This is a genomic window from Acidobacteriota bacterium (genome assembly GCA_016208495.1).
Lineage (GTDB): Bacteria > Acidobacteriota > Blastocatellia > Chloracidobacteriales > Chloracidobacteriaceae > JACQXX01.
The window spans coordinates 1-54,152 of the sequence record JACQXX010000002.1 but is presented as its reverse complement, the minus strand read 5'-3'; the positions used below and the strand labels follow the sequence as shown (position 1 = coordinate 54,152).

The 54,152-nt window shown below is 50.9% G+C and carries 34 protein-coding genes; 15 read left to right on the top strand and 19 right to left on the bottom strand.

Going from position 1 to position 54,152, the window contains the following annotated elements:
* On the bottom strand, window positions 1-221 hold a 221-nt coding region (locus tag HY774_00280), incomplete at its 3' end, for a hypothetical protein (protein ID MBI4746895.1).
* A gap of 98 nt (window positions 222-319) precedes the next feature.
* Window positions 320-1,393, bottom strand: a complete 1,074-nt coding sequence (locus HY774_00275; protein ID MBI4746894.1) for a hypothetical protein — start codon at window positions 1,391-1,393, stop codon at window positions 320-322.
* Window positions 1,394-1,903: 510 nt separating this feature from the next.
* Here HY774_00275 and HY774_00270 point away from each other — a divergent pair.
* The 3 genes from HY774_00270 to HY774_00260 all read left to right on the top strand — a co-directional run bounded on the left by HY774_00270 (window position 1,904) and on the right by HY774_00260 (window position 5,533).
* Complete coding sequence (locus HY774_00270) at window positions 1,904-3,757, top strand: 2-oxoacid:acceptor oxidoreductase subunit alpha (protein ID MBI4746893.1); 1,854 nt, start codon at window positions 1,904-1,906, stop codon at window positions 3,755-3,757.
* Between the two features lie 100 nt (window positions 3,758-3,857).
* Window positions 3,858-4,448, top strand: coding sequence for a Uma2 family endonuclease (locus HY774_00265; GenBank protein ID MBI4746892.1), 591 nt, complete (start codon window positions 3,858-3,860; stop codon window positions 4,446-4,448).
* Between the two features lie 35 nt (window positions 4,449-4,483).
* Window positions 4,484-5,533, top strand: a complete 1,050-nt coding sequence (locus HY774_00260; protein ID MBI4746891.1) for a 2-oxoacid:ferredoxin oxidoreductase subunit beta — start codon at window positions 4,484-4,486, stop codon at window positions 5,531-5,533.
* Window positions 5,534-5,711: 178 nt separating this feature from the next.
* On the opposite strand, the gene HY774_00255 is transcribed toward HY774_00260, so the two are convergent.
* The 7 genes from HY774_00255 to HY774_00225 all read right to left on the bottom strand — a co-directional run bounded on the left by HY774_00255 (window position 5,712) and on the right by HY774_00225 (window position 16,894).
* Window positions 5,712-6,323 carry a ferritin-like domain-containing protein gene (locus HY774_00255; GenBank protein ID MBI4746890.1) on the bottom strand — a complete coding sequence of 204 codons (612 nt, stop codon included), beginning with the start codon at window positions 6,321-6,323 and terminating at the stop codon, window positions 5,712-5,714.
* Window positions 6,324-6,340: 17 nt separating this feature from the next.
* Window positions 6,341-7,108 (bottom strand): tetratricopeptide repeat protein, encoded by a 768-nt coding sequence (locus tag HY774_00250; protein MBI4746889.1) that lies wholly within the window; start codon window positions 7,106-7,108, stop codon window positions 6,341-6,343.
* Window positions 7,109-7,290: 182 nt separating this feature from the next.
* Window positions 7,291-7,848: a cytochrome c3 family protein gene (locus HY774_00245; GenBank protein MBI4746888.1), complete on the bottom strand. Its 558-nt coding sequence runs from the start codon at window positions 7,846-7,848 to the stop codon at window positions 7,291-7,293.
* 137 nt (window positions 7,849-7,985) lie between these two features.
* Entirely contained in the window at window positions 7,986-9,182 is a 1,197-nt protein-coding gene (locus HY774_00240) for a hypothetical protein (GenBank protein ID MBI4746887.1), read from the bottom strand.
* Between the two features lie 100 nt (window positions 9,183-9,282).
* Window positions 9,283-10,563: a hypothetical protein gene (locus HY774_00235; protein MBI4746886.1), complete on the bottom strand. Its 1,281-nt coding sequence runs from the start codon at window positions 10,561-10,563 to the stop codon at window positions 9,283-9,285.
* Window positions 10,564-10,786: 223 nt separating this feature from the next.
* Entirely contained in the window at window positions 10,787-14,932 is a 4,146-nt protein-coding gene (locus HY774_00230) for a hypothetical protein (protein ID MBI4746885.1), read from the bottom strand.
* A 78-nt stretch (window positions 14,933-15,010) separates the two neighbouring features.
* Entirely contained in the window at window positions 15,011-16,894 is a 1,884-nt protein-coding gene (locus HY774_00225; protein MBI4746884.1) for a hypothetical protein, read from the bottom strand.
* A gap of 1,041 nt (window positions 16,895-17,935) precedes the next feature.
* On the opposite strand from HY774_00225, the gene HY774_00220 reads away from it, so the two are divergent.
* Window positions 17,936-19,567: a heme-binding protein gene (locus HY774_00220; protein ID MBI4746883.1), complete on the top strand. Its 1,632-nt coding sequence runs from the start codon at window positions 17,936-17,938 to the stop codon at window positions 19,565-19,567.
* 106 nt (window positions 19,568-19,673) lie between these two features.
* On the opposite strand, the gene truA is transcribed toward HY774_00220, so the two are convergent.
* Complete coding sequence (gene truA, locus HY774_00215) at window positions 19,674-20,489, bottom strand: tRNA pseudouridine(38-40) synthase TruA (protein ID MBI4746882.1); 816 nt, start codon at window positions 20,487-20,489, stop codon at window positions 19,674-19,676.
* Between the two features lie 423 nt (window positions 20,490-20,912).
* Between truA and HY774_00210 the strand changes: the two genes are divergently transcribed.
* Complete coding sequence (locus tag HY774_00210; GenBank protein MBI4746881.1) at window positions 20,913-22,127, top strand: ATPase; 1,215 nt, start codon at window positions 20,913-20,915, stop codon at window positions 22,125-22,127.
* A gap of 160 nt (window positions 22,128-22,287) precedes the next feature.
* Window positions 22,288-24,546, top strand: a complete 2,259-nt coding sequence (locus tag HY774_00205; GenBank protein ID MBI4746880.1) for a response regulator — start codon at window positions 22,288-22,290, stop codon at window positions 24,544-24,546.
* A gap of 55 nt (window positions 24,547-24,601) precedes the next feature.
* Here the strand turns inward: HY774_00205 and HY774_00200 are convergent, their stop codons facing one another.
* From HY774_00200 to HY774_00190, 3 genes are all read right to left on the bottom strand, one after another.
* Window positions 24,602-25,360 carry a helix-turn-helix transcriptional regulator gene (locus HY774_00200; GenBank protein MBI4746879.1) on the bottom strand — a complete coding sequence of 253 codons (759 nt, stop codon included), beginning with the start codon at window positions 25,358-25,360 and terminating at the stop codon, window positions 24,602-24,604.
* Window positions 25,361-25,623: 263 nt separating this feature from the next.
* Entirely contained in the window at window positions 25,624-26,415 is a 792-nt protein-coding gene (locus tag HY774_00195; protein ID MBI4746878.1) for a hypothetical protein, read from the bottom strand.
* Window positions 26,416-26,509: 94 nt separating this feature from the next.
* Window positions 26,510-27,073, bottom strand: coding sequence for an FKBP-type peptidyl-prolyl cis-trans isomerase (locus tag HY774_00190; GenBank protein ID MBI4746877.1), 564 nt, complete (start codon window positions 27,071-27,073; stop codon window positions 26,510-26,512).
* A 439-nt stretch (window positions 27,074-27,512) separates the two neighbouring features.
* On the opposite strand from HY774_00190, the gene HY774_00185 reads away from it, so the two are divergent.
* Both HY774_00185 and purE read left to right on the top strand, forming a co-directional pair.
* Window positions 27,513-28,646 (top strand): 5-(carboxyamino)imidazole ribonucleotide synthase, encoded by a 1,134-nt coding sequence (locus HY774_00185; protein MBI4746876.1) that lies wholly within the window; start codon window positions 27,513-27,515, stop codon window positions 28,644-28,646.
* A gap of 427 nt (window positions 28,647-29,073) precedes the next feature.
* Complete coding sequence (purE, locus tag HY774_00180; GenBank protein ID MBI4746875.1) at window positions 29,074-29,577, top strand: 5-(carboxyamino)imidazole ribonucleotide mutase; 504 nt, start codon at window positions 29,074-29,076, stop codon at window positions 29,575-29,577.
* Between the two features lie 151 nt (window positions 29,578-29,728).
* On the opposite strand, the gene HY774_00175 is transcribed toward purE, so the two are convergent.
* The 4 genes from HY774_00175 to proC all read right to left on the bottom strand — a co-directional run bounded on the left by HY774_00175 (window position 29,729) and on the right by proC (window position 37,495).
* The gene (locus HY774_00175) at window positions 29,729-30,934 is read right to left on the bottom strand and encodes a type II secretion system F family protein (GenBank protein ID MBI4746874.1); all 1,206 of its coding nucleotides are present in this window, start codon (window positions 30,932-30,934) and stop codon (window positions 29,729-29,731) included.
* Between the two features lie 540 nt (window positions 30,935-31,474).
* The gene (locus HY774_00170; GenBank protein MBI4746873.1) at window positions 31,475-35,236 is read right to left on the bottom strand and encodes a multifunctional oxoglutarate decarboxylase/oxoglutarate dehydrogenase thiamine pyrophosphate-binding subunit/dihydrolipoyllysine-residue succinyltransferase subunit; all 3,762 of its coding nucleotides are present in this window, start codon (window positions 35,234-35,236) and stop codon (window positions 31,475-31,477) included.
* Between the two features lie 113 nt (window positions 35,237-35,349).
* Window positions 35,350-36,504: a hypothetical protein gene (locus HY774_00165; GenBank protein ID MBI4746872.1), complete on the bottom strand. Its 1,155-nt coding sequence runs from the start codon at window positions 36,502-36,504 to the stop codon at window positions 35,350-35,352.
* Between the two features lie 172 nt (window positions 36,505-36,676).
* Entirely contained in the window at window positions 36,677-37,495 is an 819-nt protein-coding gene (gene proC / locus HY774_00160) for a pyrroline-5-carboxylate reductase (protein MBI4746871.1), read from the bottom strand.
* A gap of 632 nt (window positions 37,496-38,127) precedes the next feature.
* On the opposite strand from proC, the gene HY774_00155 reads away from it, so the two are divergent.
* On the top strand, window positions 38,128-43,533 hold the full coding sequence (locus HY774_00155; GenBank protein MBI4746870.1) for an IPT/TIG domain-containing protein: 5,406 nt from the start codon (window positions 38,128-38,130) through the stop codon (window positions 43,531-43,533).
* A gap of 130 nt (window positions 43,534-43,663) precedes the next feature.
* Entirely contained in the window at window positions 43,664-44,704 is a 1,041-nt protein-coding gene (locus tag HY774_00150) for a methyltransferase (protein MBI4746869.1), read from the top strand.
* Window positions 44,705-44,824: 120 nt separating this feature from the next.
* Here HY774_00150 and HY774_00145 read toward each other — a convergent pair whose 3' ends face one another.
* Together HY774_00145 and HY774_00140 are read right to left on the bottom strand one after the other, a co-directional pair.
* Complete coding sequence (locus HY774_00145) at window positions 44,825-47,176, bottom strand: IPT/TIG domain-containing protein (GenBank protein ID MBI4746868.1); 2,352 nt, start codon at window positions 47,174-47,176, stop codon at window positions 44,825-44,827.
* On the bottom strand, window positions 47,136-47,786 hold the full coding sequence (locus tag HY774_00140; protein ID MBI4746867.1) for a peroxiredoxin: 651 nt from the start codon (window positions 47,784-47,786) through the stop codon (window positions 47,136-47,138). Before HY774_00140 ends, HY774_00145 begins: the two co-directional genes overlap by 41 nt.
* A 485-nt stretch (window positions 47,787-48,271) precedes the next feature.
* On the opposite strand from HY774_00140, the gene HY774_00135 reads away from it, so the two are divergent.
* The 5 genes from HY774_00135 to HY774_00115 all read left to right on the top strand — a co-directional run bounded on the left by HY774_00135 (window position 48,272) and on the right by HY774_00115 (window position 54,020).
* On the top strand, window positions 48,272-49,408 hold the full coding sequence (locus HY774_00135) for a hypothetical protein (GenBank protein MBI4746866.1): 1,137 nt from the start codon (window positions 48,272-48,274) through the stop codon (window positions 49,406-49,408).
* 104 nt (window positions 49,409-49,512) lie between these two features.
* Window positions 49,513-51,483, top strand: a complete 1,971-nt coding sequence (locus HY774_00130; protein MBI4746865.1) for an SUMF1/EgtB/PvdO family nonheme iron enzyme — start codon at window positions 49,513-49,515, stop codon at window positions 51,481-51,483.
* 110 nt (window positions 51,484-51,593) lie between these two features.
* Complete coding sequence (gene tssA, locus HY774_00125; protein MBI4746864.1) at window positions 51,594-52,739, top strand: type VI secretion system protein TssA; 1,146 nt, start codon at window positions 51,594-51,596, stop codon at window positions 52,737-52,739.
* A gap of 53 nt (window positions 52,740-52,792) precedes the next feature.
* Entirely contained in the window at window positions 52,793-53,488 is a 696-nt protein-coding gene (locus tag HY774_00120) for a hypothetical protein (protein MBI4746863.1), read from the top strand.
* Window positions 53,489-53,723: 235 nt separating this feature from the next.
* The gene (locus HY774_00115) at window positions 53,724-54,020 is read left to right on the top strand and encodes a hypothetical protein (protein MBI4746862.1); all 297 of its coding nucleotides are present in this window, start codon (window positions 53,724-53,726) and stop codon (window positions 54,018-54,020) included.
* The last annotated feature ends 132 nt before the right edge of the window (window positions 54,021-54,152 follow it).

Here is a 54,152-nt window from a genome sequence, read left to right as displayed (position 1 = left end):
GGAACTTCAAATCGTCCAAGGTCAGCCCGTCCTGGTGGAATATGCCGGTCAAACGCCGTGGTGCGGGTGTTCCAAATGTCGTGTTTGGTAATCGGTTCGCTGTGGTTATCAATGGGGACGGACCGATAGGCGTGCGCCGAAGCGTCAAGTGTACCGTCAGAGCGAACTTCTCCACTATGGAGCAGCACATTGCCATCCGCATCCACCGCCTTGAATTCCAACCAGGCTTCAAAGATGTCGCGGAGTTCGGCTGGAAACGCGTGGCCGACATTGCGGTTGGCGACAACAACGTCAAAAGCAAGGGTTCGGGGTTCAGGGTTCAGGGTTTGAAAAGCAGGGTTCCGGGTTCCGGGTTCCGGGTTCCGGGATTTTGATGGGAAGATGACCGATCCCCTTGCTCCTCTGCCTTTTTGTCTGCTTTTTCTCCTGGCACAGTGAAGATATCAACCGATAAGATTCCTGATTGCAATAGTTTCTGGGTTTCGGTCAACTGGTTTGGAGTGTTGTAAAACGCTGGGAGTGCCGTATTGGCGCCTGGCCAGCGATGAGACCGGAGACCGTTGGCTTCCGGCATGTGGCACTCCTGGCAGCTTTGTCGGTCGCGACGGGCCAGCGGTTGAACCGTTTCATTTGAAAAGGCCGATTGCTGCCATTCGTCATAAATCGCGAATGAGCGCAGCCACTTCCGTTGGTTCAGTTCAGGAACGACCGCCGCTTTGTGGCAGGCAGCGCAAAACTCAGGGGTTTTCAACAACGGACGCATCATCGCCCGGCGGTGCGAAGGCACGTCCTCCAAGATTTCGCGGTCGGTGACATCAGCCCGGCGTGAACCATCAGCGGTTTCAAGCAGCGCTGGTTTGTCAATCACATAGCTTCCAATCCCGGTCGTGTTGGTCGAGACAATGCTATGACACACCGAACAACTGACGCCTTCTTCGTCAAACGGACGGGCAAAGGTCGCTTTTTCTGAGAGTGCTCCGGAAAACAGCGCCACCGGGTTGTGGCAACTTTCACAATGGCGGGTGACGGCGATCTTTCGGTCACGAATCAGGTGCTTGACGTTGGTCTGGTAAAACGGTTCGCGGAAGGAATTCCGATGCGCCGACTCGCTCCATTGGGCGTGGGCTTCGGTATGGCAACCGGCACAGCGGGCCGCTGGGATGAATTCTTCCTGGTTGATAAACCCACCGGAGACCGTCGCAGCATTGGACGGCGCGAACAGGTTATCTCCAAACGGGAGTTCGTAGTCGTGTAACGCTGCCTGTTCATCGGCAATGGTGCCCGCACTGACGGGAAATGGGACTGACGCTTGTGAAAACGTTCCCGTTTGCGTAAGAAGCCAGATGAAGGCACAAACTGTGACCAGTGTGATTCGGAGCGAAGTTCGACCCATGACAATAACTTCCTGGTTGATTTTCGTGTTTGCGAACTCATCCATTCCCAGCCATTAACCGGACGACGGGACGAGCAGTTATAATAAAGTTAGAGAAAAGACCAAGACAGCCGCCTGAAGGCGGAACTCTCAACTGTATTCACCTGAAAGCGACGTCTGACTTGAGGAAGTGTTCCTTGCTGACTGAAGAATAACCAACCGGCAAAGCAAGTTGGATTGCCTGAGCATAAACCCCGGCGATGGTGCAGGTGGCCCAAATAAAACCTGCCTGCTACACAATAACGGTGCCCCCCCCCTCAATTGTCAAGCTTTTTTTCAGGAGATTTCTGTTTTTCTTCAGCAGTTGGATGCAACTTGTTCAAGCTCCAGTGGGAAAACGGTCTTTCCGCAATGCAGAGCATTTCTTGATTCCTCTTGGCACGCACTGTCGAATTGGCCTACTATCCGAAGTTGCGACCAGCTTGTTGCCAACTGGCCTGATCTTTTCCACATTCCGGAGACTGTTTTTATATGTCCACCGTTTCCCCTCTCGATAAATCAACTCGCAATGTCATCGAAGTTGAATCCGTAACCATCCGCTTTGCTGGTGATTCCGGTGACGGCATGCAGCTCACAGGAACCCAATTTACCAACACCGCCGCCATCATCGGCAACGACATCAGTACGCTGCCAGATTATCCGGCGGAAATCCGCGCCCCAGCCGGGAGCCTCCCTGGGGTTTCAGGCTTCCAACTTAACTTTTCCAGCCACGATATCCGCACCCCCGGCGACGAGCCCAACGTCCTGGTCGCGATGAATCCGGCTGCCCTCAAGGTCAATCTTGCCGATTTGGAAGAGGGCGGCATTCTGATTGTCAACACCAACGAGTTTAACAAGGCAAATCTCGAAAAAGCCCACTACACCACCAACCCATTAGAAGATGGATCGCTGGCCGGGTATCGGTTAATTCAAATCCCGTTAACCGATTTAACCCTCAATGCGCTTTCTGAGCTGACCATGCTTCGGAAGTATAAAGAGCGGTGCAAAAACTTCTTTGCGCTCGGTCTGGTGTTTTGTCTGTATGATCGTCCACTTGAACCGACCCTGGAATGGATCAACGCCAACTTTGGCAACAAACCCGAAATTGCCGAAGCCAACCGGCTGGCGCTCAAAGCCGGGCTCGATTACGCCGACACCATCGAATTGTTTTCGACCCACTATCGAGTCAAAAAAGCGAGTTTAAAGCCTGGAAAATACCGCAAAATCACCGGCAACGAAGCCACCGCCCTTGGCTTTGTGACGGCGGCACAAATTGCAGGTCAACCGCTTTTTTACGGCAGTTACCCGATCACACCAGCCTCGGATATTCTCCACGAACTGTCCAAGCTCAAACACTTCAATGTCAAAACCTTCCAGGCTGAAGACGAAATTGCGGCCATCGGTGCCACGATTGGGGCAGCCTTTGCCGGCAATATTGGGCTGACCGGTTCGAGCGGCCCAGGCATTGCCCTTAAAGGTGAAGCTATCGGACTGGCAGTGATGACTGAACTTCCGGTGGTCATTGTCAATGTCCAGCGTGGTGGCCCCTCAACCGGGTTGCCAACCAAGACTGAGCAGGCAGATTTATTCCAGGCGATCTTTGGCCGCAATAGCGAATGCCCAGCAGTCGTCCTGGCTCCGGCTTCGCCCGGCGATTGTTTTCATATGGCGATTGAATCGGTTCGACTGGCCATCGAGTTTATGACCCCGGTATTTTTTCTCTCTGATGGGTATATTGCCAATGGGGCCGAACCCTGGAAAGTCCCGGCACTTTCAGAATTGCCGACCATCAAATTTGAGTACACAACCAATCCTGAAGGATTTATGCCCTACACACGTGACCCCAACACGCTCTCACGTCCCTGGGCAATTCCGGGAACACCTGGTTTGGAACATCGAATCGGCGGCCTGGAAAAACAACACCTGACGGGGAATGTCAGCTATGACCCGGATAACCACGATTTTATGGTTCGCCTGCGAGCCGAAAAGATTGCCAACATCGCCAATTTTATCCCTGAAGTCGAGGTTTTTGGCGAACCTGAAGGCGACCTGCTTGTGGTTGGGTGGGGCGGGACCTATGGGGCCATCACGACGGCGGTGGAAACACTGCAACACGAAGGCCATCGGGTTTCCAGTATTCATCTCCAGTACTTAAACCCATTTCCGCGAAATTTGGAGGACGTCCTGAGACGCTTTCAACGGGTTGCGGTGGCTGAACTCAATCTCGGTCAATTGTGCCATATCCTTCGGGGCCGGTTCCTGATTGATGCCGTCAGCATCAACAAAGTCGCAGGTCAACCATTTAAGGTTTCCGAACTTGTCAGACGGTTTCGCGAATTGCTTTGATCAAACCCCAGGGCTGGGGGCTGAAGCAGTTCGACTTATTTCTTCTGAAAGTTTGAGTTTCACCCCTTTCGCCTTCTCCCAGATTTTCCGTTCACTGCATATGTCTGCTGAACCAACTCGCTGGTACACCCTGGAAGAATATTTCGAGCTTGAACGCCGGTCAGACCAGCGCTTTGAATTCGTGAATGGTCAGATCTTCGCCATGTCTGGGGCTCAGCCAAATCATAACCGGGTAACTCGAAATATGATCCGGAGACTGGCCAATCAACTGGAAGGAAAAACCTGTGAGGTGTTTGGGAGTGACCAGCGAGTCAAAGTCCTGGTCGCCAGTCCATACCTCTACCCTGATGTTTCAATCGCCTGCCCCAAACCTGAATTCGAATCAATCAATGGATTGCTGGCACTGACAAACCCCACAGTGCTGGTCGAAGTTCTTTCGCCCACGACACGTCACGATGATCTGAAAGCGAAATTCATCATGTATCAAACCATTCCTTCGCTTTTGGAATATGTGGTGGTCGAACCTGACAAGATTAAGGTTGTTCACTTTCGAAAACAGGCCGATGAAAACTGGGAACCTGAACTACTTGAATCACTGACTGATATACTCACACTTACTTCTATCAATTGTAAGCTATCCCTGACAAACATCTACCAATCAGTAGAATTTTCTACCAACTCAACTGAGTAAAAGCTGGTGGTTTTTTTAAATTCGGAGAAACATCTATGCCGACTGAATTGCCCACAATCGCGGGTGCCGTTGCCAACCCGTTAGGTCTGAAGCGCGCTGATTTTATCTCTGACCAGGAAGTCAGATGGTGTCCAGGCTGCGGAGATTATTCGATCCTGTTCCAGGTTCAGACCGTGGTACCGAAATTGAATATTCCACCTGAAAACCTGGTGTTTGTCTCTGGGATCGGTTGTTCGAGCCGGTTTCCTTATTATATGAATACCTATGGCTTTCATAGTATTCACGGACGCGCGCCGACGATTGCGACGGGCATCAAAGCGGCCAACCCAAAGCTTTCCGTGTGGGTGGTGACCGGGGATGGGGACGGTCTTTCGATTGGCGGCAATCACTTTATCCATTTGATGCGCCGCAATGTTGATCTCAATGTGATGTTGTTCAATAACCGGATTTATGGACTGACCAAAGGGCAATACTCGCCCACTTCTGAGTTTGGCAAACGAACCAAATCCAGCCCGCAGGGCACGATTGAACAACCCATTAACCCAGTCAATGTTGCCCTGGCGTCTGGAGCAACCTTTGTGGCCCGGTCAGTTGATGTGGACACCCGCCATCTGGCAGCCACTGTCGAACGAGCGGCCTATCACAAAGGAACGTCCTTTGTTGAAATCTACCAGAATTGCAATATTTTCAACGACGGGGCATTTAAGGGCTTCACGGAAAAGGATGTCCGCCCAGAGAGCATTTTGTATCTGGAACATGGAAAGCCAATGCTGTTTGGGAAAACTAAGAATAAAGGGATTCGGCTCAACGGGCTGAACCCAGAGGTTGTGACCATTGGGGAAAATGGAATCACGGTCGAGGATATTCTGGTTCACAACGAAGAAGATCCAAACCCAACCCTCGCCTATTTCCTGGCCCATATGGAACCACCTGATTTCCCAGTCCCAATGGGAGTTTTCCGACGGGTGCAGCACCCCTGTTATGAAGATTTACTGCAAGATCAAATCACCCATGCCGTGGCCAAATCCGGCCTTGGCGACCTTGAAGCCCTTCTGAACAGCGGCGAAACCTGGGTAGTTGATTAGACATCGGGCTGAAAACTGGGCTAAGGGCTTGGGGCTGAAGACTTCGGGCTAAGGGCTTGGGGCTGAAGAAAATGGGATTTCAATCCTCAACCCATTTTCCTCAGCCCTGGTTTTTTCAGCCCCGAGTCTTCGAGTCTTCAGCCCCAAGCCCTCAGCCCAACTTCTTCAGCCCGATGTCTTACTTCACCACTGCGTCTGGTGCGGGCTGCAACCCAAGCGCATACCGCAACACGGCTGCATGCTGTGATTCATCGCAGGCAATCCCAGCCACAACCGGCAGCAAATCCTTAGTAAAAATTGACTTCAAAACCCCAAGATAGGCACTGGCGGCACCCGCTTCAAGGTTGAGTGCAAAGGCGAGCACATCGGCTTCGGCTTTGATTTTTGAGGTGTCAAATTCGTATTTTGCCTGGGCGGGTACGGGGGTGCCGTTAAAGCTTTTGATGGTTTTTTCAAGCGCATCCCGGTGGGCCATATGCTGGCTTTGGAAGTGAACTGCCAGAGCCTTCACTTTGTCGGAAAGGAGTCCCGTGTCAGCCCCAACCGAATAGGCAGCAATCGCCTGATGTTCGAGCGCCAGAGCAACATTCATAATCACAATATCATTGGCTTTGCTCGAAGCCGGTCCACCCTTCGCAGGTCCTTTTCCTTGAGCCTGAACCTCTGGTTGGAGAAGTAACGATTCCCCAATGATCGCAGCCGCACCAGTGATACCTGCCACCAACCCGGCTTTGAGAACGTCACGTCGTGATTTGATCATTTCCGCAGCTTCAAAAATTTTTTGCGTCATACCTTTCCTCTCAAAGTTCAATGTGAAGGCAAGGGCCCCTGCCCTTGCAATTTTTCAAGTTGTTGGCGAAAGACAGCCAGGCTGGGATTGCTGGGGTTGAGCCCTGAAAGTTTGGCCAGTGCGGTACTGGCTTCACGGGTATTTTTCTTTTCAATATAGGCTTCAACCAGGGCTTCGAGGGCTCGTTCCTGCCCTGGGGCGGCTTTGAGCGAACGATTGGCAGCCGCAATCGCAACATCATATTTCTTTTGTTTATTGTATGTGACAGCGAGTTCAGCATTGGCTTCCGGGTCATTCGGAGTCACTTTTAAGGCTTTGGTCAGATATTTTTCGGCTTCGTCATATTTCTCAAGCGCGGCGTTGGTGGTCCCCAATCCTAACAGAACATCCACACTATCGGGCCGCAGGACCTGGGCACGGGTTAAAAAGACCAGAGCCTGGTCAAACTGATTGGCTTGATAACACACCGCCGCCGCCTTCATCTGGAGAATATAATCACCAAGATTGGTGTTGGCTTCAATGGTCGCTTTTTCTAGCTCCTGATTGACGACCGGTGCGGTTCCTTGTGGTCTAGGCGGCGCAATTTCCCCTTCGACGGGTGGATGATTGGCTGGGAGCTGCTGCCCGGCGGTTGGAGAAAGCGGCGGAGCTGGTTTTGACGCGGGAGTTACTGATTCGGATGACTGGGTCGAGGGGGCAGGTGCCAATGATTTGGTAAAGGTCACTCCCAAACCAAACCCAATAAATACTCCAATAAGTAAGATGCCTAAGGTGTTTTTGGTCACGTGAGCCTACAAACAAGGAAGGCAGAAAGCGTCGGATTTTCCAAGCTTTCTGCCTTGTGTGAGGGGTTAATAAATGAATACCATTTTGCAATCGCCATTCCGCGTTCGTTCAGAGTCAAAGGATTGAGAGAGTTTCGCCTACTTGACTGCTGACGACTGACTACAAACTGGTTTTGAAATACCTATTTCTTATGGCATTCGGCACACTTGGTGAAAGCCTGGGCTTTGGGTTTATCTTTCCGGGCCTTGTGGCAATCAATACAGCCAGCCAGCCGGTCAGGGGAGCCCGTTCCATGAAATGCGTCCTCAGATGAAATCGCGGTTTTGCCTTTAAACTTGCGATCTTCGTTGGTGCCTTCAGTTTCGCATTCGGTTTCTTCGTCTTTATGACATACCGCACACTTCATCACATCTTCTTCAACAGCTTTGGTGAGTTTGTTGGTGTTGGTGTGATGGCAGGTGACGCAGGTATCAAGCGCCGCATGCTGATCGTGGTCAAAATCTACTTTGCCTTTATCGCCGGCATACATGGTGACTCCGGCGTCTTCATCATCTAAAACCATTTTGCCGGGCATCGTCCGGCTCTGCATTTTTTTATCTTGTGCTGCTGGTTCAACCGAATTTACCGCGACCATGGCAACTGATCCCGAAGCATGGGCAAAAAGCTTCGAGTTCAGGTAACTGCTACCGGTAATCAGGGTGACTCCCAACAGAAACACAAGTGTTACTGCAAGTTTCATAACTTGATCCTTTCCTTCAGGTGGTTCGTCAGCTTTTATTGAATTAAGTATCGAGGGAACCGTGTGATGGGCAGGGTCAACAATACGTTGTATTTGCCGCGAATGCAAGATTTTGAGTCTCTTTCAACGCTGTACCATCACTTGAAGGCCATTGCCTGCTGAGTGCTCCCAGCTAAGTCTTGTTTTGAGTGACACCGCTCACAACTGTTAAAATCTTCATCCCCAAAGGCCCGTTTTCCATTATGACAGCTAAAGCACCCTTGCCCGGCAACCGATTTTTTCGCAAGGTGGGCTTGAGCTTTGGGTTGGGGAACAGCCGCCGTGTTATAGGTGCTGTTGATATTGTGGCACTCAGCACATTTCATCCCCTTGACCTCGTGGTCGCGGTGCGAAAATTTGTACCGGTAGGCAGGGCTTGAAATTTTGGTCAACAGCAACTGAGCACCTGGAGGAGGAGGTTGTGGAGGAGCGGCCTTCGGGTCAATCAGCGTCGGGTGACAGGCCGCACAATTGCCGGGACCAAGGGCACCAGGCTGGACCGTGTGGGCACCAGGAGTCACCTTGCCACCCTGTTCGGTGTGACAGACATAACATTCAGGATGCCCCGGAAAAGCAACTCCGACTCCGCTTTTGACCAGCCCAACCAGCGTGGCGTCAAATTTTCGATTTGGGTAGCCTGGAAATCCCGTTGTGACTCCTTTGTCCTGGCTTGGGTGGCAAAACGCGCAGGCTACTTTCTCATTCGGTTTGTCCGGGAACGAATAATTCACGTGATTCTGATGCTGCTGCACATCAAAGAACGTGTTGTAGCTCTTACGCGGCGGGAACGAAACCAGTGGCGCATCAATCGTGTCCAGGTTTTGATGGCAAATGGTGCACATTCCAATGGAACTGGCATCAACCGAATTGAATTCTTTGAGGTGACAGGTCAGGCAGGCGCTGTGGCCGGGAAATTCGGGAACGGTGATATTTTTTTCACGCTGGTGACACGATTCGCACGAAACCATTTCGCCATTCGGGTCAGGAGTGCCATCCGGTTTTGGTCGTCGCGCGTGGCTTTTGTGGGTGAATTTCGAAATATCAGTTCCCTGTTTGAGGGTCACCGGAATAATGGCTGGAACACCGGGAGAGATGCCAATGGAAGGCGGCGCTGGAGACTTGCCCGTTTCTTTTGGAATTTCAGGCCGCTTGCTGCACGCCGTGACCACAATTGCCAGGGCGGCAACCGAGAATAAAAGCAAAACACCTGTTTTCAGCCGATCCTTCAAAACGGGGTCCGGGGTCCGGGGTCCGGGGTCCGGGGTTGATTGCTTGCGGTTTGTAAGTAACGACATTGGATTGAACCTGGAATTCGGCCACATATGGATGGATCCCGTTCCTGTTTTTTCTGGTTAAGCAACAGTTTGTGGAAAAGCAGCAGGGGTTCCCAGACGCCTATTCAGTTTTCTTCGGGGGATTGAGTTGCTTTTTGTGATAGTTGATGTCTTTGTCAATGATTTCCTGGGCATGGCACTGGTCACAATCACTCACTCCAAAAATATTCCCAAATTTGTTTGATCGTGACAGCCAACCCACAATCAGAGGCTTTTTCTTTAAAGAATGACATCCACCACACGATTGCGGATATTTTGAAACCAGGAAATCTGAGTATTCAGTGATGTCTTTATAGATTTGTTTGTCTGGGGCTTTCTTTTCATCCCGAGCTTTTAATTTGGGAAAGTCAGCACTGAATTTTACCCGGGCTACGGCATCACTGATTTCGCCGTGACAGTGAACACAAGTGAGAACGTCTTGAGTACCAGGAATTTGCTGGAGGATGGCGTGGTCGGAATCATGTCGGAACAGCAGGGCTCCAGATTCGCCTTTGGCGTTGGCAATTTGAAATTGCATCAGATGGGCCGCCGCATATGGTTTTTTCTCAACTTTAGGATGACACCCGGCACAGTTTGCGGCATAGGGTTCGCTCTGGGCAGATTCGTATCGTTTCTCGACTTTTTCACTATGACAGACAAAACAGGAACGATGATCAGGTCGGGCAGCAAAAACTCCAGCGGTTTCAACACTATGGCAGGCCGCACAGGCAAAGGTGGAATCAGCCGCCACCGTGGCAACCGTGGTTCGCATTGGATTTGCGCCACCCGTTGGCAAGCCAATTACCGAAGCCACCTGAACGTTGGACGGAGATTGATTTTGCACCAGCTTGACATATTTCTTGTGCTTGCTATGTGGAAATTCAATGTCGAATTCTGATTGCCCAGCCTCATTCGGAAAATTCCGAACCGGCAAGCCGCGTTGAAATCCAAATTTGGTATGGCAGATCAAACACATGGCCTGTTTGGCGCCAGCCCCAACGAATTGAGGTTTGTGGCAGTCAATACAGGCACTGTGTTTGACCATTTTCGTTTTCGCCCTGGCTTTGGCTCCATCTGGAGTCTCGCAGGGAAATTCACCAAATCCAGCTTGTAATTTGTCGGAATCATCCACCAGATGGCAGTAATTGCAATCCAGCTTCATCGTTCCGGCACTGGTTAATTTGCGAACGTCGCCATCATGGTCGGCATGATTGAACTTGCCGTAATCAACCGGACCTTTGGCAACGGGTTTGGCAGGGGCAGAGGCTGACTTTGAATCCCCAGCTTTTTCCTGGTCGGCTTCCCAGACCGGCACCGATGACACCTCTCGGTGAACCGAAGCCAGGGTAGGGGGTCCTGCCATCTGAGTGGCAATCACCCTGGTCAAGAAAATTCCAGAAACCATCAAGGAAAAAACAAGGAGAGCGATCAAACGACGCGAGTTCTGCACAACCACCTCTTTTCGGCAACGACTGTTTAGAGTTCCGCCTTCGGGCGGCTCCATCCTAAAATACTCAGTATCAACGTTTTCCAAGACACTGCCGCCCGTTGGCGGAACTCTGAACTTTTCCTGAAAAGTACGAGCGCTACTCGTTTTTCCGGCGCCTCAGGAACGGCCACGGCAGCAGGACCAGAGCCAATCCGAAGAGCGCTTTCGAAGCATCCAGGGTAAAGAGTGCCTGGATACGGTTGAGTAATCCCACGGTTGGAGGTTCAGCATTGATTGGTGGGCCTGGGGGTTCGTTGGTTACCCGTGGCCGCATGATCGTCCGCATTTCCTCCAGGTTAAATGGACGTGCCCCACGACGACCAAAGACCACAAGCTGATTTCCGCTTTCATCCACACCCCGGTCTCGATCCAATCCCTTTGAAATGGCCAGGGCATGGCCTTTCATTGGATAGGTGGCAATCAGTTCCGGCATTGGCCGTGGGCTAAAGCCCAGGAAGTTCGGGTTGGTTTCAGGTGACATGATTTGCAGCACCCGCATTCCGTTCTTTCCATCGGCAATGTAAGCAAAAGCGCTGGCATTCGTCATGCCGACCTTCACGTCGTGCGCATCGTTGATTTCACCGTTGGCGTTGTAGGTTTGGTCAAGTTTTGGTTGGGTTGGTTTTTCAATGTCAACAATCACCAGACCTTCTTCACCAGCCGCGATATAGGCATAGGTGCGTGCCACATAGATTCCGTGAGCGTGTTTGATCGGGACTTCGGCGTCTTTGACCAGCTTGGCCCGTTCGGGTCGAGTGACGTCAATGACTTTCATCCCTTCTTCGTCAGTGACGAAGGCATATCGGAACTGAACCGCAATGCTTTTTGGCTCGTGAAAGCCTTCGACAATCGTCTTCAGTTCAGGCTTGAGCGGATTTGAAATATCAATCACCGCCACGCCTTTGTCACACAGGAGGTACACCCAGTTGCCAGCCACCGTCAGGTTTTCGGCGCCGCTGAGCTTGCCATCCGGATTAAATCCTGGTTGACGTTTCAGGAAATTATTGGCCGGGTCACCATCGAGCAAGGTGGCCACACCCGGACCATGTTTTCCGTCCAGGCCATCACCAATCACGACCAGTCCTTCTTCTTTATCTGAAGCATAGAGGAAGGCATAGACGAGACTGATAGGTTGTTCTTCATTTTCAGGCAGGTGCTCGCGGGTTGGGTCAACCCCAAGCGTGGTCGGAGAAGCAATCGCTGTGGCGTGTTTGGTTTTGACATAGAACTTCTGCCCTAATGGCGAGACCGGCGCCGATGTAATCCGTTCCGAGAAGTCCTTATCATCAATGTTGGCGATATCATACACATGGATGCCCTTTTCACCTTCAGCCGCATAGAGGTATTCACCTCGCATTTGCAGACTGACGACGTGGCCGTGGTGTTCATAGGCTTCGGTGAGTTCACGTTTGTTGTCAACGTGTTTTTTGTACTCTTCTGGATAGGCCAGCTTATGCAGCGTGCTTCCAATCACGGCCTGTGGCTCATCACGTTCCGTGGCAACCACAGCTTCAAAGCCATGTTCACCAGCGGCCACATAAATGAAGCGACCCATGAAGTTGACATAGTTGGTACCCAACAACAGCAACTGAGCCATGATCGCGTTATTGTCATTGTCCTTCGAGATATGACAATCGGTACACTGCTTGGTTTCACCCTTTCCACGCACGGTGTGTGGAACGTGGGTGTTCATTGCCTGTCCGGAATATCCTTCAGACGAAATGGTTTGCTGTTGCGAATAGAGCCAGTTACGGTTCGCGTTCTTTGAACCTACGATGACGGCACTTGATGACCGAACTGGGGCAATTAACCCGCCGGTATCACGACCCGATTCGATGGCGCCAGTGGCAGTCCCGCCGACCCCAAGCATGTACACATCGTCGCGCAATACCTGATAGTTATAGTTGGTCCAGTTCCGAGTTTCGGGTCCGCCTTCGTTATGGGCCATATTACGTTTCTGGTTGGCCACCATCGGAAGGTGACAGCCAAAACAACTGGTCATCCACGACGAGTGACAGGCGTAACAGGTCATCCGATTATCATTATGGGCCAGTTCGAAGTCCGGATTGTTGGCCAACACGGTTTGTTTCTTGTCTGGATCCCACTTGTAGGTTGGCGCCTGGTTTGGTACGGCTCCCCACGAACGGCCATCTTTCTGCATGGTTTTGGCCAGACGGGATTTTTCGCTGTAGTGCGGACTGTTTGGATCAATGGTGTCAACGGTTTGCACCACTTCCCACTCTTTTTCCGGATCAAGGGCGGAATGCTGGAAGATCTTGCCATCCCGGAGTTCCAAGACGGGTTGTTTCTTGCTCTTTCCTTTGACCCAGACTTTGTATTTGGAAAGCTTGTTCCCGCCAGCAAACCCAGTAGTCACTGTGTTTTTACCGTCTGAAAGAGCTTTCTTATAGATTGATCCGTGGCAATCAATACAGGAAATTTCAATCGCGGCCCGTGGCTCACCATAGAGCTTCCCGTTGCCGTGTCCATCTTGCGAGAAGTGACAGTCAACACAATGCATTCCGGCATCAAGGTGGATATCCTTCAAATGGACCGGAACCCCTGGTCGAACAGGTTTATTTTCCTGCCAGGCTTTGTATTCCGCTTCCGTGTAGGGTTGTGTGGCCTGATGCATGGCTTCGCCGGTCACATTCTCAACTTTATTTCCCTGGGCATCGAGGAAATGGCCTTTGCGATCCTGTTTGAAAATTGCCCGGAACATCCAGCCATGGCCGTGGAAATCGGCAAACTGGGTCCGTTTGAGCTGTTTATTGAAATCCGGCGAGCCGGTTTGATTCAAAAATTCAGTATCCGTCCCCCATTTGCCTTTCTGGGCTGACCCTTCGGGGTTGCGGATGCGAATATTTTCCAATTCCTCATTGCTGAGTTTGGCGCTCTTTTCCGGATACATCTTGTCGCCATCGGTTTCATTGTCCCACCACATAAACCCGGCATAGGTGGTCACCAGGTTTGTGCCAGGGTGCATATGGCAGACCAGACACTGGCTGGTGGGAATGGCACTGGTCAACTGGTGCTTAATCGGGTGACCCGGTTCGTTTTTGGGAATCGTCGGATCAGCCGTAAAGGATTTGCCTTCGTGCCCGTACTTCGCAAATTGAGCCGAGTGGGCTTCAAATCGGTCGTTGGCATAGGGGGTGTGACACGAAGTACACCCGCTGGACCGATAGTCACCCGGTTGATCGTTGGTGCCAAGGAATGACAGCAATGGATCCAACAATCGGGTCTTTTGCAAACCGAGGAAGACCGGGTCAGTCCGCAGGACCGTCCCAAATCCACGTGGACTCAACTTCACTTGCGGCAAGCCAGGGAGTTCTTCCGGAAGCGGGTTCCCCACTTCGGCCACTTTCTTCCCGCCACGTTCAAACACACGCAGGATGTTTCCAGGTTGGGAAACTTCCCAGCGCAACAACGGGTTCAAGAACGGAATCACGCCTTTGTATTTGGTTTCCTCTGGCGTGGGTTTCGGGTGGGTTTCCAATCGAATTGGCGACCCATCAATGTTGTAGGCTTCCCCAAACTGGGAGTTTTTGACCCGATAGGCCCCATTGTTATAGAGCGCCGCGCCCCAGAGCATGCCGCCGTGGGTCATCATGCTGGTGCGGACAAACTTCACTTCTTCGGCATGGCATTCGCCACATGACACATCAGCCACGCGTAAATCGCCAGGGTTGATGAAGCGGATAAATTTCGGGTCTTCCTGATTTAACAGTTCATATGATCGGACCGGATTGGCCGAGCTGAGTTTATTGGTCCGGGCATCCTGCCATTTCTTGGGGTATTTCGGTTGTACGTGGGCTTCGTTTTTGGCTTTTTCATAGCCGGCGGCACCCATTTGCTCACCGGCTGGGGCTTTGACTTCGCCCTTCCCACCGTGGCAGTACACACATGAAATGACTGGATCTTCCTGACCTTTAATATTGACGTGGGATGGTTCAACCCCCTGGTGACAGCTTTTACATCCTGAATCATCCGCATCCTGCGCGTATCGGTCGCCGGCTTTGGTGCTCTTTGGCGCATCTTTTGAAGGCGCCGGTGCAGATGAAGGCGTCGCTGTCTCGGGGTCGGTTGCAAATTCGGTCTCGTTTGCGGGTTGGGTCGAGGTGGTGGAAGCGGCCTGGGTCCGGGCGCCGTTCCATCGGACGCCAAACACGACCAGAGCCAGCCCAAGGACCAGACCACAACTCAATAACTTGATCCAAGAGAGTTTCCCGAGTGAACGCATGTGTCTTTCCCTCTCTTCTTGATTATGAAAGCGATCAGTTCACAAGTGCTTGTTCAATAACGTCAGTCCAGAAGCGGATTAGAACGTCACAACAACCTTAGAGAAAAGCGCAAACAGTGTTTTTTGGCCCTGGCCGCAATTCACACCAGGTTCACATTTTGAGGTATAAATGTCAGTAAATCCGCTCAGTGGGGTAAACACTGAAATGCCGGACTTGAAGATGATGTTTTCGCTGAGCAATGGCCGGTAAATCAACGCGGCGCCGTAGTCAAACCCGATGTTGTGCCGGACTTTCGGCTGAAAGAGTAATTCTTTCAAGACCTGGGTCCGATGGAAGCGCATATAGTTGAAATTCACTTCCAGTCGGGCTCGCGGGGTCAACTCAGCTTCATAGGCACCATTGACGACAATGATCCCAGGATTCACATAGTTGGACTGTCCCTGAAGTTTGCTGCTCCGCAACGAGGGAATGAGGCTGTTTTGCGTCGTCAAGGCTACCCCGGTCTGGGTCAGGCGGATTTCCTGGCTGTTCCAGAAACTGGTTTCGCCACCGGCAAAAAACTGATTGTCCAGGATTGAGTCAAACCCGTTGGCTCGACCATCTTTGATCCCGTTGTCCCCAGAGGTAAAAAACCCGGAGACTTTAAATCGTTGCCAGTCACGGTCCATTGACAGTTCAAGAGCGCCGAGCTGGGCATTGATGCGCTCGTACCGCTGAGTAATCGGGTTGCGGCTATCTTGCCCAAACACCTGATAAAAGGCGTGATTGATGTTGATTCGACGGAAGTGCCCGTCCCCAGTCCATCCAATGTACCCGGCTTTGATGCTATGGGGCGTCACATTTCCAACTTGCTGGGGACGAACCAGGAAGTTGTTGGTGTCATATCGGATGGAGGGCTGATCATCGTTATAGTGGATGCTCAACTGAGCGGTATAACCCTTTTTAATAAAATCCTGCCGGTACAGATTGGCAATCCAGACCCGTTGACTGCGGAAGTCAAACGTGTTCAGTCCACTATTGGTATCCTTTTCCAGCATGTGGAAATAGGCCACGTTGTATTGATATTTGTTGTCTTGATGATTTCCAAAGAGGCGAACGCCCAGGTTGTTGTCAAAGAAAATCAACCCACGAAAATCACTGTTGAATTGTTGAATCCCCGCCCGCAGCGAAGTCGTGTCAAAATATGGGCTGTGTCCACCACGACTTCCCTTGCCCCGCAAAAACGGAAAGACGCGAGAGGTGTCACCCAGCCGGACTTCAACAAATCCTTCCTGCAGACCAACGTGTCCATCAAGACGGTTGGTGCCGCGTCGAACGTCTCGATTGATGATGCCATTCTCACCCGTGTTGACATAATTGATATTGAACACCGGGGTGAATCGAACCCGCCAGTCAACTGGCTTGAAGGCAGCATCACCATGGAACAACTCCGCCGAAACCAGAAAATTTTGCTGCAGAATATATTGGCCGCCACGGCCAAAAAACTCTTCGCTATCAGGTTTGTTGGTACTGACATCACTTGGAACCGGCAGCCGACGGACGATGTTGGCCGTGATGCTTTCCATGGTGAGCACAAAAAAGTTGTACTGACCAAAAATCGGATAATCCCCCTTCAGCACATTTTGCCGATAGGGGTTGGATAAGCTTCCTTTCACGGTACGGTTCCACTCCGGAAACCCTATCCGCCAGCGGTCTTCCACTGGAGGTCCAGGATCCCCTTCGTTTTGGGTACTTTTTGGCTTGACGCTGGAACGACCAGCCGCGCCAGGTACATTTTTGGGTGGGTTTTGCAGGTCAACTTGCGGATCCTCGCCAGTGGCGGAATCTGGTGAGTTGGCTGCGGCTTCGGGGGCACTCAGGGTGCTTTGCGCCACATTCTGTGCCGAGACAATTCCCGACATCACGCATATCAGACAGGTGGCAAAGAGGAGAACCAGCAAACGGTGCAGGCCACTGTTCATAATCGCCGCTCCTTGTAAGGTTGTCGTTGCGCCAACACCATCAACTTCCAGTCATGGTCAATTCCTCGGTTTGGCTGGAACCGGGGTCAGGCAACGTCAGGGCTCAAATAGGGGGGTGGTGCTTTGAAGATATTTCAACGACAGTGCTTGCGCTTTCAGAAAATTCCTCACTGGTCAAAAACAAAAGCCTTCAGCCCAAAGAAGATCCGAGGGTTGAAACCTTCGCACAAGTGGTCGTGACTTGTTTGGATTCAAAAAGATCAGGTTAGAAAACTTTCAAGTGAATAGTGATGCGAAAGTGGCTTTTTGAAAGGAATTAAAGCCTCTGATTGATGAACACCGCATCACGCCAGTTTGGGGTGGAGCGTTCAAACCGGCAGGAGAAAGATGTTGTTTGATCGCTGTTGAGTGGATGGGTAGCTGGATTCCGTGCGCCAATAATAGTCTTGAATTTTTCATGAAGTCAAATTTTGGTCTGTATTTTTTTTAAGATTTTGGTATTCTCAACTCGCTTGTCTCGCAGTTTTCACTGAACTCCTCATTTTCTAACTGATCGTTTCACCGCCGTTTTGGCCTAACCGTGATTGTTGATTCAAGATTCAGGTTTTTGCACCACCGTATTGTTGTGATTGTCTTTCGAGGGTAATGGGTCATACATCGTCTGGATTCCCGCTTAACGTGCAGACCCAATCGTGGTGAGCAGCCCTTCATTCTAAGGGTCGTTCGACTGCATCCTGAACAGTAACTGACTTGAAACCCAGTGCCACCCAGGTAAAGGGAGGGCTGTGTCCTCTTTTTGAATACCTGCTTGCCGAGGTGACTTGTGTCTCGGCAAAAGCGGCTGGGGCTCACGTACAATTTCGTAAGGAAGGCATGATCTCCATGAAAACCTCCAGATCTCGATTCATTCCTCTTGTGTTCACCTTGCTGATGGTAGCTTCATCGCTATCACTCCCTTTAGGCCCAATTTCTGGGACGGCAGCCTCCAGTCTATCGCCAGCACCAGCCCCCCAGTATCCAACCATTGGGTTGAATAAGGTTATGTGTCCCAATCCGGACGCAAAGGCATTGGCCGTCTCGGACGTAAACCGGATAATTCAACAGGCAGTGACGCGAGCCATGAACCTGGGCGTGAAAGCCACCATTGCCATCACTGATCGAGAAGTCAACGTCCTGGCTGTGTACCGCATGAAAGGTGCCAACCGGTTTGGCCGAATTGAAGGCGGTACCACACCCGGCCCGCTTGAACTCCCCTCAGTTCCAAATATTCAAACTGAATTCATGGCCATTTCCAAAGCTGGCACTGGATCAGTCTTTCAAACGACCGGCAATGCGTTCACCCCACGATCAGCTAGTTTCATCATTCAAGAAAACATTCCACCAGGGGTGAACTTTTCCCCAGGCGGCCCACTGTTTGGGGTTCAATTTTCCAACTTGTTTTTGATCAGCGACGTCAACCCGCGCCTTCCACTGGGCATTTCAGGTGACCCAGGTGGAGTTCCACTGTTTATGGGCGACATCCCGGTTGGCGGCATTGGTGTCGAAGTTGAGGGCGCCTATGGGGTTGACAAAGTCCCAGACGACAACGACCAATCAGTTGAAGAAATCATTGCTCGGGCCGGTGCCCGTGGGTATGAACCACCGGAACTGGTCCAGGCCGATAATATTTATGTGGATGGGGTCCGACTTCCCTACCTCAATGCTCCACCCCAGGGCGCTGAAAACCTGGTCAATCTGAGCCGGGTTGGCAAATTTCTCAACACCGCACTTAACCCGTTAGGCGGTATTCAACCTGGAATTCCCTATCTTGGTGAACGCAGCCAGTTTAAGTGCGGAACGCTACGGAATATGTCGGTCCGAATCGTGATGGATGTGCTTGATCTTGACCGGGATAATAATCGAATGGAAGAAGCCTTTCCCATCCGTGGCAATCGCGACCTTTCAGCCGACGAAGTTGAAACAATGCTGGCTCAGGCAATTGCCTCAGCTTACCGTACTCGGGGTGCGATTCGTCAACCAATTGGCAGCTTTGCTGAAGTGAATGTGGCTGTCGTTGGGGTTGATGGTGAAATTTTGGGCATTCGAGCCACACCTGACGCCCCAATTTTTGGACTCGATGTGAGTTGCCAGAAAGCCCGATCTTCACTGCTGTTTAGCCGCCCGGATGCGGCCCAGCTTCTGCGACGTGCCGGAGCCGGCAACTATGTGGATGCACTGGCCAACGAAGGCATTCGTCTTGATGGCTCGGTCGCGTTCAGTGACCGGGGAATTGGGTTCCTGCATCGTCCATTCTTCCCGGACGGCATTACAGGTTCAGAAAATGCCCCGTTGAGTTCTTCAATCCGAAACTTTTCTCCGTTTAACGTCGGCCTCCAACTCGACGTCCTGGCGCCATCCATCATTGACATTTTGAACGTCAAAGCACCACGCCCATTGCTTTCGAATATCCGCAATGGCCTCCAGATTTTTGCTGGGGGATTGGCCCTCTACAAAGGCGGGAAATTAGTCGGTGGGATTGGCATCAGCGGTGACGGAATTGACCAGGACGATATTATCTGCGCCAATGGGGCAAAAGGGTTTGAAGCCCCAGCCGAAATGCGTTGTGACCGTGTCTTTGTGCGTGGGGTACGCCTGCCCTATCAGAAGTTCCCACGTCACCCAGAACTGCCCTAGTTTGTGACAAAATGACAAAATGACAAGGTGACTGGGTGACAAGGTGACCATTTGACAAAGTGACAGAGTCACCTTGTCAAATGGTCACCTTGTCACTTTGTCATCTTTAAAGCGAGGGGATATTGAGTTTCGGCGCGGTCGGGTTCGATTTCGGGTCGCCTGGATATTCAATTCGCTCTAAAAACAACCCTGAAGCCGGTGCTGTATGGGCGGCGATTTCCGGTGACCCACGCCGCAGCAATTCCGGAATGAGATCTGGACTCACCTCTCCCTGCCCTACCTCAACCAGAGTGCCAACGATGCGTCGCACCATTTTCCACAGAAAATGAGAAGCTCCAATTCGGACATAGACCATGCCCTGGCCAGTTTCGATGGTCAGCCGGTGGATATCAACTCGGGTTGATTCAGATTTCCTGGGATTTCCAAGAATGCTGGGATCCGGTTGACTGAAGTGGACAAAGTCATGGAGCCCGACAAAATGTTCAGCGGCTTTGCGCATTTGTCTGAGATCCAGGTTCTCTTTGATCCACCAGACATATTTTTTGCCAAAAGCCGTGCGTTGCGTTGCCAACTGGTACAGATAATATCGGGCCAGGGCATCGTGGCGGGCATGAAATGTCGGTGGGGCAATTTCCACGCGGACGAGATTGATATCCGCTGGCAGCAAATTATTGATTGACCGCTGTAACTCAACTGGATTATGACGTTTGGAGGTTCGCAGGTGGGCAACCTGCCCCAAAGCATGAACACCGGCGTCAGTTCGCCCAGCGCCACCAAAATCCACCTTCTCATTGCATACTTCACAGGCAATGGCTCGTAACTCCCCAGCGACAGTTCGAGCATTGGCCTGTTCCTGCCATCCGTGATAACGAGTCCCATCATATTCAATTAAAAGCCGGTAGGTAAAATTCAAATTTGCCATAGTGCATCCAGTGATTTTCAGGAATGGGACGCTCAGAATTTGTGTAGATCAGTGGACGATTCTGATGTACGAATCAGCAGGGACCATCCAGGGGTTAAGCGTCAAAATTGAGGTATCGAGGGAAAACAGCCAGTATAGCGGAGCCAGGTGCGGTGTTGGCAACCAGAGTTGGATGATTTTGGTTCTTGGCGAATAAGAGATTTCTTGCTAACGTAAGCGCTCGCTGCAAAGGTCATCTCTTGATTCCCGTTATTCCCGTTGCAATCTTCCATCATCGGTGTGCTCTGATTTGAACGATGAGGGTTTCCCTGGTCAATTCGTGTGGCACAGCCCTGACCAGTTCCCCGTTGAGGATCAGTTTCGGGCAGCGAGCGGCTGTCCCCCGTCATATTTCTATTTATCTTTCTTGTGAAGGAGTTGCCCATGACAGAATCACGTCCTTTGACGATTCTCTGCCTGGCTAGTTATGAAAAAGGACAGGAATTTATGCGGGAATGCAAGCGGCAGGGGTGCCGTACCTTTCTCGTCACTTCAGAAAGCATTGCCGATGCTGACTGGCCGAGGGAAAGCCTCGACGACATATTTCTGATTCCAGATGACAACAAAAAATGGAAACGGGATGACGTGATCAAAGGAATCAGTTATCTGGCTCGGACGCAAACCATTGACCGAATCGTCGCACTTGATGACTTTGATGTTGAAACCGCCGCCGCCCTGCGTGAACACCTCCGCATTCCGGGCATGGGCGATACAACTGCCCGCTATTTCCGCGACAAACTGGCCATGCGGGTCAAAGCCAGAGATTCAGGGATACCGGTGCCTGAATTTGTTCACGCCCTGAATTATGACCAGATTCGGGAATATATGGAGCGGGTACCTCCCCCCTGGGTGCTCAAACCACGGTTTGAAGCATCCGCCGTCGGAATCAAGAAGATTGAGCATGCTCATGAAATCTGGCCGATTCTGGATTCACTCGGAGATAAACAATCTTTTTATGTGCTGGAACGGTTTGTGCCTGGGGATGTTTTCCATGTTGACAGCATCATCACCAACAAAAAGGTCCTCTTTTCAATTGCCAGTCGGTATGGCACACCACCCATGGCGGTGGCCCATGGCGGCGGGGTCTTTACGACTCGAACCATGATGCGCGGAGATGCTGACGAACAGGCGTTGCTGGCCAAAAATCGGGAAGTGATGGCGGCACTGGGTCTGGTGCATGGCGTTTCGCATACTGAATTCATCAAAGGTGCCGCAGACGGGCAATTTTACTTTCTTGAAACAGCATCACGGGTTGGCGGTGCCAATATCGTGGAGTTAATTGAAGCCGCCACCGGAATGAACTTGTGGGCAGAATGGGCGAAACTGGAAATCAGTGACGACAAAACCCCATACAAGCTTCCCAAATTGAAAAAGAACCATGCCGGACTTCTGGTTTCCCTCGCCCGTCAGGAATACCCGGATTATTTGGCTTATAAGGACCCAGAGATCGTCTGGACGCTCCACAAAAAACATCACGCTGGCCTGATTGTGTCGTCTCCCGATTATCACCGGATTGATGAGTTGCTAGCAGATTATGCTGAACGATTTGCACGTGACTTTACGGCCTTTCAGCCATCACCCGAACGGCCAACCGGCTAATACAACAGCGAAGGTTTGGATTGAGTCGTGCTTGTAGCTCGATTCCTGGGCTACAAGCCGCCATCTGCTTCGCAAGGTGAAGGTCCAAATCTTGCCTGGAGTAATAAGAATATTTTGTCTTGATCAGGTTGAATGCGTTGAGGAGGTAAGAGGTGCAGGTGTGACTATTCATCAGGAAAAAGTACTGGTTGTTGATGATGATCCCAATTTCCGCCTCATCGTGCGTAAGGTACTGACCAAGGCTGGATTTACGGTGACTCAGGCAGATGATGGGCAAAAAGGGCTGGACGCAGCCGAGCATGACCAACCTGGAGTGATTCTGCTTGATTGGATGATGCCTGTCCTGGATGGCCCCTCAGTCTGTCGTCGCCTTCGGGAAAATCCTGAATTTCAGAATCTCCAAATCATTATGGTTTCGGCCAAAGGTGAACTCGACGACAAGGTATCTGGCCTTGATTCAGGCGCCGATGATTATCTGGTCAAACCCTGTGAACCGAAAGAACTACTGGCACGCGTTCGAAGTGCCATGCGCATTTATGAATTAAAGCGGCAACTGGCCGACAAAGCCAACCGGGAAGCCCTGCTGCGTCGAATCGCTGACCGAATTCGCAGTTCGCTCAATATTGAAGAAATCCTGCGTTCCACCGTGGAGGAAATCCGGGTTGTGGCTCGGGCTGACCGGGCGGTGATTTTTGAACTCGACGCCGTCATGCACCAAATGTTGATCCGAACCGAGGCAATCGGATCCGGAGTTTCCGCCAGCCGTCAGCTTATCCTTGAAGGTGCCGCGGCTCAGTTTTTTCAATCCGTTTTAGATCACAATCAATCAAATCAGATTTCTGATATCCAAACAGCTACCGGAATTGACGCCCTGAGCCCCTGGATTGAACAGACCCAGGTGCAATCCATCGTGGCCGTACCAATTCTGTTGAGCGAGAAAAGACAGACGACGACTTCGTATGGATTGGCGCTCCACCAGTGCACCAAACCGAGGACCTGGTCAGAAGAGGAAATTACCTTTTTAGAGTCAATGGCCACGCAAACCGGCATTGCCCTCCAACATGCTCGCCTCTTTGCCCAGGCTCAACAACAGGCTCGCCGTGAGTCACTGCTCAATCGAACCACGGAACGAATCACCCGCTCCCTTGACCTGGACCAGGTCTTTCAGGCGACAGTTGATGAGTTACGTGACATTCTGAATGCCAGCCGATGTGTCATTTTTGAAATTGATGAACCTGGGGAATTTCTTGTGACGCGATGTGAGTCAGTCAAAGAAGCAACTTTGAGTGTCAAGTCCTATCAGATCCCACTTCGGAATGCTCCAATTGGCCGCAATGTTTTGGCCAAGGGTGAAACCATCTCCATTGCGGACTTAGAGCCCCTGGCCAATCCACCGCTACTCAACCGGGACCAGGATAAATACCTGACTGTGGTCAACCAGCAGGTGTTGCAGGAACTGATGCCCAAAGCCCTGTTTGCAACACCTCTGCACGCCCGTGGCAAAGTGGTGGCAGGGTTGGCGATCCATCAGTGTGATCGCCCACGTCCCTGGGAACCTGAAGAAGTGGAATTTATTGTTGCGATTGCCAATCAGACCGGACTTGCAATTGAACGAGCCCAACTCTTTCAAGAAATTCAGGACCGCAACCATCAGCTCTCGGAAACAGTCGGTAAACTTGAGGAACTGGCCCGCCAACGCGAAGAATTCACCGCCGTCCTGGTCCATGATATTCGATCACCGCTTTCAGTTGTGCTGGGGGTTTTGGAACTGTTGGAATTTCGTGCTCAAGACCTTGGTATTCTGGACGAAAATCTGACCCAACTTTGTGTAGACGGCTTTACGACGGTGAATAATATCGTCTCCCTGGTCAATGAAATCCTGGATTTTTCAAAGGCCGAAGCTGGTGGACTGCAACTTGAACTCACGTTGACCAACCCAATTGAAGTGGTTCAATCCGCCGTCCATCAGTTGGATTTGCTTGCCACCCAAAAGCAGATCACCATCAAGATCAATCATGAATCAAATTTGCCGATGCTGTCGGTGGATGCCCCCAAAATCAATCGCGCGCTGGTGAATTTACTTAGCAATGCCGTCAAATTTACGCCGGTCACTGGCGAGATCACGATTACGACTCGACTGATTGATGGCAGGGACTTAGAGGAAGGAAAACAATTTGTGGCGATCAGCGTGATTGACAACGGCCCCGGAATTCCAGCCAAAGATCTGCCCTACCTCTTCAACCCATATTACCAGGCCCGGCAACGCACCCGACACCTGGGAACGGGTCTTGGTTTGGCAATTGTACAGCGCATTCTGGCTGCTCATGGCGGCAAGGTCTCAGTTCAGAGTACTGAAGGATTGGGAACGGCTTTTACCATCAGCTTGCCTGTCCTGGTCTTTGATGAGGCGCCAGATTGACCGATGTTCACGACTTTGGAAAACATCGGTCCAGAGTCTGTTCCCTACAAATGACTTAACTAAAGGTATTTCCTTTAAACGTGGTGGCACAATCCCCGGTGTAGCGCTTAAAGGCCCTGGAAAAGTAGTCGCTGTCGCTAAATCCAACACTATAAGCAACTTCTTTAATACTGGTGTTTCCGGCGGCCAGCATTTGCTTGGCGGCTTCCAGGCGTGTTTGCTGTAAAAGCTGACGGAAGCGCATTCCCGCGTGTTTATTCAAAATGCGTGATAGCTGACCGGCTGAAAGCCCAAGTTTATCAGCGACCCGATGCAAATTCAGTGAGGGGTCAGTGTAATGCATTGAAATAACCCGGACAGCTTTTTCCACCAGAGAAGCTTCTGGGGGTCGCTTCATATCTGGACTGGCCGGGAATGGAAAAATTGGACATATGGATTCAGCCGCCTGCCAGACGATTTTTGGGGAATTCGAACTGAGCATGATATCAGCAATGACCTGGTCCCGAACTTCGAGGCCAGATTCCCCAGCGCCGACTCCAGGAGAGAGCCGTAAAAAAATGAGCGCCGCCTGTGGGTTGACCCGCCGCAGTTCACCAATGACTCGTCGTCGGATTGGATAAACCGTCACGCCAACAATAATCACCTGATATTCCACCAGGTCATTTAATCGTTGTTCGGCAGCTTCCAGGGTCAGTTCCAAATCGAGCGGAACCTGATGGATCGCCAGGTGGGTGGCTTCGTGTTTACACCCGTCAATGAATGCAACACGAAGTCCATGATTTTGTTTTTGCCAGAAATCAATAGGTGTGGGCACAGTATCCCTCCAAACCCTTGAAAAGTTTCGAGTATTGAATCTGAAGCTTCAAGTGCCTGTTAATGTCGAGGATTGTGAAGTGAAATTAACGATTGGAATGATAACGCGGTAACTGGACTAAGCCTAAACTGGAAAAGACAAGAAAGCAAATGGATTTATACCGCAACCCCGAAATTTATGTGAAGAACTGGTGCTTCGTTTATCCTGTATCGCTTAAACTCTCAGGACTTGAGGGGAATAAACCGCAGTTAACACCGCACCGATCATTCCTGGTAAGCACGGAACATCCCGCTTTTATGGGCTTTCTTTTGCTGCTCGTAGTCTAAAAACTCACGAATCAACCGCTCCCCAGTTTCATCCGCATAGGTTTTGAGAATTTCGCGGCCTGGTGTTTGGTGAGACCCTGCGTTCAAACTCGCTTTGCTCAGCGCATCTTCGACCTCAAACTGGACCTGAGGTGTTTCCACCGTGCTGCCGGTCAAGGCGATTGAGAGATGAAAGGTCCCGGCAAAAATCATTCCTGGAGCTAAATTGGAAACCATTGGCGACTTGTTGACCTGGGAATTTAACCCATACATCAGCAGAAGCGCCTCATTGGTAAACCTGGAGCCAATAACGACCGGATAAATCATGGCCGGAGTTCCCCGATCTTTCATTTCTTCCTCAAATGACGTGATCAATGAACTCTCTGTAGTGCCAGTGGCTCGATTTTGGTCCTGAATAGCTCCCAACCGTAATTGGAGCGAGTTCATCAACTGCAACCTCAACAGTGCACTGACCTGGAGGATTCGGATGACTTCCGGAATTCCGATTTCTCCTTTGGTTACATGAATCAACAGCGAGCTATTTTTATGATCCGCAGCCAGTATGCCCAAACACCCATAAGGCTGACCCAGTTCAAGCGATTGTTCAATGATTCGAAACTGCGGAATTTGTCCTGATACTGACACGGGCGCCCGATACAAGCTTCCAGCCAACCGCAACAAAACAGTCTGGAGGTTTTTACACACCAGATCCTGGATATCGCGGTCAGTAATTTCGATCCGAATCTCCATGAGGTCCTCACTCTCAATAAGTTCAATTTCCGCAGATCATTGGCCCTGAAAAGAGCCAACCGCCAGTCCAGCAACTGGCGGTCTTATTTTCTATTTATTTCTTTTTAGCGTCTTTAGCGGCGTCTGGTTTGGCGGCATCTTTCACCGAAACCAGTTCGACATCAAAAAGCAGTGGTGAATCAGGAGGAATCACCGGCGGGCGACCGGTAGCACCATACGCCAGATCAGCCGGGATGGTGAGCTTTCGCTTTCCACCAACTTTCATTCCAGCGATTCCTTTATTCCAGCCCTCGATGATGCCTGATGTTCCAAGGGTAAACGTGAGCGGTTTGCCTCCATCCCGTGAACTGTCAAATTTGGTTCCATTGAGCAAAGTGCCGGTGTAGTGGACCGAAACCTCTTGACCGAGTTTGGCAACCGCCCCCTTCCCAACGGCGACATCTTCAATTTTGAGTTCCTTGACAGTTGGAGTCGGCGTGGAGGGTTCTGGCTCTTTAGTGGCCGGCAGTGAAACAATTTCATTTTTCGGAGGTGTGGCTGGCTGGGCAGGTTGCGTGGTCGAGGCGGTTGAGGCGGGAGCTGGAGCCGGCTTCGTTCCAGAAGTCAAATACAGGCCCACCAACACCACGACAATCAGACCAACAACACCCAAAATCATCCAATTGGGTCCACCTGACTGCGATTGAGCACCATTTCGACTACTGGAGCCTGAAACACCGCCACCACCGCCACTCAATGAATCTTCACTCTGACGGGTTGGTGAAGGCTTGATGGCGCGCGAGGCGGCGGATTTACGTTTGCGTTCAACATTTCGATGACGACTGCTTGGCATAATTGGCAAATACTCCTCAAGGCAAAAATCAATCTCGTGGCACTCAGAGCGCTAACTCCCTGAGTACTCAACGTTTCTTGGATTTGGTGATGAATTTGGAAGACAGCGGTACGGTCTTTGGCTTTCGGCTGAAAAACAAAGTGTACTATATTTCACATCCCTTTCAGCTTTTCAACTGCTGAATACTCTGAATTTTCAATCATCATTCTATTCTCACTCCTGTTTTTCAGTTTTTGGGACGTGATCTCTCTTCACTGTATATTTTATGACTTCACGAATTGGTATTCTGGGAGGCGGACAACTGGCCCGGATGACGGCTTATGCTGCGTTTCGACTTGGGTTTCAGGTGGGAATTCTCGAACGCGAAGAAGAAAGTCCGGCGTCGTTTCTGACTCCAAACTCCTGGGTTGGAAGCTGGAACGACCAGCAATTGCTGGACGAACTGGCCACATATGCCGATGTGGTTACGCTTGAAAACGAATTTGTTGATGGCGAAGCGTTAACCTACCTCGAATCATGCGGCGTTCATCTCTACCCATCCGCCCGAACCCTTGCCACCATCCAGGACAAATTTCTTCAGAAAACCGCCCTCAAACGAGCCGGTCTTCCCGTCCCCAGATTTGCGGCGGTTGAATCACCACCGGAAATCCTGGACTGTGCCAGATCTTTTGGCTGGCCATTGATGCTCAAAGCCCGCCGGAATGGCTATGATGGCTATGGAAACGAACTGCTTCGCACCCCAGAAGATGTCATTCCAGCCTTTGAAAAATTGGCCAGGCGGAGCGGTCTGCTGATGGTTGAAGAATTTGTTCCCTTTACCAAAGAGCTGGCCATTATGGTGGCTCGATCTTCCCATGGAGACGAAACCGCCTACCCGGTGGTTGAAACCATCCAGCATGCGCATATGTGTCATACCGTGCTGGCCCCAGCCGCCATCAGCGAAAATTCAATTCGTCGGGCATCAGAGCTTGGAAAACGGATCATGACCAGTCTGGATGCGGTTGGGATTTTTGGAATCGAACTCTTTTTAATGACCGATGGCGATCTGATGATCAATGAAATTGCCCCACGCCCCCATAATTCAGGTCACTTTTCAATCGAGGGGTGTTTTACCTCGCAATTTGAGAATCACGTTCGCTCTATCGTCGGGCTCCCGCTTGGATCAACTCAAATGGTTGCTCCGGCAGCAGTTATGGTAAATGTTCTTGGTACAAATGAGGGGCCGGCTCAACCAAAGGGTCTCACTGAAGCACTGTCAATTCCTGGGGCACACGTGCATCTGTATGGGAAAAAGATGTCACGACCAGGACGCAAAATGGGGCACGTTACCGCCACTGGCCAAACAGTTGCCGAAGCTCGGGAAATTGCCCTTCGGGCCGCCCGATTGATCATGATTTAGGGCTCGCTCCGGTCCAATAAACCGCAAGTCGGCTTTCAACATACCTGGTGAGGGGAAGTCCGGGTTCGGGGGCATGAGCGCCAGAATAAGGGAACAGCGCCCGATCTGGACAAGGGGACAAGGAGAGCGGGAGACAGGGAGAAAAAACAAATGGTCGCCTTCCCCCGCTCTCAATCGGGGTTTATTCAACCTTATACACCCCATGAATTGTCTCCGTGTCTCCCCATCTCCTTGTTTCAAACAGACTCACCTTTCCTTATCCTGGCGCTTATGGAGTTCGGGGGTAAAAACCAGAAAACTTATGCTTTCTCTAACCTGTTGACTCAAGACATTTTGATGGTGTTAGAGTATACTCTGAAAGCTAGAATAAAATGCAGTACTGATCGTTCCTTGCTCTCCATCACTCAATCACAGGGGGAATCCGATTATGGAAACAAAAGAAAAATCATTTCCATTGGTGGGAATAATCATGGGTAGTGACTCAGATTTGCCAACCATGAAGGAAGCCGTGGCGGTATGTGAAGAATTTGAGGTCCCGTATGAGGTGCGCATTGTCTCAGCCCATCGCACGCCTCGCGATATGGTTTTGTATGCTGAATCGGCACACATCCGCGGACTGCAAGTTATCATTGCCGGTGCCGGCGGGGCCGCTCATTTACCAGGAATGGTCGCTTCATTAACACCGCTGCCGGTAATCGGTGTTCCCATTCATAGTCGGTCGCTCAATGGGCTTGATTCCCTTTTATCCATTGTCCAAATGCCCTCAGGCGTCCCCGTGGCCACAGTTGCCATTGGAGCCGGGCGCAATGCGGGGATTTTAGCCATTCAAATGGTGGCGATGACCAACAAGGAACTTCAACAGGAAATACTCGATTTTAAAGCTAAGATGGCTGAAATCTCTCGAAGTAAAAACCATACGCTGCCACATTGAGAGGGTGACAAGGTGACAGGGTGACAAGGTGACAGGGTGACAAAATCACAGGTTATCACCTTGTCACCCTGTCAGATTGTCAAGTGGTCACCTTGTCACCCTGTCACCTTGTCACCCTCTCAATTGGTCACCTTGTCACCTTGTCACCTTGTCACTTTGCCAGCCGTCCAATTAATTCAAACATTGGCATATACAACGCAAAGACCAAAAACCCGACCAGCCCACCAAGCAGAAACAACGACAATGGTTCAATGAGTTTGACGAGGCGATCACGGGTTTGATCAGCATTGTACTTGAGGGTATCAGCGTATTTCTCCAACACCTCCAATCGCCCTGTCTCTTCAAAGGTTTTCATTTCATTAAAGAAACTTGAAGCCGGTGAAAATATTGGATGTTCGGTCGCAAAAGCCACGGCCAGTGAGTGGGTTCGGCCAGAAGTAAAATGGTCACCGCCTTTTCGTGCGGCTTCCCGCAGTTCAGAATTAATCAGGGCATCTGCCGCCAGTTCAGCACTCTCGGTTAACAATCCACCAGCACTTACCAACATAGTGAAGGTTGTCAGAAAGTTGAAGGCATCAACTTGAGCAACCAGTGTCCCAATCACAGGCGTTGCAAGCATTGCCCGATGTTCAAATTCCTTGACCTGCGGGATATTTTTATGCCCAAACCAGGCGCCAAACAGGAGTGCCCCGCCTCCAATCACCAGGATTGGCCAGTATCCAACAATCAGATTTGAGGTCGAAATCACAAGTTGGGTCGCCCAATGGAATTGAGCCTCACCCAATAACCCTTCATAAATGTTGGAAAAACCGGGAACAATGACCACCATAAACAACACAATGACCACGAGCGCCACAACCAGCACCAAAGCTGGATAAATCATGGCATTGATCAGAGTGTCGCGCATGTTTTTGCGATCAATCAGGTTTTTCACATACCGGCGCAGGACCGGACCATAATCACCTGTTTTTTCAGCCGCGTTTAACACTGCCACCAGATAGGGGTCAAAGACACCTGGGAAGTGTTGGGCTGCTGGTGCAAAAGCAACTCCAAGTTCAAGCATCAGGTAGGCCAGTTCTCGCACCAGTTGCTCTCGCCCCTGGCTTGGTTTCCCACTTAACAGAAAAGCTCGTGAATCAGGCTTTGTTTTCTGGAGAAGGTCATAGAGTTCAACTTCACTCAGTAAAAACCCAGGAATACCTTTTCCAGAATCAACCGAGGCTGCCAACCGGGTAAAAAACGAGAGTTTTTCATCAATACTCAGGGTAATAGCTCGTCGGTCAGCCAGTCGGTCGGCAGTCGTTGAAGCAACAGCCGTTGTTGCTGGAGTAGCAGCGCTTGATTTCTGAGGTGTCATACATCATCCTTGATTTTTCATTCACCTGACTGTTGGGTTTATTTTGCAGGACAAGTCTGTTTTCAAGCTTTCACTGACCTCATCAAGAACGGGACCTGATCCCAATCTTATAGCACTTGACTCACATAGAGTTCTTCAGAAAAAGGTGCAGAGTTCAAGCTTTAGCTTGCTGCGGATGAACAATTTGAATAACTCCAGTTGAATCAAGTGCTTGAGTCCTACAATATCACGATTTTCACAAGCTAAAGCTTGAACTCTGAACGGAAATCATTTTCTGAAAGGCTATACCTCAGGTTGTTGCTGATTCCTGAATGGAGATGCGATCAAAACTTCTCAAAGCTATTTTCCAGTGAACAAGTCAAACTGGAAACCCTGGACACTCAGTACCGACCGAGGAATTACGCCGCCAGTTCATCAGGCTAAAGGCTATGAGCACCTAAACCATTCGAATTCAGTTATTTCTTACCATCAAACCTCTGGTCTGAACAACTGGCGGAGTCTTTTCCACACACAGTTCCTGAGCAATTTGCCCAGGAATTTTTAATTCTCGAACGCTTCGGTCAAAAGTTGTTTTAGTTGCATCTGGTGAATGGTGTACGAACCAGTGGCTGAAGTGCCACTCGCGGGTAATCCAACATAGCGGACGGTCTGATTCTGGCGCAACAACTGACGCAACCGTGGTTCAACAAAGGTCCAGGCCCCCTGGTTTGCGGGCTCTTCCTGAACCCATCGAATGTCGGTTGCCTGTACCAGCGCGTCTGAATTCAGCAACTGCAGCAATAAAGCTTTTGGAAATGGATACAATTGCTCAACCCGAATAATCGCAGTTGTGGTTTCTTTTCCCTCTCGAAGTTTCGCTTTCAATTCGTAATAGACCTTCCCGCTGCATAATAAAACCCGTCGGGCAGAACCACTGGAGGCTGAATCAAGCAGCACCGGATGGAAGGTGACTTGAGTAAATTCGGTGACTGGAGACGAGGCTTCCGGATGGCGCAACAAACTCTTGGGCGTCATCACAATCAGCGGCTTGGCATGGGTCATCTTTACCTGTCGGCGCAAAAGATGAAAATATTGACGGGCATTTGTGCAATTGACAACCTGCATATTGCCGCCCGCACAAAGCTGAAGGTACCGTTCAAGGCGAGCACTGGAATGCTCCGGCCCCTGGCCTTCATAACCGTGTGGCAACAACAGCACCAGGCGAGTTGGCTGATTCCATTTTTCTTCACCAGCAGCAATAAACTGGTCAATGATCACCTGGGCCGCATTGGCAAAATCGCCAAACTGAGCTTCCCAAATGACCAGTGCTTCAGGGTGAGCCACGCTGTATCCGTATTCAAACCCAAGCACACCCGCTTCTGAAAGCGGACTATCATAGAGGTGAAATTGTCCCTGCTCAGTTGACAGTGTCGTCAGTGGCATCCAGGGTTCGGCAGTGTGGGCGTCAAAGAACACGGCATGGCGCTGGCTGAATGTCCCGCGAACTGTGTCCTGTCCACTGGCACGGACGGTCACACCTTCGAGCAAAATCGAGCCAAATGCCAGTGTTTCCCCCATTGCCCAATCAACCGGGACTTCTCCATCCACCATTTTGGCCCGTTTGGTTAACAGGCCCACAATTTTCGGATTGATGTTAAATCCAAGCGGAACTGCCGTGACGGCATGAGCCAGCTTTTTCAGGACATCCTGGTTGACACTGGTGCTAAATTCTTCAATGACTTCGGGTTCTTTCGGATTTGGGAGAACCGGCTTGAGATCGCGCCGAGATACGATTTCTTTGGCCCCGAGTAAGGCATTTTCATATCGGCGCACCCGATCCGCAATTAATCCGGCCACTTCTTCAGCCGTGACCACTCCTTCCTTGATTAACCGATTGCTGTAAATGGTGCGAACGCCTTCGTGGGTTCGAATCCGCTGGTACATAATTGGGAGGGTATAGGTGGGTTCGTCACCTTCATTATGACCGTGGCGGCGGAATCCAATCACATCCAGCACGATGTCTTTGTGGTATTTTTGTCGGTAGTCGAGAGCCAACTGCAACACGTGATAGGCGGCTTCCGGGTCGTCACCATTGATGTGGAAAATCGGTGCCTGAACCATTTTGGCCACATCCGTGCTATAGGTTGATGACCGGCTGTCTTCGGCAGTCGTAGTAAACCCGACCTGGTTGTTAATAATGAAATGGAGTGTCCCGCAGGTGCTGTATCCAGCCAGTTGGGACATGTTGAGGGTTTCGGGAACGATTCCCTCTCCCGCAAACGCCGAATCTCCGTGCAACAAAACGGCAAATTTGCTGTAGCGATCTGATGGGGTTAGAATACCGGATTTGGTCGCCAACTCCATTTTCTGATCCTGCTTTGCCCGAACCACACCCTCTACCACCGGATCCACAAATTCCAGGTGGCTTGGATTGGATAAGACGGAAACGCTGACTTGTTTTCCACTCGCCGTATCGCGAATTCCTGACGCCCCCTGGTGATATTTCACATCACCCTGATCATGCGGGAATTTCGGATGGACCGAGCCTTCGAAACTGGTAAAAATCCGCTCACAGAAGTGACCAATTACGTTGGCAATCACATTTAAGCGGCCCCGGTGTGCCATGCCGATCACAATATCGTCAATTCCACGGGACGGAGCGCTTTCAATCACCTGGTCAAGCAAAGCGACGATGGTTTCAGCCCCTTCGACCGAAAACCGTTTCTGGCCCAGATATTTCACGCCGAGAAACCGTTCGAATTGCTCGGCGGAAATGAGTTTCCACAGCAACTGCTTTTTCACTTCAACCGGAACGGGTGGATGGTCGCGTTCAATCTGAGATCGAATCCATTCTTTTTCTTCCGGATTCTGAATATGGCGGTATTCAATACCAACCTTACTGCAATAGTACTTTCGCAATAATTGCAAAATCTGCCGGAGGGTCGCCTTTTCAGTATTGCCCAGCCCCCCGGTAATGAACTCACGATCAAGGTCCCAAATCGTCAATTTATAAGTTTCAATATCCAGTTCCGGATGTTCCTGGAATTGCATGGCGCCAAGTGGATCAATATCAGCCACCAAATGGCCGCGGACCCGGTGCGCATTGATTAACTCAAGCACGCTTGCCTGTTTGCGGACTTCATCACGGTGACGATCAATACCTAAAATTGCCGGATTGCTGTCAACCGCCCAACGGTAAGGCTTATAGGGAATTCCCAAATCCGCAAAGATGGTGTTGTAAAAGCGATGTTTTCCGCGCAGCAGTTCATCAACAAATGCCAGAAACGATCCGGATTCGGCCCCCTGCACAATGCGGTGATCATAGGTGCTGGTGATCGTCATGACCTTGCTAATTCCAATTCGGGAAATCGCCTCGGGAGACATGGCGAGAAACTCAGGTGGGTACTCAATCGCCCCGGTGGCAATAATCAATGCCTGACCAGCCATTAAGCGGGGATTGGAGGCTGTGGTGCCAAGGGTTCCGGGATTGGTGAGCGAAATCGTCGTGCCCTGAAAGTCGGGCACTTGCAATTTCCCAGCCCGGGCCCGTTTGACGACATCATCATAGGCCGCCACCAGTTCAGCAAAATCCATTTTGTTGGCGGCTTTGATATTTGGTACCAACAATGTCCGTGAACCATCCTTTTTGGTGACGTCCACCGCCACTCCCACGTTCACGTTCGAGCATTGGACCCGGTACGAGGTCCCATCCTGGACCTCAAAAAAAGCATTCAGTTGGGGAAACCGGTCCAGGGCTTTGACCAGGGCAAACGCAATAATATGAGTAAATGAAACTTTGCGGCCTGACTGCTCCAGAAATTGGTTCATCAACCGTCGATTTTCATCCAGCAACTTGATCGGAATCTGGCGTTGGGAGGTGGCAATCGGCACGGAAAGGCTGGATTCCATGTTTTCGACGATTCGCAACGCTGGCCCACGCAGGGGGATCCGTTCCATTGAGGCATCCACCGCTGCGGCTGGAGCCAATGGCGGGACGGGTGAGGCAACCGGCTTAGAAACTTCAGCTTTTGGCGTTGCCGGCACGGAAACTGGTTGGGGAGCTGGGGCTTCGGCTTTGGGTGCCGTTACCACCGCCGGAGTTGAGACAACCGGCGCTGCCGTTATAGCCGCGGCACGGGCTGGCTGGGGTTCATTCACCGCCGCAACCTCACCCATCTTCTTCATAAAATCGGTGAAGTATGACCGCCATTCATCATCCACTGCCAGTGCGTTTTGGCGAAACAGGTGGAACAGATCAATGACATAGTTGGAATTGATGCCGAACTCGGCAGCAAGGATTTGTTCAAGTTGCGTTTTGCTCATGTAGTTGGGAACCCCCCATTTTTCTTCTGGCCGAAAACCCAGTTAAGCTGTAAATGATTGAATGTATGACAGTTGAATTGATACAAGGTGGAATTCGTTTTTTATACTCTCTCTCACGGTTTGACAAGTGTGGAAAGCGGTCCAGTCGGATTGACCAGATCTTTGAGTTCAGCAAAGGGAATGACGGCTTCCACCGTGCCACCTTCTTCAAACGGGACCTGGAAATTGATCAACAATCCCCGGCGATTGAGATTCCAGCTTGAAAAGTTTTCTGGTTTGGCACTGGTGTCCGGGAAGGTATAGCCACTCCCCTTAGCCAGTGAGGTACAGAGGGTTGAGAGTTTGGGTAAAAAAGACGAATTGGGAGCAAAGAGATCGGACAATTGTAGCATTTTTCCAGTCCGGCGGTCATAGTTTACAGCGACATCTTTTAAAACCGGAGGCACTCCGACATAGTTGATATCAATTGTCAGTCGAATGCTGATTACATCGGACGTGGTGAGGAATACTTCATAGAGAATTCCCATCGAATTGAGTTGACCGGCAACATTTGAATCGGGAGCTGGAGTCTGAACCTGACTGTATTTTTGCGCAACTTGTTCTTTAAATGAGTGATAGGCTTTGTCCACCAGCAGTTCGACTTCCTGGTTAAACCGTTGGGACAGTTCATCTTTGGCACCCGTGAGTTGCGGGTAGCGGGCCTGAAACACATAGTTTGCCGGCTGATTTTCATCGTTGCGAACCTGCTCCTTCAATTCGACCCCATTGCCAAGCGCCTGAACCTCTTCGACAAACCGGACTTTTGCAGGGTTAGACTGACCCTGGCTCGGCGCCCAGTCACCTTCCACAATGAGTTGGGCCCCCTGGGCACCGGTTTCGTTTCGTAGTTTTCCGGTCAGGGTTGCTATTTTCTGTTCGACCTGCTGAACACCAAGCGAAAACTGCCCGCCCGCCTGGAGCTTTCCTTCCAGCAGAAACGCGTTTTTCCTTCCGTGAAGCAAGGGTTTAGGGACCTCGAACACGTAGGCGCCACCCAGATCTTCTCCCGACCGATTCAGATAGAGAGTCGCCTCTTTGTCTCCAATCGTACCGGTAAACACCTTGTCAAATTGAGTTGGGAGATCGCCCACCCCGGTCACTGGATTCGGGGTTGGAATCGGAACCGGCGGTGTGGGAGGTGGCGCTGGGGGCGACGAAGACGAGCGACACCCCACCAGGCTGGAGCACAAGAGAAGGGTAACGATCAACAAGAATTGAGCACTTTTCATTCGTGATTTTTGAGATTTAAAGGCCGCTCAGGCGGGATGAGTCACAAAAGGGCGGTGAGACAAGGAATACCATTTTGGAATGGAACCCCTGCATTAAAAAACAATCAAGCAATTCAATCAAATAGACTTGGTGAACTACTGACGACTAACGACTGACTACTGACTGGGATACTTATTCTGTTCGGACCAGTTCGCGGGCACGTTCGGCGGCTTTGACCACCGCTTTGATCAACGTCACCCGAAGCTTTCCTTCTTCCAGTTCAAGCAATCCATCAATGGTGCAACCAGCCGGAGTGGTCACACTATCTTTCAGCAATGCCGGGTGCTGGCCGGTTTCCAGGGCCATGCGGGCGGCGCCAAGCATCGTCTGCGCCACCAAAAGCGTCGAGATATCTCTTGGAATCCCAAGTTTTACACCGGCTTCAGCCAGAGATTCAATCACGACATAAATATAGGCGGGTCCACTTCCTGAAAGTCCGGTCACGGCGTCCATCAGTTTTTCATCCAGGAACGCCGTTCTCCCAACGGCTGAAAAGATGGTCTCGGCGATTTTCAACTGATCGGAGGTAACGTGTTTTCCACGGCACAGCACTGACATCCCTTCATTTAAGAGGGCTGGCGTGTTGGGCATCACCCGAATCACTGCCGTTTCAGCCGGCAAGCGTTCTTCAATAAAGGAAGTGGTGACAGAGGCAGCCACACTGATAAAGAGTTGAGTACGATTGACTACTGGTCGAATCTCGCCCAGGACTCGATCCATGTTTTGGGGCTTAACCGCCAGCAAAATCACGTCACGACCTTCAACAGCCTGGCGGTTATCGAGTGTGGTCGCAATTCCCAGTCGCTCTGAGACCCGAGTGAGTGAGGCTTCGTGACCAACTGTCCCGGTGATGTCTTCCCGGCTGACATCAGCCCGGTGTAACAGGCCAGTGACCAGGGCTTCGCCGAGCTTTCCAGCACCAATGATTGCAATCTTCTTACCACGTAACATTGAATGACCTTTCCGTACCAAATGTTAAAAGACTTTCATTTCTATCTGATTTTCCAGCAAAACAACAAGCCAGAACCAGCAAATTTGTCGTACAGTGGGGTTTCTTTCTACCCCAAGACAAAAAAGAGAATGATATCCTATCGTTTTCAAGTACCATTTGAGAAACACGATTGAGGTTTCAGTCAACAGACTCGGCCCGCAAGGGCCGGGCTTGAGTCGTGAAGCCACGACGCCATCCTGACGGATGGTCGGTGTGGGGAGATTGGTTCAAGCTCCAGTTGACCAGCCCCCGTGCAAATCACGGGAACCGATTGGGAAGAATCCATAGGTACCTGCGGATACCGCCTCAGTCCGCTGCCCTACGGTGACCGGTTAAACAGGCATGGGAGTCAGTGCCAGTGCCAGTCACGGCAAACCTTCCCAAATCCGGTCGAGAGGAGGACGGATTCAACCGACGGTGACAGTCCGGTTGATACGCGCTACTCTCCGCAAGGAGAAGTTCGAGGTATTTTTTACCTCAAGAAAGAAAGTGGATGGGGTCACCTTCCTCCACTTTCTTTTTCCCTCATGACACACAAGGAGCGGCGTTTCCTCCTGGCCCTGAAGGACCGGGAGGAAACGCCGAAGATAGAATGAAGACACTTTTAAAAAGACACTTGTTATCGAAGCATTCACCTTTTCAACACACCTATTTACACTTCTTTTCAACACCACGTACACTTCGCCACCTCCTGGCAATCATTCTGCTTTCGGCTGGTCTTTTAGCCCTGCTTCCCTTCTGGGGAGGGCTGATCTCTGAGGCACAGAGTGCTCCCCAAATCACCAGTCTTTCCCCATCGCAAACCAGCGTTGGGCAGGTCCCAAAGAAAATTACCATTCTCGGTTCTGGGTTTGCCGCCGGCGCCCAGGTTGAAGTTTCAAGTTCGGCTTCCACTTCCACAATTGCCGCCAAAGTCTCAAGCAGCACACAACTGGTTATCAAAGGGAAAAAACTCCCAGCCGCTTTTTTTTCTCAGGATGGTCAACTGCGCCTTGTGGTGATCAGCAATGGCCAGCGATCCAATGCCTTCACCTTTACCATTGGGAACGGCGGATCAACCGGTGGCGGAGTCCAGTTTCAATCCGTGGATCCGGTGCTGCAGGAAGGCGGCACCCTGCAGGTTCGGGCACAAGTGGTTGATTCACAAGGAAATCCAGTTCCAGGTACGGTTACCTATGAGTCCGGCAGCCCTGAAATTGCAACGGTTGACACCAGCACTGGACTGGTTCGGGGTGTGACGCGTGGATTTGCCACCATCACGGCCCGGTCAGGCAATTTATCAGCCGGGTTAACCGTGACGGTGACCCGAATCGAGAATTCAAACGACACCAATAACGGCGATCTGGTGCTCATTCGCGACCAGGCGGGACGACTCTACACGTCAAACCCAACCCGTCACATCATCAACCGGCGCGATGGATTTGGGCAGGCCATTCGCCTGTTTGCCGGACGTGATCAGACTCCAGGAAATCTGGATGGAACCCTGACCCAGGCATTGTTTAATAGTCCGATTGGATTAAGCATTGATGACCGGAATGGCCGGATTTACGTGGCAGACACGGCAAATCACATCATCCGGGCGATGTTACCGTCTGGAAATGTGATTACGATTGCCGGGATCAAGAATCAGGCTGGCTCAACGGATGGCCCAGTGACCACAGCCACGTTCCGCAACCCGCGAGCGGTCGAAGTTGATTTAGGCGGCAACCTGTATGTCGCCGACACTGAAAATCACACCATCCGCTATATTGATTTTTCAACCAACACCGTCTCGACAATTGCTGGGGTGGCGGGTCAGGCTGGACTTCAGGATGGAGTTGGCACTGGGGCTCGATTTTCACGCCCAACCGGGTTGCGTCTGAGCCCGGACAAACGCATTTTAAATGTGAGTGATGCTGGAAACGGTGTGGTTCGTCAGGTTACCCGCAATGGTGAAGTCCGCACCATCCGCCAAAATCAAAGCCGTGGATTGTCACGCTCGGCCTATTCGCCACACCTCCAAACTGGTGGCGGGGCCTTTCAATTCACCAATCCACAGGCTGTCGGTGTTGATTCGACTGGAAATGTTTATGTTGGAGATCAAAAAGGTGTGGCCATTCTGCTTCAACGGCAGGGTGATTTTTTTGACTCCGTTTCACTGGCTCCAATCGGCGTGTTGGGTTCGCCTTCGTCTTTTAGTGTTGCTGGGGCCGATGCCATCACACTCAACACCACTGGCCCAAGCCTGAGCCGGGTCACGGTTTCCCCCCCCGAAATTACCTCAATCACTCCCAACCAAACACCCATTCGAACCTCAGTTCCGGTCACGATTCGCGGTCGGAATTTTGCTCCTGAATCGGTGGTGCTCATTGACGGTGTTCCAGCCACCGATGTCATCTTTGACAATGCAACTCAACTTCGAGTCACGACACCCGCCAATGAAGCCAGCGGCCCGCAAATCCTGACCGTCCAGCACCGTGGCGGCATTGCGCAGACCCAATTTACCTACCTTCCACCTGATCTGAGTGCGATTAGTGCCGGGTCAATCACCACGTTTATCGGGGGTGGTCGCTTTGCGGGCGATGGTGGGCCGGGCCTGCAATCCCCATTGATTGCGCCCGGAGGGATTGTGGTTGACGGTGCTGGGAACCTGTTGATCGCCGATACCAAGAGTTCCCGCATTCGAAAGCTTGCCTACGACACCAGCATCATTACCACCATTGCTGGAACCGGCCAATCAACGCCTAACTTTCTCATTGATGTCAACAATAAACTGGCCACATCGGTCCCAGTTTCATTCCCATCTGATGTAACCGTTGATATAAAAGGTGATATTTACCTGATTGCACGCTTTTCGGCACAAATTTACAAAATTAATGGCCAAACCGGAACCCTCACCGTTGTCGCTGGAACTGGGATTGCTGGTTTTAGCGGCGATGGAGGACTAGCCACTCGTGCCAGGTTCAGTGCCAGTATGTTTGCACTTCAGGTTGACCGGTCAGGAAATATTTTTGTGGTTGACGGGGGGAACCAACGCATTCGGCGAATTTCTCCCCAAGGCACCGTGACCACAATTGCCGGCAATGGCCAGCCAGGAAATACCGGTGATAATGGTCCAGCAACCGCCGCCGCCATTAACGTGGATAATCCAGATATTCCTTTGACTGGTGCGCAATGCGCGGTTGATCGAGATGGGAATTTCTTTTTTGCCGACACCTTCAATTCAGTTGTTCGCCGAATTGATGCCCGAAGTGGAATTATCACCCGAGTTGTGGGCACTGGCACACCAGGAACAACTCGGGACAATGTTCTCGCCTTACAGAACCCGCTCCAATCTCCGGTTGGAGTTTTCGTGGCTGACAATGGGGATTTATACGTCACGGATACTGATTCTGCTCAGGTTTGGCGGGTTGATGCCACGACAAAAATCATGCGACTGGTGGCTGGAACCGGAGTTCAGGGCGTTGGTGGAGAAGGCACCCTGGCGACAAATTCGGCATTGAGAGTCCCAACGGCAACGGTGGTTGATGGAGCTGGGGGGATTTTCATCAGTGATTCCGGAAATAACCGGGTCCGAAAAATTGACTCTCGAACCCAAATCATTCGAACCATTATTGGCGGTGACACGAGAGCGATTATTGGAGATAGTGGCAGCGCCATTCGAGCCAGATTGGTTACCCCAACCGATGTTGCGGTGAGTGCGACTGGGAATTATTTTGTGGGTGATCCAAATGATGGTCGAGTTCGCCTGACGCGTGGCGGCACAAACCCGATTCAAACGATTGCCGGAAATGGAGAACTCAATCCAAATCAACCCCAGACAGGGGTTCCCGCCAACTCAGTCTCAGTCAATGCCCAGGGAATTGACGTGGCCATCAACGGGGATTTGCTCATTGCCGACCAGTTTTTGGGCGCTATCTGGCGAGTTAATTCCGCCGGCATCCTGTCGCGTGTAGCTGGCAACCCGGAGGGAAGCCCCCAGGATGGAATCCCAGCTCTCTCAGCTTTCATTCGACCACTGGATGTTGCGGTGGATGGTGCTGGAAACATCTATTTTTCCGAGGGGGAGACTGTTTTTGGAGTTCCCTCGCGAATCCGTCGAATTGATGCTCAATCTGGAATACTGACAACAGTGGCTGGGACAGGGATTCCAGGTTTTTCAGGGGACGGTGGGGCAGCCTTCAACGCTCAATTAAATGAACCTGAAGATCTGGCGATTGACCGTGACGGGAATTTGTTTATTTGCGATGCCCAAAATAATCGAATCCGACGTGTTGATGCACGAACCCGTGTCATTACAACCGTGGCTGGTACTGGCAATCCAGATTTTAACGGCGAGAGCGGCACTGCAACCGCAATCAACCTGGGCTCACCTTCAGGACTTGCCATAGACGGAAGCGGAAATCTGTTCATCAGTGATTACCTCAGCCTGAGAATTCGCCGTGTTCAGCTTTCCACCAACCAATTAACAACCATCGCTGGAGTTGATTCACTTGATTACAAAGGGGATGGCGGGCCTGCCCGCAATGCCTCCCTGTTTATCACATTTGGACTGGCTGTTGACCGAAGTGGAAATTTGTTGATTGCAGATACCGGCAACAATCGAGTTCGAATCATTAAAAGTGCGGCCTCACCAGCAGTCAATCCTGGCGTTGGACCAACGGGAGGCATTCTCAATAGTGACATTACTGAAACTGAACCGAATGACCTCCCGACCAATGCCCAGGCTTTGAGTGGAACAACTATCACCGTGAATGGCAATGTCAATCCAGGTGATAGCGGTGGGACCTTTATTCAGTTTGGGGATAACACCCAGGATCGAATTGAAGATCTGTACCGCATCACCATCCCGTCCACAATGACGGTTGCCCTGGCGCTCGACTGGGCACAGACCTCGGCGGATCTGGATCTCTATCTGTTCAATAATTCTCTGGTACCAGGGTCAGCCAATGCAGCCATTGTGGATGCTTCGGCTTCTGAAACGCTCAAACCTGAACGCATCGGCCCACGCATTTTGCAACCAGGAACCTATTACATTGGGGTCAGCCGCTTTGACCAGTCCAACAGCCTGGCGACCAGTTACCAGCTTCGCTTCGCCAGTCAACCTGGCGGAACCTCACAAACTTTGAGCCTGGATGATGGCCGGGCCGAACTGTTTTTCGCCTCAGGAACTATTATTTTTGCAAACCGACTGACACCCCCAAGTTACCCGGCGACACTCAATCAGGTGCTCCTTTCGGTCAATAACCGGGCAACGGCGCAACCAGCTTCAGCCGTGGGATCAATCGTGCGGATTATTGTGTATTCGGTTGACACCAGTGGACAGCGAACATTGCAGGGAGTTGAAAACTTTCTGATCACCAATGACGGGACAACACCAGATTTCACCGCGAATACCTTTAACATCACTGATGTCACGATTCAAAACGGGAGCTTTCTGGTTGGCTATCAGGTTGTCCAACCAAATTCATCTGGGGTGTCACCCTTTGCAACCGTGGATAGTACATCGCCCAAACGAAACACGTTTATTTCAGTGGATAACGGCACAACCTTTGCAGAGCTGGTCTCCCAAAATAATCAAATGGGAAATCTCCTGCTGCGTGGCGAAGTGACCTTGTTTAACAACACCCTCCAGGTTGTATCACCTGACTCCACTCCATTTGAGGGACTCAGTCAGAGTGTATCCATGCAACAACTCCAGGCTATCGAAGCCGCTCCAACTCCACCAGTGAAGCAACTGATTGGGCTCCATCGTTTGAATCTGGAATCAATCGCAACCCGCCATGAGATTACTCTGGAACTGGCTGACCCAGCCGGGATTTCGTCCGTTGAAGCCCTGATCAACCGTGGTGAAAACGAACACTGGATTCCGATTGAAATTCGCCGCCAAAGTTTTGATCCGATAACCCGATTGTGGACCATCACGGTCACCAGCCAGCCAGAGTACAAAGCCTTCCGGTACCGAAATCAGCACGGATGGCTCAGCAACGTCAAGGAAACTTCCCCTTCCGCCAATTGATCTTCAACCGTAGTTCACCAACATCCAGCCGTGGGATAAATTTCAAGAAGATTTTGTCCCACGGCTGACTCCCCCAGGTTCGCCCCATAATGAAGCCATCATCCAAATAAATCTTTATTCAGGAGAATCTATGTCTGAAAATCAACCATCCACGGCACCTCCATCTCTTCCCCCCAACGTCACCGTGCTCCACCTCATCACCGGGCGTTGGATTTCACAGATGATCTATGCGGCAGCGAAACTGGGCATTGCCGATTTGCTGACGGATGGCGGTAAGCCCGTTGAAGAATTAGCCCAGGCAACGCAAACCCATCCTCGATCCCTGTTTCGACTCTTGCGGAGCCTCGCTGCCGTGGGAGTATTTACCGAATCCAAACCCCACTTTTTTGAATTGACGCCGCTTGCGTCCTGCCTTCGTTCAGACGCCCCTGATTCCATGCGGGCCATGGCGATTATGTTTGGTGAAGAATTCCACTACACGGCATGGGGAAACATCCTTCACAGTATTCGCACTGGCGAGACTGCAATGAAACTCACGCATGGCAAAGAGTTTTTCGACTTTCTTTTGGACCACGCTGAAATTGCCAGTTTATTTGATCAGGCGATGACCAGTGTTTCAACTCTGGCCATTCATGCGGTCACGTCAGCCTATGACTTCTCTTCAATTGGTACGCTGGTGGACATTGGCGGGGGGCACGGCAGTTTGTTGACCACGGTGCTCAAAGCCAATCCGCATCTGAATGGAATTTTGTTTGATCAGCCGTTTGTGGTCGAACATGCCAAAAATCTGGTTGCCGAAGCTGGTATGGAAGATCGCTGTACTCGGGTGGGCGGAAACTTCTTTGAATCAGTGCCCTCTGGCGGCGATGCGTATATGATGAAGTACATTATTCACGATTGGGATGATCAACCGGCAACGACAATCCTGAAAAACATCCACCGGGCAATGAATCCAACAGGTAAAGTCCTGGTGGTCGAAACCCTGGTGGCACCAGGAAATGAACCGTGTCTGGCGAAGGTTTTGGATATGGAAATGCTGGTGATGAGTAGCGGTCGTGAACGAACAGTTGAAGAGTACGCCGCACTTTTTGAAGCCTCGGGCTTTAAGCTCAACCGGGTGATTCCAACTCAATCACCGATGAGCATCCTGGAAGCCGTTCAAGCCAATTAGAGCCTGGGGAGGGCTCAGGGCTCAGGGCTGAAGAAGTTGGGCTCGGGGTATGAAACCCGTTTTCTTCCGCCCCGAGCTTGCGAGTCTTCAGCCCCAAGCCCTGAGCCCTGATTTTTCGACTTATTCGGCTTCGCGTGCAGTTTCGTTACCTGCCGTCAGCGAAATAACGTACTCGCCGGTTCGTTTCTCAGACAGTGTCGTGACTTCGATATAGTACGTCCCATCGGCTGGCAGCTTGAAAAAGCCTGGTCCCGCCGGAATTCGTGATCCCAATGTCCCGCCAGCATCATCGTTTTCAGTCACAATTGTTCCATCAGTTCGCAGTAAATACACATAGGTATTGACGCTTGGAGTGTCAACCTGAATCGCAATCAGGTCGCCGGTTTTGCCTTTGAACTGATACCGATCAGCAAAGTAGTTCCTTCCACGAATAAAGGATTTGCAATCACTGGTATCAAGCGAGCCGGCAATGGTCTGCCCACGCTGAATGGATTCAACGGAATTACACCCGTTCACCATAAACTCCTGTGAGGTAACCGCACTTCCACCTGGGTTGATGACAGTAATCGGACCAGATGTCGCCGCAATCGGAACGGCGACCACAATTTCGATGGTTGACCCGCGAAGTACCTGGGTTGGTCTCCCATTAAACCGAACATCGAGTTCTCCGGCAAAGTTTTTGCCTTGAATTTTGACCTCATCACCAACTTGTCCGCTCTTAGGTGAAAAATCGGAGATTTCGGGCGGAGCCGGAGCCCAGGAAAACTCCGCCACTGCGCCGCCTTCACGATCATAGTGCTCCATGGTCAACAGGTGCTCGCCCGCCGTCAGATCCCAATCCACGGTAAATTCAGTTGGTCCCTGGTCCTGCCATCGGTTGAGAATTCGAATTGAATCAATGTAGAGCCGGACTCCATCGTCGGCTTTGGTTCGGAACCGATACACAGCGCGTTCCGGGAAGGTTACCCTTCGTGTCCAACGAACTGAAAAGCCGTCCTCAGGAATACCGCACACTCCGGCTGGACTCCCAGCCCAGGCAAGTTTGATAAACCCTTCTTCATTCGTATCGTCGCGGACCGCCAGGGCTCTCCCGTCGAGATTACGGTTTGGATAATACTCACCTTTCCAACGTTCTTCCGGCACTTTTACCCGGCACCGGGTGGGGTCGGGAGTTCTAATTTTAAACTGCTTGGAACTGGTGCCGGTGCCGGCTCTGTTTTCCACAATGATCTGGGCATCCGCGGCACCGGGGGGAACGCCGGTCGTGATCTCGGTTGCCGACACAACCTTAAAAGATTTGACTGGAACATCACCGAACCTGACGGATGTGATATCAACAAAATTCACCCCTTTGATAATCACGAATGTCCCAACAGGTCCACGGCCAGGGGAAAAACTGTTGATTTGCGGGCGTAACGAGGTATCCACCTGAAAGGAAGCTGTACTGGTTACTGCACCATCCGGGGTTCGAATGGTTATTGGCCCACTGGTGGCACCAGCCGGAACTTTGGCAGTGAGCCGGGTAAAGGAAGCGACCGAATATTCCAGGGATTCAGTCGCATTAAATCGAACGGATGTCGTCCCTACAAAATTGTTTCCTTCGATGGTGACGAGGGTTCCAACTGGGCCCATGACCGGAGAAAAACTGGAAATGGTCGGAGGTGCTCCAGAAGTCACAATAAACGATTGCGGGCTGGTGGCCTCTCCGGTTGGCGTTTTCACTTTGATTGGGCCCCCAGTGGCTCCGACCGGCACCGTTGTGGTAATTTGAGTGGCCGACACAACGGTAAAGTTGGTTCCAACGCTGGTCGTATTAAATGACACCTCGGTGGCACCGGTAAAATTGGTTCCCATGATGGTCACCTGGGTACCTGGTGGCCCCGTGGTTGGGGTAAAGGAAGTAATGGTTGGATTGTTTGACTGGACGGAAAAATTGTCTGAACTTGTCCCTGTTCCAAGTGGGGAAATAACTGAAATCAAACCGGTTGTTGCATTTTGAGGGACGACTGCCGTGAGTTGACTGGCGGATTCGATTTGAAACGACTGGGCGGAAAACCCATTAAACCTGACAGATGTGACCCCAACAAAATTTGAGCCTCGAATCGTCACCGTGGTTCCGGCAGGACCTGATTGAGGAGAAAAACTGGTGATTCGGGGAGCTCCCTGACGTCGGATCAGGGGATGTCGAAACAGTTTTTGATCAACTGCGGCTGAAGCCAGATACACTGAAAATGACATCAACGTCAAAGTCAGCCCGATCAAGATCAGAGGAATGAAAAGATGGGAAGGAAACTTGCGGAACATAAACGAAGGCCAACAACCTGATCCAGAAAAATCCGCCCATCTCAACGCCAGTCTGCCCTGGGTCAATTCAAACTGAGATGGGAAAGACAACTGGCGTTCAAACACCGCCAGTTGTCTATCGGTAAAATTAGAGTTTCCGCTTGGCAAAGTACCAGTCGGTGATTTCATAGTCGGATTTCAGCCGTTTTTCGGCATCTTCCTGAGTTTGTGGAGGCGGAACAATCACATCGTTTCCTGGACACCAGTTGGCTGGTGTGGCCACACCGTGTTTGTCAGCCGTTTGCAAGGCATCAATGACGCGCAACACTTCGTCCATATTTCGTCCGCAGGACATCGGGTAGTAAATTACCGCCCGAACTTTGCCTTTTTCGTCAATGACAAAGACGGCACGTACCGTTGCGGTTTCGCTGGCATTGGGATGAATCAACCCAAATCTGGACGCCACTTTCATATCCAGGTCGGCAATGACCGGGAATTTCACTTGAACATTAAAATTCTGTTCAATATTTCGAACCCAGGCCAGATGTGAAAACACACTGTCAATTGACAGACCAATCAATTGCACGTTGCGGGCTGCGAAATCATCAGTCCGCCGGGCAAATTCAATGAATTCTGTGGTACACACCGGAGTAAAATCGGCTGGGTGAGAAAAGAGGACAACCCATTTGCCGCGAAGATCTGACAGCCTCAGCATCCCCTGGGTAGTTTTTGCTTCAAAGTCGGGAGCATCATCGTTGATTCTTGGCATTGGATTGAGTTGAGATTGAACAGCACTCATGATGAATTTATCTCCTTGAAAAGTAAGGTTCCCTACATGTAAAAGGTTCGATTGTTCGTGCCAGAACTGGCACTATGGAACTGGCGACAACGCAACTCGTCGATTAGGGTTGAGCACAATATCAGCGAACGATACCCAACGCAATAGAACCCTATGGGGCACCTTTCTTCCTGTCTTTCCGATTCTCCCTCTGTATTTTCACGATCTGGCGCGGTTGTGAATGAGTCGGTTTATCGCCAGAGACCACCACTGGTTCCATTTTTTCTGGTTGCAGGCACTGATCCCATTTCTGGCACGCCACTTGCTTTTACCTTTTCCACATTGAGCAAAATCCAACTGAAATTAAATTTTTGTTGAACAACCAGCCTCATTTCGTTGTGACCGGAGACGCCTCCGAAACCGGATTTCCCTCAGAGAGTAGTTCCAGTCGCGATAAGAAGCTGAATTTTTCAGGTATTTTGCCACCAACGGGAAAGGATACCGGAATGAATACAGCATCAAGAAAACAAAATAAATCGAAATTTAAATTAAATACATGGCATCTGATCGTGCCGGCAGTGGTCATTTTTCTCCTGGGGCTGTGGGTCTTGTTCGGATCAACCAACCGGGCCCGGACTGAATTGCGCATTCTGCAAGATCCAGACGCCGTTCCACCAGTTTCAATCAAGGCGGGAGGAACTCCGAATCCGATTGCGTCGCCGCTTCCACCCGCACCCCGATATGCCCCACCACTTCCGCCAGCCCAGTCAGGTATGCCACCTACGATTGAACCCAGTCTGCTGCCTGGGCAAGTCTCGATTCCCCAACCAATTGTGGCGTCGGTTCCAGCACCCACCCCCGGATTAGTGACTGGACCGGCTTCGCTCCCGACCTCATTGACACCACCTCCAACGACACCGCCTCCAATTTCAGGTCCGGCACTGTCTCCGAATGAACTGGAACTGGCGCGTCATTCAATGGTTTATGCGGTGCTCCCTGAGGATCGCCAATCAAATCGAAACCGGGGCCAGTTTTCTTATCGAGGTGTGCCCCTTCGACTCTCAGCGACCGCCAGTCAACCAGTGATCGGAACACCCGGACTGGTTGTTCAGGCAATTTTGACCCAGGGGATTCCAGGGTTAACCGAAGCTGGTGCCATGGTGACTGGAAGAGTTGTCCAAACCGTGAAGAACCGAATTCTGGTTGAATTTTTCCGATTGACGACTCCAGACGGAACTCATTACCGAATGAACGGAAGTGCCCTTGATACAACAGATGGGGGAAGTGGGCTGGTCGGCATCTCAAAAAACTCAAGGCAGTGGCCAAAATTGTTAGGTCAAATTGCGAGTCAGGCACTCCCACTGCTGAAACGAGGTGGAACTATTGTCAATAACAATGGGGGAGGTGCCCAACCAGCACCGGCCACGCCGGCCAACGTCACCAGCTTTCTGGGAGGGCCAGTTATTGTCCAGATTGTCACGATTGACGGAATTGAGTTGCCACCGCCAGTCAATGCGCCATCAGCACCAATCAGCCCTCAGCCAATGCCTCCGCCAGCGACACCGCCAACCACATTACAACCAGGGGGCCTGGGGACGACAGCCACCAACCAATCGGTTCCGGTTCCAGGGGTAAACCAATAATACCATTTTGGGATGATCCTCTTAGAAAACAGTCAAATAATTCAATCAAATGGAGTTAGTGAATAACTGACGACGGACTTCTGACTACAAACTGGTATCAACATATGACAAACGGTAAACTGATTTCCTGCTTATTGATCTTCTACTTTCTATTGAGCCATGCATTGACCGGAATGACTGGTGGGGGAACCTTTGTTGTGGCGCAAACACCTGGGACTCGGGTGGATCCATTTACTCCGGTTCAATCACAAAAAACCAAATCTCTTTCCAATCGTCGGCCTGCGGCCAATCACAATTCACAGGTAACTCCGCGTGGGCTTCAATCCGCACCGGTGGTGACAACGCTTCCCGCAACAGGAAAACGATTTGCCTTGATTATCGGCGTGGATTCCTATACCGATGCTCAAATCAATCCGCTTCAAGGCGCCGGGAAAGATGCTCAATTACTGGCTGACACACTGGTTGACGTCTCCGGGTTTGATCGTCAGCAGGTTTTTGTCTTGACCTCACACGGGAATCCAACCCAGCAACCGTATCGTGCCAACGTCTTGCAACGACTGGCTCTGATTGGTCGGAGCATTCCGAAGGACGGTTTGCTTCTGGTGGCCTTTTCAGGTCACGGCGTCGAGCGGCAGGGCAAGGCTTTTTTGCTTCCATCCGATGCCAGAATTGACACCGACCCACGGTTGCTGAGCGAAACCTGCCTGGATGTCGAAGAACTCAAAACCATGATTCGCGGGTTTGGCGTGCAGCAGGTTTTGTTTTTGATTGATACCTGCCGAAACGAAGTCGTGGCAAGCCGCTCAGGAATGTCTGATACGCTCAGTTCAAATTTTGCCCGATCATTTCGATTTGAGGCCCGAAACCGCGAAGTCCGTGCATTTGCCACGCTGTATGCCGCCTCTGAAGGCGAACGTGCATTTGAATATTCCGACAAAAAGCATGGCTATTTTACCTGGGCGCTGGTGGAGGGGCTTCGCGGTGCGGCCCAAAATTCAACCGGACAAATCACCCTGGCCAATCTGGTGAATTACCTCCAAACCCAGGTTCCCCAACGGGTTCAATATGAATTGGGAAAAGAACAGCATCCCTTTGCTGAAATCAGCGGATATCGCGCCGACCAACTGGTACTTTCCACTCCTGGACAAACGGCAAGTGAATCGAACATTCCAACGACGATCTTACCGTCTCATACACAGATTGCTTATTCTGACCCACGTCGCTCCAGCCAGTCTGAACCACTGTTGCGGGCTTCTCATCAGCCGCGTGAACTGGTTGAAAAACTACCGAATGGATTGTCATTGGAATTGGCTGAGCTTCCGGCTGGGTCGTTTCATCTGGGTGCCACGCCAGCCGAAGCGAATTCCATTCTGGTTGAGTTTCAAACCGCTGGGATTTCTCCGACATTAGCCAAACAACTTACCAACTGGCAAATCAACGGCGACCCGGTCAGTGTGTCACCGATTGCCATCTCACGGCATGAAATTTCCCAGGCACTGTGGAGCGTTGTCGCGAAGTTGCCCAAAATTCGGCTTGAACTTCCAGTCAACCCGGCAATGTTTCAGGGGGAAAGCCTTCCGGTTGAAACCATCTCCTGGGATGAAGCCATGGAATTTTGCGAACGGCTATCACGCCTGACTGGGAAAAAGTACCGGCTGCCAACCGAGTCCGAATGGGAATATGCCTGTCGGGCAGGTTCGGCAACACCCTTTTCATTTGGACAAACACTGTTACCGACTGTGGCAAATTTTGATGTCACCGCAGGGAACAACTTGTCGAATCCCGCAACTGGACGCACCGTTCCGATTGGCAGTTTTGGAAAACCAAATCAATTTGGGTTGTTTGATATGCACGGTAATGTGTGGGAGTGGTGCCTTGATAGCTGGTCTGACAAACCGTCGGCCACTGGAATCAGCCAGGTTCACCCCTTTGCCTTTCAATCTTCTCCCCTCAAGACCATCCGGGGGGGAAGCTGGTTTAATCCGGCCCCTTCCTGCCGATCCACTTCCCGACTGGGACTGAAACCAACTGACCGTAGCTCAACCGTTGGGTTCCGAGTGGTTCTTGAAAAATAAAACTCTGGTCCCTGGTTCGTTGAGGATTTTGGTTCCTCAGCACCAGGTACCAGTCGCTACCACAAATTCTTGATTCGACCTCATATTTCTTTCCGAAGGAGCTTATTCCCATGTCAGTCCTGGCCCAATCTTTTGATTTTGAATTGTTTTTCAAACCCATCTCAACCGAATCGCCCTGTGGCGAAGATCTTCGATTTACATTTGATTATGACGCGTTGATGGAAGCCCGACGCTCTGATAATCAGTTTGCTGACACCATCGGCGGCAATCTGAAAACGGCTGATTGGGATGAAGTCTATGAACTCGGAACCCGCCTGCTTACCACTGAGACCAAAGACCTGCAAATTGCGGTTTGGATGGTCGAAGCCATGATTAACCTGCAAGGGCTGATGGGATTGCGGGATGGGTTGAAACTGGTCGAAGGCATTATGAGCCGGTTTTGGGGTTATTTACATCCGCAACCTGATGACGACAATGATTTTGAAGGTCGAGCCAATGCACTCTCCTGGATGGACCGTGAAGTGTCCTTACTCATTACCCAAATTCCATTTTCTCAAGGTGTATCAAATCACATTTACAGCTTTGCGCAGTGGAAAGAAGCTGAGAAATACAAATTGCCGGATACTTCGTTTGGACTTTCAGGGGACGAGCAAATGAAGTATGAGGAAATGAAAGCTGAAGCTGAAGCTGAAGGAAAAATTACCAGTGAGCAGTGGAAACTCGGTGAAACCACTACCTCGCGTGAATTTTACCAAACCTTATTTTCCATCCTGGGCGAATGTAAAAGCGCCTTTCTCGAACTAGATCGGGTCATTGATGATCGGTTTGGCCGGTATGCACCCGGACTCAACAACCTGAAGAAAACGCTGACTGAAATGCAGGATCTGGTCACACGAGTCCTGAAGGACAAAGGGTGTCTTCCAGGCGCAACGACTTCACCAGCCCAGGCTGGTCAAACCGCTCCATCGTCTCAGCTTGCAAATAACACATTCCCTTCAGTGAATGGACAAGTCACCAGTTCCATCGAAACCGGCGGCGCCCAATATGGTCCACTTCGTTCGCGTCAGGACGCACTCAAAATGCTGGCCGATGTCGCCACCTATTATCGTCAGGCGGAACCGCATAGCCCAATTCCCTATTTGATCGAACGCGCCATCCGCTGGTCAAATCTGTCGCTTCAAGATTGGCTTCGTGAAGCACTCAAAAGTGATGAAGCCCTGGGAAATGTTCAGGACCTGCTGGGCATTGGCTTATAACTCTTTGGAGTGCGGTGGCTTGACCCCGCTTTGCATATTTTTTCGGAGCTCGTATGACTCAATATACCGACCGCGTGATTGGCTGGCTCAATCAATTAAAAGCTCAAATCGGGAGTTCCAAAGCACTTCGGATTGCGGTACTTGGTCCTCAACGGCGGCATCTCTTTGATGTCGCCGAACAACTCTCTGGAACCGCACTCATTAACGGTGATCACGATCTGTGGCCACTCGACCTGATGGCACTGGGAAAACAACATCACCCGGTTCTGTTTCTGTTGACTCCGAGCCGACGGGTTGCCGAGCATTTTTTTGAGCTTTCAACCGGCCAAAAACAACAGCCAGTGCATCGCGTTACACTTTGGCTCGGCGAACATTTCCGGCGGATCTCATTTCCGCACAATGCGGACGAGAACTGGCAGATGTTTTTGGGGTCCCCCAGTTTGGCTGGGACTGAAACTCCAGAAATTGAAAGTCGCCCGCTGTATGCACCCCGATTGCGCTCCTCACATCGAACCACCAGCCTTCGGTTTATTTCGGAACTCCAACTCGACCCCGTGAATGAACGTCAGGTCGCCAGTATCGAACGGCTGGTTGATTTATTAGAGCGCTATGACCAGACCATCGCGGTCGAAGCTCCTGAATGTCGCTCAGATGCTATTCACTTGATTGCCGAGCTCAAAAAAAAGGTCCACACCGAAAAACCGCATCCTCAGTATTGTCATAAATGCCGGACTGACCTGGGGAAATGAAATGGTTTAGGATAATACCAATTTGGAATGAACATATCGCATTTTTGAAAAGCTAAGTTGCTGATATGAATATATTTCCCTCAACCCTTAGCCCGGCACCCTCAACCCAAAATGGTATAAACCCCAGTCATCATATTGGTAGGGCTTTGACCCCTATTATTCGACAAACGATTACGATCAAATTGACTTCACCACTATTTGATCATTACAACAACGAAAGGATATCCCATACTTTATGTTCTCGTTTACACCAACTTTCATTTCAGCGAAGTGGCATCCACAGGTGAAGACACTTCTGTGCCTGACACTCATTTTCGGGGTTTTTGTGGGAACAACCCAACCCAGCTTTGCCCAACAATCAGCTTCCAAACCGTCTGCGTTGTCTCAGGAAGAAATTGCCCAGGCTCAAAAGGTGCTTCACCAGTTTCTGGACACCTGGTTGATTCAAAAAAGTCCTGGGAAAATGAAAGAAATGCTTCATCCACGAGCTTTCTCAAAACCCGAAATTTTTGATGAAAATTATCAGCTATAGGTTTTCAGAAAAAGAATCCGGAAAATCTGACGCAATGAGTCAAAAGGGTTGACGAAGGAAAAAGAAATGAGTATTCCCGACAGAACAAAAAATAGACAGAAGGAGAATACTCATCATGGTGGCCTATCATAG

What these genes read in the sequence shown, in the direction of transcription:
- HY774_00260 (MBI4746891.1), top strand. Translation starts at nt 4,484, where the DNA reads ATGCCGACTGAATTGCCCACAATCGCGGGTGCCGTTGCCAACCCGTTA.
- HY774_00120 (MBI4746863.1), top strand. Translation starts at nt 52,793, where the DNA reads ATGACTCAATATACCGACCGCGTGATTGGCTGGCTCAATCAATTAAAA.
- HY774_00140 (MBI4746867.1), bottom strand. Translation starts at nt 47,786, where the DNA reads ATGAGTGCTGTTCAATCTCAACTCAATCCAATGCCAAGAATCAACGAT.
- HY774_00255 (MBI4746890.1), bottom strand. Translation starts at nt 6,323, where the DNA reads ATGACGCAAAAAATTTTTGAAGCTGCGGAAATGATCAAATCACGACGT.
- HY774_00135 (MBI4746866.1), top strand. Translation starts at nt 48,272, where the DNA reads ATGAATACAGCATCAAGAAAACAAAATAAATCGAAATTTAAATTAAAT.
- HY774_00145 (MBI4746868.1), bottom strand. Translation starts at nt 47,176, where the DNA reads ATGAAATCACCGACTGGTACTTTGCCAAGCGGAAACTCTAATTTTACC.
- HY774_00270 (MBI4746893.1), top strand. Translation starts at nt 1,904, where the DNA reads ATGTCCACCGTTTCCCCTCTCGATAAATCAACTCGCAATGTCATCGAA.
- HY774_00150 (MBI4746869.1), top strand. Translation starts at nt 43,664, where the DNA reads ATGTCTGAAAATCAACCATCCACGGCACCTCCATCTCTTCCCCCCAAC.
- HY774_00225 (MBI4746884.1), bottom strand. Translation starts at nt 16,894, where the DNA reads ATGAACAGTGGCCTGCACCGTTTGCTGGTTCTCCTCTTTGCCACCTGT.
- HY774_00195 (MBI4746878.1), bottom strand. Translation starts at nt 26,415, where the DNA reads ATGGAGATTCGGATCGAAATTACTGACCGCGATATCCAGGATCTGGTG.
- HY774_00220 (MBI4746883.1), top strand. Translation starts at nt 17,936, where the DNA reads ATGTGTCCCAATCCGGACGCAAAGGCATTGGCCGTCTCGGACGTAAAC.
- HY774_00130 (MBI4746865.1), top strand. Translation starts at nt 49,513, where the DNA reads ATGACAAACGGTAAACTGATTTCCTGCTTATTGATCTTCTACTTTCTA.
- HY774_00190 (MBI4746877.1), bottom strand. Translation starts at nt 27,073, where the DNA reads ATGATTTTGGGTGTTGTTGGTCTGATTGTCGTGGTGTTGGTGGGCCTG.
- HY774_00230 (MBI4746885.1), bottom strand. Translation starts at nt 14,932, where the DNA reads ATGCGTTCACTCGGGAAACTCTCTTGGATCAAGTTATTGAGTTGTGGT.
- HY774_00115 (MBI4746862.1), top strand. Translation starts at nt 53,724, where the DNA reads ATGTTCTCGTTTACACCAACTTTCATTTCAGCGAAGTGGCATCCACAG.
- HY774_00165 (MBI4746872.1), bottom strand. Translation starts at nt 36,504, where the DNA reads ATGAAAAGTGCTCAATTCTTGTTGATCGTTACCCTTCTCTTGTGCTCC.
- tssA (MBI4746864.1), top strand. Translation starts at nt 51,594, where the DNA reads ATGTCAGTCCTGGCCCAATCTTTTGATTTTGAATTGTTTTTCAAACCC.
- purE (MBI4746875.1), top strand. Translation starts at nt 29,074, where the DNA reads ATGGAAACAAAAGAAAAATCATTTCCATTGGTGGGAATAATCATGGGT.
- truA (MBI4746882.1), bottom strand. Translation starts at nt 20,489, where the DNA reads ATGGCAAATTTGAATTTTACCTACCGGCTTTTAATTGAATATGATGGG.
- HY774_00185 (MBI4746876.1), top strand. Translation starts at nt 27,513, where the DNA reads ATGACTTCACGAATTGGTATTCTGGGAGGCGGACAACTGGCCCGGATG.
- HY774_00210 (MBI4746881.1), top strand. Translation starts at nt 20,913, where the DNA reads ATGACAGAATCACGTCCTTTGACGATTCTCTGCCTGGCTAGTTATGAA.
- HY774_00155 (MBI4746870.1), top strand. Translation starts at nt 38,128, where the DNA reads ATGAAGACACTTTTAAAAAGACACTTGTTATCGAAGCATTCACCTTTT.
- HY774_00235 (MBI4746886.1), bottom strand. Translation starts at nt 10,563, where the DNA reads ATGGCAGGACCCCCTACCCTGGCTTCGGTTCACCGAGAGGTGTCATCG.
- HY774_00240 (MBI4746887.1), bottom strand. Translation starts at nt 9,182, where the DNA reads ATGTCGTTACTTACAAACCGCAAGCAATCAACCCCGGACCCCGGACCC.
- HY774_00275 (MBI4746894.1), bottom strand. Translation starts at nt 1,393, where the DNA reads ATGGGTCGAACTTCGCTCCGAATCACACTGGTCACAGTTTGTGCCTTC.
- HY774_00245 (MBI4746888.1), bottom strand. Translation starts at nt 7,848, where the DNA reads ATGAAACTTGCAGTAACACTTGTGTTTCTGTTGGGAGTCACCCTGATT.
- HY774_00175 (MBI4746874.1), bottom strand. Translation starts at nt 30,934, where the DNA reads ATGACACCTCAGAAATCAAGCGCTGCTACTCCAGCAACAACGGCTGTT.
- HY774_00265 (MBI4746892.1), top strand. Translation starts at nt 3,858, where the DNA reads ATGTCTGCTGAACCAACTCGCTGGTACACCCTGGAAGAATATTTCGAG.
- proC (MBI4746871.1), bottom strand. Translation starts at nt 37,495, where the DNA reads ATGTTACGTGGTAAGAAGATTGCAATCATTGGTGCTGGAAAGCTCGGC.
- HY774_00170 (MBI4746873.1), bottom strand. Translation starts at nt 35,236, where the DNA reads ATGAGCAAAACGCAACTTGAACAAATCCTTGCTGCCGAGTTCGGCATC.